Source organism: Nocardia sp. NBC_00508 (genome assembly GCF_036346875.1).
In the GTDB taxonomy this organism is placed as follows: domain Bacteria; phylum Actinomycetota; class Actinomycetes; order Mycobacteriales; family Mycobacteriaceae; genus Nocardia.
Genome location: NZ_CP107852.1, coordinates 3,949,628 through 4,007,298, shown reverse-complemented (window position 1 = coordinate 4,007,298; position 57,671 = coordinate 3,949,628). Strand labels below are relative to the sequence as shown.

General features: G+C 68.2%; 50 protein-coding genes and 1 tRNA gene (2 of these 51 running past the window's edge). 21 read left to right on the top strand and 30 right to left on the bottom strand.

Annotation, left to right across the window (positions count from 1 at the left end; genetic code table 11):
* The 4 genes from OHA40_RS17755 to OHA40_RS17740 form a co-directional block, all read right to left on the bottom strand.
* Positions 1 to 1,156 carry the 5' portion of a DNA polymerase III subunit delta' gene (locus OHA40_RS17755; RefSeq protein WP_330228053.1) on the bottom strand. Its footprint begins 50 nt before the window's first position, so only the first 1,156 of its 1,206 coding nucleotides appear in the window; the start codon lies at positions 1,154 to 1,156; its stop codon lies beyond the left edge, outside the window.
* Between the two features lie 53 nt (positions 1,157 to 1,209).
* On the bottom strand, positions 1,210 to 1,716 hold the full coding sequence (locus OHA40_RS17750; RefSeq protein ID WP_330228052.1) for a mycothiol transferase: 507 nt from the start codon (positions 1,714 to 1,716) through the stop codon (positions 1,210 to 1,212).
* 34 nt (positions 1,717 to 1,750) lie between these two features.
* On the bottom strand, positions 1,751 to 4,651 hold the full coding sequence (gene topA / locus OHA40_RS17745; protein ID WP_442943743.1) for a type I DNA topoisomerase: 2,901 nt from the start codon (positions 4,649 to 4,651) through the stop codon (positions 1,751 to 1,753).
* A 318-nt stretch (positions 4,652 to 4,969) separates the two neighbouring features.
* Positions 4,970 to 5,176 (bottom strand): cold-shock protein, encoded by a 207-nt coding sequence (locus tag OHA40_RS17740; protein ID WP_011206895.1) that lies wholly within the window; start codon positions 5,174 to 5,176, stop codon positions 4,970 to 4,972.
* A 544-nt stretch (positions 5,177 to 5,720) separates the two neighbouring features.
* On the opposite strand from OHA40_RS17740, the gene OHA40_RS17735 reads away from it, so the two are divergent.
* Positions 5,721 to 7,997, top strand: a complete 2,277-nt coding sequence (locus tag OHA40_RS17735) for a DEAD/DEAH box helicase (protein WP_330228051.1) — start codon at positions 5,721 to 5,723, stop codon at positions 7,995 to 7,997.
* A 288-nt stretch (positions 7,998 to 8,285) separates the two neighbouring features.
* Here OHA40_RS17735 and OHA40_RS17730 read toward each other — a convergent pair whose 3' ends face one another.
* From OHA40_RS17730 to ssd, 7 genes are all read right to left on the bottom strand, one after another.
* Entirely contained in the window at positions 8,286 to 8,768 is a 483-nt protein-coding gene (locus OHA40_RS17730) for an Rv3654c family TadE-like protein (protein ID WP_330228050.1), read from the bottom strand.
* A 200-nt stretch (positions 8,769 to 8,968) separates the two neighbouring features.
* The gene (locus OHA40_RS17725) at positions 8,969 to 9,283 is read right to left on the bottom strand and encodes a TadE family type IV pilus minor pilin (protein WP_330228049.1); all 315 of its coding nucleotides are present in this window, start codon (positions 9,281 to 9,283) and stop codon (positions 8,969 to 8,971) included.
* A 62-nt stretch (positions 9,284 to 9,345) separates the two neighbouring features.
* Positions 9,346 to 9,510 (bottom strand): DUF4244 domain-containing protein, encoded by a 165-nt coding sequence (locus OHA40_RS17720; RefSeq protein WP_330234237.1) that lies wholly within the window; start codon positions 9,508 to 9,510, stop codon positions 9,346 to 9,348.
* A gap of 240 nt (positions 9,511 to 9,750) precedes the next feature.
* On the bottom strand, positions 9,751 to 10,371 hold the full coding sequence (locus OHA40_RS17715; protein WP_330228048.1) for a type II secretion system F family protein: 621 nt from the start codon (positions 10,369 to 10,371) through the stop codon (positions 9,751 to 9,753).
* A 498-nt stretch (positions 10,372 to 10,869) separates the two neighbouring features.
* Entirely contained in the window at positions 10,870 to 11,664 is a 795-nt protein-coding gene (locus tag OHA40_RS17710; protein ID WP_330228047.1) for a type II secretion system F family protein, read from the bottom strand.
* Complete coding sequence (locus tag OHA40_RS17705; protein ID WP_330228046.1) at positions 11,661 to 12,845, bottom strand: TadA family conjugal transfer-associated ATPase; 1,185 nt, start codon at positions 12,843 to 12,845, stop codon at positions 11,661 to 11,663. Before OHA40_RS17705 ends, OHA40_RS17710 begins: the two co-directional genes overlap by 4 nt.
* A 10-nt stretch (positions 12,846 to 12,855) precedes the next feature.
* Positions 12,856 to 13,965 (bottom strand): septum site-determining protein Ssd, encoded by a 1,110-nt coding sequence (ssd, locus tag OHA40_RS17700; RefSeq protein WP_330228045.1) that lies wholly within the window; start codon positions 13,963 to 13,965, stop codon positions 12,856 to 12,858.
* 642 nt (positions 13,966 to 14,607) lie between these two features.
* On the opposite strand from ssd, the gene OHA40_RS17695 reads away from it, so the two are divergent.
* On the top strand, positions 14,608 to 15,417 hold the full coding sequence (locus OHA40_RS17695) for an HAD-IB family hydrolase (RefSeq protein ID WP_330228044.1): 810 nt from the start codon (positions 14,608 to 14,610) through the stop codon (positions 15,415 to 15,417).
* Between the two features lie 493 nt (positions 15,418 to 15,910).
* On the opposite strand, the gene OHA40_RS17690 is transcribed toward OHA40_RS17695, so the two are convergent.
* The 5 genes from OHA40_RS17690 to OHA40_RS17670 form a co-directional block, all read right to left on the bottom strand.
* Positions 15,911 to 16,657, bottom strand: coding sequence for an oxidoreductase (locus OHA40_RS17690; RefSeq protein WP_330228043.1), 747 nt, complete (start codon positions 16,655 to 16,657; stop codon positions 15,911 to 15,913).
* A 122-nt stretch (positions 16,658 to 16,779) separates the two neighbouring features.
* On the bottom strand, positions 16,780 to 18,459 hold the full coding sequence (locus OHA40_RS17685; RefSeq protein ID WP_330228042.1) for an ABC transporter ATP-binding protein: 1,680 nt from the start codon (positions 18,457 to 18,459) through the stop codon (positions 16,780 to 16,782).
* Positions 18,456 to 19,415, bottom strand: a complete 960-nt coding sequence (locus OHA40_RS17680) for an ABC transporter permease (protein ID WP_330228041.1) — start codon at positions 19,413 to 19,415, stop codon at positions 18,456 to 18,458. The genes OHA40_RS17685 and OHA40_RS17680 overlap by 4 nt, the downstream gene beginning before the upstream one ends.
* Positions 19,408 to 20,334: an ABC transporter permease gene (locus tag OHA40_RS17675; RefSeq protein WP_330228040.1), complete on the bottom strand. Its 927-nt coding sequence runs from the start codon at positions 20,332 to 20,334 to the stop codon at positions 19,408 to 19,410. Before OHA40_RS17675 ends, OHA40_RS17680 begins: the two co-directional genes overlap by 8 nt.
* Positions 20,335 to 20,392: 58 nt before the next feature.
* Positions 20,393 to 21,982 (bottom strand): peptide ABC transporter substrate-binding protein, encoded by a 1,590-nt coding sequence (locus OHA40_RS17670; protein WP_442943742.1) that lies wholly within the window; start codon positions 21,980 to 21,982, stop codon positions 20,393 to 20,395.
* Positions 21,983 to 22,395: 413 nt separating this feature from the next.
* Between OHA40_RS17670 and acs the strand changes: the two genes are divergently transcribed.
* The 4 genes from acs to OHA40_RS17650 all read left to right on the top strand — a co-directional run bounded on the left by acs (position 22,396) and on the right by OHA40_RS17650 (position 27,404).
* Positions 22,396 to 24,342, top strand: a complete 1,947-nt coding sequence (acs, locus tag OHA40_RS17665) for an acetate--CoA ligase (protein ID WP_330228038.1) — start codon at positions 22,396 to 22,398, stop codon at positions 24,340 to 24,342.
* Between the two features lie 169 nt (positions 24,343 to 24,511).
* Positions 24,512 to 25,729 (top strand): Na+/H+ antiporter NhaA, encoded by a 1,218-nt coding sequence (gene nhaA / locus OHA40_RS17660; protein ID WP_330234236.1) that lies wholly within the window; start codon positions 24,512 to 24,514, stop codon positions 25,727 to 25,729.
* Positions 25,730 to 25,924: 195 nt separating this feature from the next.
* Positions 25,925 to 26,425: a phage holin family protein gene (locus OHA40_RS17655; protein ID WP_330228037.1), complete on the top strand. Its 501-nt coding sequence runs from the start codon at positions 25,925 to 25,927 to the stop codon at positions 26,423 to 26,425.
* 43 nt (positions 26,426 to 26,468) lie between these two features.
* Positions 26,469 to 27,404: an alpha/beta fold hydrolase gene (locus OHA40_RS17650; RefSeq protein WP_330228036.1), complete on the top strand. Its 936-nt coding sequence runs from the start codon at positions 26,469 to 26,471 to the stop codon at positions 27,402 to 27,404.
* Between the two features lie 426 nt (positions 27,405 to 27,830).
* Here the strand turns inward: OHA40_RS17650 and OHA40_RS17645 are convergent, their stop codons facing one another.
* The 4 genes from OHA40_RS17645 to nth are packed head-to-tail and all read right to left on the bottom strand — an operon-like array spanning position 27,831 to position 31,128.
* Positions 27,831 to 29,024 (bottom strand): MarP family serine protease, encoded by a 1,194-nt coding sequence (locus OHA40_RS17645; RefSeq protein WP_330228035.1) that lies wholly within the window; start codon positions 29,022 to 29,024, stop codon positions 27,831 to 27,833.
* A complete protein-coding gene (locus OHA40_RS17640; protein WP_330228034.1) occupies positions 29,021 to 29,737 on the bottom strand; it encodes an NUDIX hydrolase in 717 nt (238 codons plus the stop codon). The genes OHA40_RS17645 and OHA40_RS17640 overlap by 4 nt, the downstream gene beginning before the upstream one ends.
* A 51-nt stretch (positions 29,738 to 29,788) precedes the next feature.
* Positions 29,789 to 30,430 carry a TlpA family protein disulfide reductase gene (locus OHA40_RS17635; RefSeq protein WP_330228033.1) on the bottom strand — a complete coding sequence of 214 codons (642 nt, stop codon included), beginning with the start codon at positions 30,428 to 30,430 and terminating at the stop codon, positions 29,789 to 29,791.
* Positions 30,427 to 31,128, bottom strand: coding sequence for an endonuclease III (gene nth, locus OHA40_RS17630; protein WP_330234235.1), 702 nt, complete (start codon positions 31,126 to 31,128; stop codon positions 30,427 to 30,429). Before nth ends, OHA40_RS17635 begins: the two co-directional genes overlap by 4 nt.
* 223 nt (positions 31,129 to 31,351) lie before the next feature.
* Between nth and OHA40_RS17625 the strand changes: the two genes are divergently transcribed.
* Entirely contained in the window at positions 31,352 to 31,594 is a 243-nt protein-coding gene (locus tag OHA40_RS17625) for a hypothetical protein (RefSeq protein WP_062980679.1), read from the top strand.
* A 201-nt stretch (positions 31,595 to 31,795) separates the two neighbouring features.
* Positions 31,796 to 32,470 carry a Crp/Fnr family transcriptional regulator gene (locus OHA40_RS17620; protein WP_019044571.1) on the top strand — a complete coding sequence of 225 codons (675 nt, stop codon included), beginning with the start codon at positions 31,796 to 31,798 and terminating at the stop codon, positions 32,468 to 32,470.
* A gap of 236 nt (positions 32,471 to 32,706) precedes the next feature.
* Here the strand turns inward: OHA40_RS17620 and OHA40_RS17615 are convergent, their stop codons facing one another.
* From OHA40_RS17615 to OHA40_RS17605, 3 genes are all read right to left on the bottom strand, one after another.
* Entirely contained in the window at positions 32,707 to 33,498 is a 792-nt protein-coding gene (locus OHA40_RS17615; RefSeq protein ID WP_330228032.1) for an MBL fold metallo-hydrolase, read from the bottom strand.
* A 92-nt stretch (positions 33,499 to 33,590) separates the two neighbouring features.
* Positions 33,591 to 34,049 (bottom strand): RidA family protein, encoded by a 459-nt coding sequence (locus tag OHA40_RS17610; RefSeq protein ID WP_330228031.1) that lies wholly within the window; start codon positions 34,047 to 34,049, stop codon positions 33,591 to 33,593.
* A 12-nt stretch (positions 34,050 to 34,061) separates the two neighbouring features.
* Positions 34,062 to 34,226 (bottom strand): DUF4177 domain-containing protein, encoded by a 165-nt coding sequence (locus OHA40_RS17605; protein ID WP_330228030.1) that lies wholly within the window; start codon positions 34,224 to 34,226, stop codon positions 34,062 to 34,064.
* Between the two features lie 424 nt (positions 34,227 to 34,650).
* On the opposite strand from OHA40_RS17605, the gene OHA40_RS17600 reads away from it, so the two are divergent.
* Together OHA40_RS17600 and OHA40_RS17595 are read left to right on the top strand one after the other, a co-directional pair.
* Positions 34,651 to 35,670: an ArsA-related P-loop ATPase gene (locus tag OHA40_RS17600; RefSeq protein WP_330234234.1), complete on the top strand. Its 1,020-nt coding sequence runs from the start codon at positions 34,651 to 34,653 to the stop codon at positions 35,668 to 35,670.
* On the top strand, positions 35,667 to 36,806 hold the full coding sequence (locus tag OHA40_RS17595) for an ArsA family ATPase (RefSeq protein WP_330228029.1): 1,140 nt from the start codon (positions 35,667 to 35,669) through the stop codon (positions 36,804 to 36,806). The genes OHA40_RS17600 and OHA40_RS17595 overlap by 4 nt, the downstream gene beginning before the upstream one ends.
* A 94-nt stretch (positions 36,807 to 36,900) precedes the next feature.
* On the opposite strand, the gene OHA40_RS17590 is transcribed toward OHA40_RS17595, so the two are convergent.
* Positions 36,901 to 37,224, bottom strand: a complete 324-nt coding sequence (locus OHA40_RS17590) for a WhiB family transcriptional regulator (RefSeq protein WP_014981178.1) — start codon at positions 37,222 to 37,224, stop codon at positions 36,901 to 36,903.
* Positions 37,225 to 37,591: 367 nt separating this feature from the next.
* Here OHA40_RS17590 and OHA40_RS17585 point away from each other — a divergent pair, with 367 nt between their 5' ends.
* Entirely contained in the window at positions 37,592 to 39,961 is a 2,370-nt protein-coding gene (locus OHA40_RS17585) for a penicillin-binding protein (RefSeq protein WP_330228028.1), read from the top strand.
* A gap of 55 nt (positions 39,962 to 40,016) precedes the next feature.
* Here the strand turns inward: OHA40_RS17585 and OHA40_RS17580 are convergent, their stop codons facing one another.
* Complete coding sequence (locus OHA40_RS17580) at positions 40,017 to 40,481, bottom strand: GatB/YqeY domain-containing protein (RefSeq protein ID WP_330228027.1); 465 nt, start codon at positions 40,479 to 40,481, stop codon at positions 40,017 to 40,019.
* 134 nt (positions 40,482 to 40,615) lie between these two features.
* On the opposite strand from OHA40_RS17580, the gene OHA40_RS17575 reads away from it, so the two are divergent.
* The 4 genes from OHA40_RS17575 to OHA40_RS17560 all read left to right on the top strand — a co-directional run bounded on the left by OHA40_RS17575 (position 40,616) and on the right by OHA40_RS17560 (position 44,486).
* Positions 40,616 to 41,578: a metallophosphoesterase gene (locus OHA40_RS17575; RefSeq protein WP_330228026.1), complete on the top strand. Its 963-nt coding sequence runs from the start codon at positions 40,616 to 40,618 to the stop codon at positions 41,576 to 41,578.
* Between the two features lie 37 nt (positions 41,579 to 41,615).
* Positions 41,616 to 43,292: a hypothetical protein gene (locus tag OHA40_RS17570; protein WP_330228025.1), complete on the top strand. Its 1,677-nt coding sequence runs from the start codon at positions 41,616 to 41,618 to the stop codon at positions 43,290 to 43,292.
* Positions 43,293 to 43,352: 60 nt separating this feature from the next.
* Positions 43,353 to 43,426 (top strand) — tRNA-Pro (locus tag OHA40_RS17565).
* A gap of 331 nt (positions 43,427 to 43,757) precedes the next feature.
* Positions 43,758 to 44,486 (top strand): SDR family NAD(P)-dependent oxidoreductase, encoded by a 729-nt coding sequence (locus OHA40_RS17560; RefSeq protein ID WP_330228024.1) that lies wholly within the window; start codon positions 43,758 to 43,760, stop codon positions 44,484 to 44,486.
* A gap of 8 nt (positions 44,487 to 44,494) precedes the next feature.
* Here the strand turns inward: OHA40_RS17560 and OHA40_RS17555 are convergent, their stop codons facing one another.
* Positions 44,495 to 44,953, bottom strand: coding sequence for a hypothetical protein (locus tag OHA40_RS17555; protein WP_330228023.1), 459 nt, complete (start codon positions 44,951 to 44,953; stop codon positions 44,495 to 44,497).
* Positions 44,954 to 45,137: 184 nt separating this feature from the next.
* On the opposite strand from OHA40_RS17555, the gene OHA40_RS17550 reads away from it, so the two are divergent.
* The 4 genes from OHA40_RS17550 to OHA40_RS17535 all read left to right on the top strand — a co-directional run bounded on the left by OHA40_RS17550 (position 45,138) and on the right by OHA40_RS17535 (position 52,606).
* Positions 45,138 to 45,845: a GntR family transcriptional regulator gene (locus OHA40_RS17550; RefSeq protein ID WP_330228022.1), complete on the top strand. Its 708-nt coding sequence runs from the start codon at positions 45,138 to 45,140 to the stop codon at positions 45,843 to 45,845.
* Between the two features lie 72 nt (positions 45,846 to 45,917).
* A complete protein-coding gene (gene uca / locus OHA40_RS17545) occupies positions 45,918 to 49,469 on the top strand; it encodes an urea carboxylase (protein WP_330234233.1) in 3,552 nt (1,183 codons plus the stop codon).
* Positions 49,470 to 51,197: an allophanate hydrolase gene (gene atzF, locus OHA40_RS17540; protein WP_330228021.1), complete on the top strand. Its 1,728-nt coding sequence runs from the start codon at positions 49,470 to 49,472 to the stop codon at positions 51,195 to 51,197.
* A gap of 173 nt (positions 51,198 to 51,370) precedes the next feature.
* Positions 51,371 to 52,606: an FAD-dependent monooxygenase gene (locus OHA40_RS17535; RefSeq protein WP_330228020.1), complete on the top strand. Its 1,236-nt coding sequence runs from the start codon at positions 51,371 to 51,373 to the stop codon at positions 52,604 to 52,606.
* A gap of 117 nt (positions 52,607 to 52,723) precedes the next feature.
* Here OHA40_RS17535 and OHA40_RS17530 read toward each other — a convergent pair whose 3' ends face one another.
* Complete coding sequence (locus tag OHA40_RS17530; protein WP_330228019.1) at positions 52,724 to 53,314, bottom strand: TetR/AcrR family transcriptional regulator; 591 nt, start codon at positions 53,312 to 53,314, stop codon at positions 52,724 to 52,726.
* The gene (locus OHA40_RS17525) at positions 53,311 to 54,537 is read right to left on the bottom strand and encodes a cytochrome P450 (protein WP_330228018.1); all 1,227 of its coding nucleotides are present in this window, start codon (positions 54,535 to 54,537) and stop codon (positions 53,311 to 53,313) included. The genes OHA40_RS17530 and OHA40_RS17525 overlap by 4 nt, the downstream gene beginning before the upstream one ends.
* Before the next feature lie 851 nt (positions 54,538 to 55,388).
* Here OHA40_RS17525 and OHA40_RS17520 point away from each other — a divergent pair.
* On the top strand, positions 55,389 to 55,784 hold the full coding sequence (locus tag OHA40_RS17520) for a VOC family protein (protein WP_330228017.1): 396 nt from the start codon (positions 55,389 to 55,391) through the stop codon (positions 55,782 to 55,784).
* A 284-nt stretch (positions 55,785 to 56,068) separates the two neighbouring features.
* Here the strand turns inward: OHA40_RS17520 and OHA40_RS17515 are convergent, their stop codons facing one another.
* Positions 56,069 to 56,647, bottom strand: a complete 579-nt coding sequence (locus OHA40_RS17515; protein ID WP_330228016.1) for a TetR/AcrR family transcriptional regulator — start codon at positions 56,645 to 56,647, stop codon at positions 56,069 to 56,071.
* 85 nt (positions 56,648 to 56,732) lie between these two features.
* Here OHA40_RS17515 and OHA40_RS17510 point away from each other — a divergent pair, with 85 nt between their 5' ends.
* Positions 56,733 to 57,158, top strand: coding sequence for a nitroreductase family deazaflavin-dependent oxidoreductase (locus OHA40_RS17510; protein ID WP_330228015.1), 426 nt, complete (start codon positions 56,733 to 56,735; stop codon positions 57,156 to 57,158).
* Positions 57,159 to 57,200: 42 nt separating this feature from the next.
* Here OHA40_RS17510 and OHA40_RS17505 read toward each other — a convergent pair whose 3' ends face one another.
* Positions 57,201 to 57,671: the 3' portion of a hypothetical protein gene (locus tag OHA40_RS17505; RefSeq protein WP_330228014.1), read on the bottom strand. 96 nt of this gene lie beyond the right edge of the window; only the last 471 of its 567 coding nucleotides appear in the window; the start codon falls outside the window, past its right edge; its stop codon occupies positions 57,201 to 57,203.

Here is a 57,671-nt window from a genome sequence, read left to right as displayed (position 1 = left end):
AGCGGGGCTTGACGTTGAGGTCGAGGGCTTCTCGGCAGGCGAGGACGGCCTCGATGGACCGGAGCAGGCCCTCGGGGCGCAGGCGCGCGGCGAGGTCGTGGATCTGGTCGGAAAGGTCTGGGTGGGTGAGCGCGACGCCGGAACCGCGGCGGGCGGCGCCGAAACGGACGGCCAGCGCGTCGCGGTAGACGCCGGCCACGTCGATCAGGGCGCGATCGAGGGCGTCGCGGCCGGTGCGGGTGGCGCGGGACTTCTGGCGTCGTTCCAGGTCCTTCAGCACACCGGCGGAACCACGGGTGGCGGTCGCCGCGCCCTTGCCGGTGCCGCCCGCGCCGAGGGCGGTGGCGAGTTCTTCTCGTTCGCGTTCGTCGCGGGCCGCGCTCATCTGTTTGGCCTCGTCGTCGGCCGCGCGTACCAGCTCGTCGGCGGCGGAGTAGGCCGCTCCGGACGTGCCGACCGCGGCGACCAAGGCCAGGGCACGCTGGCGGCGGGCGCGCGCCTCCTCGTCGGTGGCGAGCCTGCGGGCGCGCCCGACGTGCCCGCCACTGATGGCGGCGGCCCAGGTCGCGGTCTGCTCGTCGAGCTTGTCGCGTTCGGTGAGCACCCGGGCGATGGCGGGTATCGACGGCGTCACCAGGTGTACATGCCTGCACCGGGAACGCAGTGTGATCGAGATGTCCTCCGGATCCACCGAAGGCGCGCACAGCAGGAACACCGTCCGGTGCGGCGGTTCCTCGACCACCTTGAGCAGCACGTTTCCCGCCGCTTCGGTCAAGCGGTCGGCATCCTCGATCACCACCACCTGCCAGCGCCCCGTGCTCGGCCTACGCGAGGCGACCTGCACGATCTCGCGCATCTCTTTGGTGCTGATGCTCAGTCCCTCGGGCACCACCCGGCGCACGTCACCGTGTGTGCCCGCCATGGTTGTGGTGCAGGCGTGGCAGCTGCCGCACCCGGGAGCCTGCGGGTCGGTGCACTGCAATGCGGCCGCGAAGCACAGCGCCGCAACGGATCTGCCCGATCCAGGCGGGCCGGTGAACAACCACGAATGCGTCATCGCCCCCTCGACCACGCCCGCGCGCGCCGCGATGGCGGCAGCGGTCAACTCGGACTCGACCGCCTCCTGGCCGACCAACCGATCGAAGACACCCGCCACGCCGTACACCCTAGCCGCCGGCACCGACACCGTCGGTCAGGTACCAATCGACGCTATGAGGCGCGCTGCTGCGTGCTGCTCGCGCCGTCCAGCGCCTCGCGGATGATGTCCGCGTGCCCGGAATGGTGTGCGATCTCCCGCAGGATATGCAGCACGGTATAGCGCACCGACTGCCAGATCCGCTCCGGCGTCCACGGCGCCGTCGGCGTGGGAACCGAGGTGTCGAGGCTGTCGACCGAGCGGATCAGCTCGGCCGTTGCCGCGGCGACCTCGTCCCAGGTGGCCAGCAACCCGGACACGGTCTCGTCCGGCGCCATGACGTACTCACCATCGAACGTCGAGACGTCCAGTGCCGCGTTCTCGTCCCGCCGCACGATCACCGAGGTCCAGTGCCGTTCACAGTTGATCAGGTGGTGCAGCAAGCCACCGAGGGTCAGTTCGCTCACGGTGGTCGGCCGCCGCGCCTGCTCGTCATCGATCCCGCGCAGGGTGATACGGAAAAGCTCGCGCTGGTCGGCGAGCATCGCGATCAGATCCTCGCGTTCCTGTTCGGTACTCATGGCGCTCACGCTACGGCCGAGGCGGAGTGGGAACTCACGAATTCCCGACGCCGGTCTTCTTCGCCGCCGCCTTCTGCGCCGCAGTCTTCTTGGCGACCGTCTTGGTGGTCGTCGCCGCCTTGGCGGCGGTCTTCTTCGCCGCGGTCTTCTTGGCGGGCGCCTTCTTCGCCGCTGTCTTCTTGGCCGCCTTCTTCACCGGCCCGCGCGCCCGCCGATCGGCGAGCAGCTCCATGGCCCGCTCCGGGGTGATCGACTCGATCTCGTCGCCCTTGCGGAGCGTCGCGTTGGTCTCACCGTCGGTGACATACGGGCCGAAGCGGCCATCCTTGATCACCATCGGCTTGCCGCTGGCCGAGTCGGTGCCGAGCTCACGCAGCGGAGCCGCGTTCGAAGCCTGCCGCCCACGGCGTTTCGGCTCCGCGTAGATCTTCAGCGCCTCCTCCAGCGTCACCGTGAAGATCTGGTCCTCGGTATTCAGCGATCGCGAATCGGTGCCCTTCTTCAGATACGGCCCGTAACGTCCGTTCTGCGACGTGATCTCCTCGCCGGTCGCCGGGTCTGTACCGACCACACGCGGCAGCGACAGCAGCTTCAGCGCGTCGTCGAGCGTAATGGTGGCCAGGTCCATGGATTTGAAGAGCGAACCGGTGCGCGGCTTCGGTGCGGCGGCCTTCTTCGCGTTCTTCTTGGCGGGCTCCTGCCCCTCCTCGGCTTGCGGCTCGGGCAGGATCTCGGTGACGTACGGACCGAAACGCCCTTCCTTCGCGACGATCTCGTGTCCGGTCGCGGGATCGACGCCGAGCGCGCGCCCTTCCTGCGGCGTCGCGAACAGCTTCTCCGCGACGTCGGGGGTCAGCTCGTCCGGTGGAAGATCGTCCGGCAAGTTGGCCCGCTGCGAGACCGAATCGCCTTCCGGGTCATCGGGGTTCGTGATCATCCGCTCCAGGTACGGCCCGTACTTACCGACCCGGACCACGACGTCACGTCCGTCGGCATCACTGAACAGCTTGATGGAGTTGATCTCTCGGGCGTCGATGTCGTCCAGCCGGTCACCGACCATCCTCTTCAGCCCGCCCGATCGCGCGACCGAGCCCTCCACGCCGTGATCGCCGCCGAAGTAGAAGCTGGACAACCAGTTTCCGCGCTGCTCGCGCCCGCCCGCGATGGCGTCGAGGTCGTCCTCCATGGCGGCGGTGAAGTCGAAATCGACCAGTCGGCCGAAATGCTCTTCCAGTAGACCGATCACCGCGAAGGCCACCCAGGACGGCACCAGCGCGCTGCCGCGTTTGTACACGTACCCGCGGTCGAGAATCGTCTTGATGATCGACGCATACGTCGACGGACGACCGATGCCGAGTTCTTCGAGCGTCTTGATCAGCGACGCTTCGGTGTAGCGAGCGGGCGGATTCGTGCTGTGGCCGTCGGGATTCAGCTCGACCGCGGTGACCGCCTCGCCTTCCTCCAGCGCGGGCAGCCGGGATTCGGCGTCGTCGGACTGGCCACCGGCCTCCTCGTCCACGCTCTCCACATAGGCCTTCAGGAAGCCGGGGAAGGTGATGGTGCGACCGGAAGCGGAGAAAACGCACTCCTCGCCGGTGGCCGCGACGCCGGTGATGCGCAGGGTCAGCGTGGTGCCCTTGGCGTCGGCCATCTGCGAGGCGACGGTGCGCTGCCAGATGAGTTCGTAGAGGCGGAACTCGTCGTTGTCCAACCGCGAGTGCAGCTGGCCGGGCGTGGCGAACGTATCGCCCGCCGGGCGAATCGCCTCGTGCGCCTCTTGCGCGTTCTTCACCTTGCGGTTGTATTGCCGCGCGGTCGGGTGCACGTACTCGGCGCCGTAGAGCTGGGTCGCCTGCGCACGAGCCGCGGCGATGGCCGACTCCGACAGCGTCGTCGAGTCGGTTCGCATGTATGTGATGTAGCCGTTCTCGTACAGCCGCTGCGCGACCCGCATGGTCCGCTCGGAGCTGAAGCGCAGCTTGCGCCCCGCCTCCTGCTGCAGCGTCGAGGTCATGAACGGCGGATACGGCTTGCGGCTGTAGGGCTTGGCCTCCGCCGAGGAAACCACCAGGTCGGCACCGTCCAGCGCCTCGGCGAGCCGCCGCGCATAGCCTTCGTCCAGCACTATGACGCCGTTGGTGGCTTTGAGCCGGCCGTCCGAACCGAAATCCCGCCCGGTAGCGACCCTGGCGCCGGCGACCGCGACCAACCGCGCCCCGAAGGTCCTGGGGTTGGTGGCGTTGACTTCCTCGCCGGTCCCCGCGTCCAGCTTGGCGGCGATATCCCAGTACTCGGCGGAACGGAACGACATCCGCTCGCGCTCGCGCCGCACGATCACCCGGGTGGCCACCGACTGCACTCGGCCGGCCGACAGCCGCGGCATGACCTTCTTCCACAGCACCGGGCTGACCTCGTAGCCGTACAGCCGGTCCAGGATGCGCCGGGTCTCCTGCGCGTCGACCAAGTCGCTGTCGAGCTCGCGGGTGTCCGCGGCGGCGGCCTGAATGGCGGGTTCGGTGATCTCGTGGAACACCATCCGCCGGACCGGCACCTTGGGCTTGAGCGTCTCCAGCAGGTGCCAGGCGATCGCCTCGCCCTCACGGTCGGGGTCGGTGGCCAGGTAGAGCTCGTCGGCATCCTTCAACAGGCTCTTGAGCTCGGTGACCTTGGCCTTCTTGTCCGGGCTCACGACGTAGATGGGCTCGAAATCGTTGTCCACATCCACGCCGAGACGCGCCCAGGCCTGGCCTTTGTACTTGGCCGGGACATCCGCCGCGCCCCGCGGCAGATCCCGGATATGGCCGACCGACGCCTCGACCGTGAAGTTACGACCGAGGTACGGCGCGATCTTGCGGGCCTTGGTCGGGGACTCGACGATCACGAGACGACGCAGGGGACGGCCCTGGTCGGCTGCACCGCGGTCTCGTGTTGCCACCGGCGAATACACCTTTCCTGATCGACCCGCGCTGCGTTGTTCCCGCTGGCGCGGCTGGGGTAAGCGGCTGCGACGGCTGAACGTCGCCACCAGACACGTTTATACCGTGACGCCGCGTGTAGTCGAGTGCTTGCGACTCGAACCACTGAGCGTACGCGCGTCAGTTCGAATCAGTATGCCCTGTCTTTTCGCGGCACCGGCGCCGCGGCATGCTCGACGAGCGTTCCGGCTGTTCGCGCGGGCCGTGCCTACCCCAGATATAGCTCGTCCCCCACCCCGTTTCCGGCGGTGAGGGACGAGCGGTGGATGTCGCGCCGCTCAGCTGAGCGCACGCACTCCGGTGGCCTGCGGGCCCTTGGTGCCCTGGCCGACCTCGAATTCGACCTTCTGGTTCTCCTCGAGGGTGCGGAAGCCCGAACCCTGGATCTCGGAGTAGTGGACGAAGACGTCAGCGGAGCCGTCCTCGGGCGCGATGAAGCCGAACCCCTTCTCCGCGTTGAACCACTTCACAGTTCCCTGTGCCATTCTGTTCCTTCTCTTTTCTTACCGGAACGGCGGACAACTGGGTTCGTCCACCGGGTCCGTTCCGACCGCTGTACTGTTGGTTCCCCCTGCAGGAAAGCACCAAGCACACCGTTCGCAACATCGATCCTGCTGACGGTTTGGACTTTGGATCCGTCCCTCGAACACAGAAGCTTGCGACCAGGAACCAGTGAACCATGTCTTCGGGCAATTCAACAGTCGAGTTACCGACAATTTGCAAAAAAGTTGATCTTGCGAATGCGCAGGTGAGGGACACAATGGCGGAATCCAGACTCATGGTTCGTTTGCCTTCTGATAACCGAGTCGACGTTCGGCAATCCAGCTGTGACCCAGGTCGCTATTTGGTATCGAAATGGCAGGTGGCGCTTACCGGACGCACACGTTTCACACTTTCCGAGCGTGTTGCGGGGCTTCTGTCGTGAATCCGGCGGACTCTGCGGCCCCAGCGCACGCCCGAACCGAGCTCAGCTACGGCGCATCGTTGCTGAATCGTGTCCTAGTCGGGGCCCCAGATGACGACCCCAGGATGACTCATGTCGTCGAGTTGCCCCCGCGCACGGCCGCTCATACCGCGTGGCCCGCATGGGCATCGCCGGAAGTGGTTGCCGCCTTACAGGAGACCGGCGTCGCCGCGCCCTGGAGCCATCAGGCCGAGACGGCGGGTCTGGCTTTCGAGGGCGAGCACGTGGTCGTGAGCACGGGGACCGCGTCGGGCAAGTCGCTCGGGTATCAGCTTCCGGTACTCACCACGCTGCAAGCGGATCCGAAGGCCACCGCGCTGTACCTGGCGCCGACGAAAGCGCTCGGCGCCGATCAGCTGCGTGCAGTCGGGGAACTGACCCGCGAAGGTCCGCTGCGGGATATCCATCCGGCTACCTACGACGGCGACACACCGGCCGAGATCCGGCAGTGGGTGCGCGCCAACGCGCGATGGATTTTCACCAACCCCGACATGCTCCACCTGGGCATACTGCGGTCGCACCAGCGCTGGGCGCGCGTGCTGCGCAGGTTGCGATATGTGGTCGTCGACGAATGCCATGCCTATCGCGGGATTTTCGGCTCGCACGTCGCGCTGGTACTGCGCAGGCTGCGCCGGATCGCCGCGCGGTACGGCGCGGATCCGGTGTTCGTGCTGTGCTCGGCGACCACGGCCGAACCCGCGGCGGCCGCGTCCCGGCTGATCGGCGCGCCTTGCGCTGCGGTCACCCAGGACGGCTCGCCGCAGGGGCCGCGTACGGTCGCGCTCTGGGAACCCCCGCTGCTCACCGCGGTGACCGGCGAGAACGGCGCCCCGGTACGCAGGGCGGCCACCGCGGAGGCGGCGCGGATCATGGCGGATCTGGTGGCGGAAGGTGCGCGGACCTTGACGTTCGTGCGCTCGCGCCGGGCCGCCGAGCAGACCGCCATGGATGCCAGAAGGTTGTTGACCGAAGTCGATCCGGACCTCGCCGGGCGGGTGGCATCCTATCGAGCCGGCTACCTCGCGGAGGACCGGCGCGATCTGGAAGCGGCGTTGTCGGACGGGTCGCTGCTGGGCGCGGCGACGACCAACGCCCTGGAACTCGGCGTCGACATCGCTGGGCTGGATGCCGTGGTCATCTCGGGTTTTCCCGGCACGGTCGCATCGTTCTGGCAGCAGGCCGGGCGGGCGGGACGTCGCACTCAGGGATCGCTGGTCCTGCTCGTCGCGCGGGACGATCCGCTCGACACCTACCTGGTTCACCACCCGGACGCGCTGCTGGACAAGCCGGTCGAGGCCACCATCACCGACCCGCGCAATCCCTACGTGCTCGGTCCGCAACTGCTGTGCGCCGCACTGGAACTGCCGCTCACCGACATCGAGGTGGACGAACTCGGCGCGCATGAGGTACTCCAGGATCTGACCGCGAAAGGGCTGATCAGACGGCGTGGGACGCAGGATCGCGCGCGTTGGTATGTCACCGCGGAGACGCAGCCGCACGATGCGGTGGACGTCCGAGGTGGAATCGGCACGCCGGTAGTCATCGTGGATGGTGAGACCGGCAGGCTACTCGGCACCGCCGATGCGGGGCGGGCGCAGGCAACGCTGCACCAAGGCGCCGTCCACCTGCATCAGGGTGAGACCTACGTGGTCGACGAGCTGGATCTCGAGGACGGCGTGGCGTTCGTGCACGCGGCCGAGCCGGGGTGGACCACCAGCGCGCGGCAGACGACCTCGATCACCATCGACGCGATGACCGAGCATCACCGCTACGGTCACGTGACGACTGCGCTGGCTCAGGTTCGGGTCACCAGTCAGGTGATCGGTTATCTGCGCACGCTGGCCACCGGTGCAGTGCTCGATCTCGTGGAACTCGATCTGCCACCGCGGACGCTGCCCACCAGGGCCGTGATGTACACGGCGACGCCGGAGTTGTTGGCGCTGGCCGGAATCGAGCCCCAGGACGTCGCGGGAGCGCTGCACGCGGCCGAGCACGCGGCGATCGGGCTGTTGCCGCTGGTAGCGACCTGTGATCGGTGGGACATCGGTGGCGTCTCCACAGCTGAGCATCCGGACACCGGGCTGCCCACCGTCTTCGTCTACGACGGCCAGGCCGGCGGCGCTGGTTTCGCCGAGCGCGGGTTCGCCCAACTGCGGCGGTGGCTTTCGGCGACCCTGGCGGCCATCGAGTCGTGCGGATGCGCGGCAGGCTGTCCCTCCTGCGTCCAATCGCCCAAGTGCGGCAACGGCAACCATCCCCTGGACAAGATGGGCGCGGCACGCCTGCTCACCGCCGTGCTGGCCGAACTGTCCGCAGGTGACGCCGTCTCGCTCGATTCGTGACGACGCGGAGCCCGGCACGTGATCACTTGTCCAGGTTGCCAGCACCCTCGCCGGCAACGCTGGGACACCTCCTAGTAGATCGCCCCGGCTTCACCCCGGAGAATAAAAAGGATTGAATTCATGTTAACTAGACTATTGCCACACCATCCGTTGCGTACATGCGCATTCATTCGCTTTTGATATCCACAACTCCGACGAGAATTGCGCGAGCCGAGTTTTAACCCGTCAGTAGAATTGCCGTTTTCCGCCATCCAAAGCGACGCCCGGGCCGTTGTGTATCGAACTCTCTCACTCTTCAACCGGTCCGGCTCTAGCGATCGCTCGGACACTTCGATCGCCATACAGACCTATTGGTACATCCGTTTCGACAGTGACGGTCACGTCCCACTCCGCGGCCGCACAGAACCGGATCCGCGTCCCCATTCGCCATGCCACCTCGTCCGCCTCGGCGCACGCCGCATCCGCTCCCTGCATCAATGCGCTCGCCGCGGCCAGCGCCGCCATATCCGCTGCCGTCTGCGCCCGATGCCGCGCCACTACTACGGCGCCCACATGCGAGATCAACAACGTCGCACCGATCAGCGCCACCAACCCCGAGCAGGCGAAGACGGTGGCCACCCCCTCCTCGCCCGCCACCCGACGAACTGCCGCCGCGAACCTGCGCCGCCCCCAGCGCCCCGTCCCGTGCGCGGCTTCGCCACGCCGCATGCCAACGCTTCGGGCCGTGACACCGAGACCGATGATCGGCATCACGTAGGTGCTCCCGTTCACAGTGGCTGCTTCCGCCCCCTGACACCGCCTCCACGGGCCAGCACTGCTCTGACTGCTCACGGCGGCCACACCTGCTCGAGCGCGCAAGTGGCCGGCTGCTTCCGCTCGTGAACCATTCGACCCGGTCCGAGCAACCGGTGTGGCAGATGCACTGCTGGCTCGAAGGGGTGCGGGCCGCGAGCGGACGCCGGAAGGCCGAATCACGGTGCAGTCCCCGGCTCGAGGGTGGCGACGGCTTCCGCACGGAGCGTTAGCAGCGGCAGAAGCGGAGTTCGGGCGGAGACGACGGCGAGAACCCGGGTGCCTTCGCTGCGGAGGGCGATATCGGCCGACGGAGGAGCGATCTGCCGCGCTGTGGGTACGGCGTGCGCATGATCGCCCCGTGCGGCCAGACGCGCCGCCTCGCGGGCGGCGTCGACACAGCGGACCTGCGTCGACGCCGCCAGCAAGGCGCCGAGGCACAGCACGACAGTGGCGAGGACCGCGGTCAGGGCGAGCGCGGCCTCCACTGTCACCGCCCCTCGGTCGCCCCTCGGCCTCCGCCGATCGCGGCGCTCTCGGCCACCGGTGACGGCGTCTACACCGAAGTGTTGAGCGCCCGATCGATGATCTTCGTCAGCGCATTCACGATGCTGTCGCCCGTCACCACGCCGTAGAGCACCGCACCGAACGCCGCCGCCGCGATCGTGCCGATCGCATACTCCGCCGTGCTCATGCCGTCCTCCGCGACGACCGCCTGCATCACTCGCCCGCGCAGGCGCAGATATATAGCCTTCAGCCTCTGGCCGACAGATCTCCGCTCGATACGCACTCGATTCCCCTCTCACTCCGGCCCGTGCGGCCCCTCCGCACAAGCACGCTTCCCTCGACGGCCTCCGCAGCCCCGCGATCCCACGCCACCGCCACGAATCCAGCCCGACGACCCGAATCCGAGCGGCCGCGCCCCACGAACACGGTGCCTTCGAGATGGCGCTCGGTGGGATCACAGCAGACCCCCACCGAGCACCCGGCTCGCCAAGCCGATTACCACGGGCACGATGCCGAGACAGACGAAGGCGGGAAGAAAGCACAAGCCGAGCGGTCCGCCGATCAGCACGCCTGCGCGCTCCGCCTTCGCGGCGGCCGCGTCTTCGATCGTGGCCCGGCGCTGTTCGGCCAGCTCTGCGACCGCGACCGCCAGTGACGCACCGGACCGAGCCGAGCGGCGCGCCATCCGAGCCAGTGACTCGATCGCGTCGGTTCCCGGCCGCCCGGCTCCATCCTGGGCGACTTGTTCCCACGCGGTGGCCGCCTCCGCGCCCAGTGCCAGCAGATCCGCCGCTCGCCGCAGTGCTTCGCCGAGCGGTTCCGGCGCCTCGGGCGCCACAGCGCGTGCCGCACCCGCCATCGGAAGGCCGGCCCGCAGGCACGCGGCCAGCAGGTCGAGGACCGAGGCGGTGGCCAAAGGATCTGCCTTCCGGTTCGCTCCACGCGACGCCTCGACCTGCCCGATGAGCGGTTGACGGAGGGCACGCAACCGCTGGCTCACCGCCACCCGCCCCGGCAGCAGTGCCAGCGCCACGGCCAGCAACAACAACGGCGCGGCCGCCACGGTCAATGTCATCCCCACCTTCCATCACCGGAGCAGATGCGTGAAACCCCCTAGGACAACGCGTGCCCGGCCACCGGCCCGCGTACGGTGACATCGCCACCGACGATCCTGACGGTGACAGGACACCGAACCGGGCTACGCGCAATCCCCCCTTCGACAACGCCGACGCGAACCGCCCCGGCTTCGAAACCGACCCTCGGCCGTGCGTTCCGGCGATCGGACGACAACGCGACGACGACGCCATGAGCCGCGAGGCGCCCCGGCGACGATGCCAGACCTCGAATACGCGGGCCATGAACCTCTTCCAGCAAAAACCTGCAGACCGAACCGCACCCAGCGCGACCGCCCGGCCTGACGCCGCCGCCGGCCCCGCACCGAGCATCCAGCAGTCGAGTCCCTCGACACCGACGCCCAAGCAGGAGTGCGATGCAGCATGACTACAGTCGGCGTCTGGTCGATGCCGATCGATGGGCACCGACACTCGGTCGGGACCTATCCATGAAAGCGGAGTCATACCAGCACCTTTCGCGTGATCACATCGGTCCACAACAAGCCCACGCAGACCAGCCCGGTGCCGAGAGGTAGCAGCACCTGCCCTGCGGATGAGGCGAAGAGGACATGCAGAGGAGAAGCGCCCATCATCTGGCCGAGGGCGATACCGAGACAGGGCAGGCAAGCCAGAACTGCCGCGGTGGCGCGGGCACCGGCCAGCGCCGCGGTGGTACGACCGTGAAACCGTATGCGCCCGGCAAGATCCGTGCGGGCTGCCGACAGCAACTCGGCGAGTGCCAGCCCGCGCTGCTCGGCGACCTCCCATGCGCCTGCGATCCGGGAAAGTTCCACTGCGACAAGGGACTCCGGTTGCCGCAGACCCTCTGCCGCGGAGCCGCCGAGCCGACTTCGTGCGGCGCCGACTGCGAAGACGCGTGCCGAATCGCCGCGCACCTCGCGCGCCGCGACCTCGGCGGCGGCACTCGGATGGGCGCCCACCCGCAACTCGCCGATAACGGCTTCCAGTGCTTCGAGCAGGTAGCCGCACTCGACGTTCCTGCGCCGGTCCCGCGCCGACCGGCGTACCCGCAGCCCTACCGTCCCGGCGATCATGCTCGCGGCGAGGAAAGGACCTGGCCCGAGAAGCAGGAGCACGGCTACGACGCCTGCGATGACACCGGCTCGAGACAAGGTGCCCCACAAAGACCTTCGATACTCGCCCGGTGTGGTGAACATCCGGGCGAACCGACGCCGTGGCCCTGGCGCGGGCAGTGCGACCAGGGCCAGTGCCAGGCACACCATCGCCACACTCATCGGTCGAGTCGTTCGGCGAGCAAGCGGGACAGGTCGGCGGCAGCGGGAGCCGCTCCCGTGGTGTGCCAAGCGGGTGTGATCCGCACCCGGCCACCGTCGGTGCGGTGCACCAGGCCGATCTCACGCAGCCCACGCGAGCCATCGGATCGGCGGTGCACATGGAGGACGACCTGGACCGCGGCAGCGAGTTGGCTGTGCAAGGCCGCGTTGTCCATCCCGCCGAGCGCGGCGAGGGCCTCCAAGCGCGCGGGGACCTCCCGCGGCGAGTTGGCGTGCACAGTTCCCGCGCCGCCGTCGTGACCGGTGTTCAAGGCGGTCAACAGGTCGACCACCTCGGCGCCCCTGACCTCGCCGACCACGATTCGGTCCGGTCGCATGCGCAGGGCCTGACGGACCAGGTCGCGCACGGTGACCGCACCGACGCCCTCGACGTTCGCGGTTCTGGCGACCAAGCGCACCACATGGGGATGTGGCGGCGCGAGCTCGGCGGCGTCTTCGACGCAGATGATCCGCTCGGCCGGATCCACTGTGGCCAGTAGACCGGACAGGAGTGTCGTCTTGCCGGCCCCGGTGCCGCCGACCACCAGGAACGCCAAGCGTGCCCGAACAATGCGCTCCAGCAAGAGTTTTGCCTCCGCCGGGATCGCACCGGCCAGGGCCAGCGCGTCCAACCCCTGGGTAGCCGGGCGAAGTATGCGCAGCGAAAGACAGGTGCCGCCGTGGGCGACCGGCGAGAGTACGGCATGCAAGCGGACACCGAACGAATCCCCCAGCGCCGCACCCGTTCCGGACAGTCGACCGTCCACCCAAGGTTGCGCGTCGTCGAGTCGCCGACCCGCCGACAGGGCCAGGCGCTGCGCGAGCCGCCGGACGGCGGCCTCGTCGGGGAACGTGATGGAGGTCTTTTCCAGTCCGCGCCCGCGATCGATCCACACCGCGTCCGGCCCGGTCACCAGCACATCCGCGACGTGCGGATCGTTCAGCAACGGTTCGAGCACGCCCGCACCGGTCATCTCGGTCTGCAACAACCGCAGCGCCCGCAGCAGGTCCGTGTCGCCGAGCACCCCGCCTGCCTCGGCTCGGATCGCAGCGGCGAGCTGCGCCGGATCCGGATCGCCTGTCTCCGCGGCCAGTCGCTCACGCACTCGATCCAGCAGCTCACTTGTGAGTATCGCACTCATAGCGGCCCCCTCACCTCCGCTGCCCTGCCGGTGCACTGAGCACTCCGAGCACCGCATCGGCGGCATCGCGCAGTGGTCCCCGGCGGCCCACCGAGACCCCACCACGCTCCAGGCGGTGCGCCAGTCCGGTTTGGGCGCGTACGGCGGCGAGCAGGGGGATGTCGAGCACCTCGGCGACCTCGGCGCCGCGTAACCCACCGGGCGCTGGTCCACGAACGATCAAGCCCTGGTTCGGGTTTCGCCGAGCAATGTGGGCGGACACCGCTTCGGCGGCGGCGCACGCGCGCAGCCGGGCCGGAACGACCAGTACGACCAGATCCGCCGAATCGAGCATCTGGTCGGCATGCGGCCCTCGCTCACCCGAAATGTCGCAAACTACGAAATCGCCTGCGGCACGGCCTGCTTCGAGCACCGCCCGGACACCGGCCGCGCCGAGTTCGCGCGGCAACCGCCCCGCACCACATCGAGCGCAGGACAGCACGGCAAGGCCCGGCGCGGCGGCAGGCAGCGCGCCGTGGAGAGCGGCCGCGGACACCCGCCCGTCCTCGACGACCAGATCGGGCCAGCGCAGTCCCGCTGTCTTCTCGATGCCGAGGAGCAGGTCGAGCCCTCCTCCGAAGGGTGCGCCGTCGACCAGCAAGGTCTCTCGCCGGAACCCCTCGGCGGCAGCTCGCAGCGCGACCGCGACGGCCAGGGTGGACGCCCCTGCCCCGCCGCCTGCCCCGGCAACGGCGACGACCACTCCGTCGCCCGAACGCTGCTCGCCGTACTCAGCAAACATCTCGATGAGCCCCACCGCGGAGCCCGGCAGAGCGATAACCCGCTCAGCGCCGACCGATGCCGCAGCCTGCCAATCGAGCAAACCTGGCTCACCGTCGGTTACCAGCGCAACCCCGGTCCGGCGCAGATACCCGACCCCGGCCGCGTCCCGCGCCGCTGCTGTGTCGATGATCACCAACGCCGCGCCGGACCAGGCATGCCTGCCGATGGGTCGCGGCGGCTCGTCGAGGCAACGTTCGGCGGCGGCCGCGATGCGCCGGACTTCGTCACGCAGACGGTCGTCGTGGATGAGCACAAGGGCGGGCGGGACGCCACCTGGCGCAGAGCGGTCGAGATTCATGCAGGTCAGCGTGGTCGAATCCGGCCGACGAAAGAAGGGGTGCCGTGCCGAATGTGGACAACTCACGGGCTGTGGACAACTCTTCGAGCCACGCGGCCAACGGGATCGTCCCGGAGATAGAGGACGGCCCCAGCCGGGGGGGGAGGAGGCTGGGGCCGTCGGGTTCAGCCCCGGGGGGTCGGGCTGAACGCGCCTGGACTATGTCCAGGTGCCAGCAATACTACACCCAATCCCTGGCCACAACGCAAGTCCGGCATCGGACAACTTTGTGGCCCCCGGACCCCCGGCGTCTGCGGGGCAAACCTTTCCGCGCGGCCGCCCACCTCGGCCCGCCCGCCGATGGGACGTCGCATCCCTAATGGGCTCCGCGGAATGCAGTCCGCCCTCAGACCGCGCCGGGCCGAGCGCAGGCCGAGCCAGCCGCATCACAGACACAGCCGGACGCAGTCCGCCCTCAGACCGCGCCGGGCCGAGCGCAGGCGAGGCAGCCGCATAACGGGCACCGCCGGACGCAGTCCGCCCTCAGACCGCGCCGGGCCGAGCGCAGGCCGAGGCAGCCGCATCACAGACACAGCCGGACGCAGTCCGCCCTCAGACCGCGCCGGGCCGAGCGCAGGCGAGGCAGCCGCCTATCCTGGTCGGGTGGACAACCCAGCCACCGCAGGCGGTCGCGTCGCCGCCTTCTTCGACCTCGACAAGACCGTGATCGCGAAATCGAGCACGTTCGTGTTCAGCAAGCCCTTCTACGCGCAGGGGCTTCTGAACCGCCGCGCCGTCCTGGAGAGCAGCTACGCCCACTTCCTGTTCTTGCTGTCCGGAGCCGACCACGACCAGATGGAGCGGATGCGCGCCCACCTGACCAGCATGTGCGCGGGCTGGGACGTCGAACAGGTGAAATCCATTGTGGGCGAGACATTGCACGATCTGGTCGATCCCCTGATCTACGCGGAGGCGGCCGATCTGATCGCCGACCACAAGATCCGCGGGCACGACGTGGTGATCGTGTCGGCCTCCGGCGAGGAGATCGTCGCCCCGATCGCCGAAGCGCTCGGCGCCTCGCACACCGCCGCCACCCGGATGGTGGTGGCGGATGGCAAGTACACCGGAGACGTCGAGTTCTACTGCTACGGCGATGGCAAGGTCGCCGCGATCGAAAAGCTTGCCGCCAGCGAGGGTTACGACCTGTCCCGCTGCTACGCCTACTCCGACTCGATCACCGATCTACCGCTGCTCGCCGCGGTAGGGCACCCGACCGCGGTCAATCCGGACCGCAACCTGCGTCGCGAGGCTTCCGCGCGGGGCTGGCCGATTCTGACCTTCTCCAACCCCGTCTCGCTGTGGGCGCGCTTCCAGGCGCCGTCGTCCACCACGCTCGCGGCGACGGCCGCGGTCGGTGTGAGTGCGCTACTGGCCGGCGCGATCAGCTACCGGATCCTGCGCCGTCGCCGCTGAGGTCCGGACGTCCGGGGTGTCGGCCAGGGCGGGGTCGCCGGGTGCTTGCCGGTGGGTTTGCCGCCTCGGCGCAAGGGGCGAAGGACCAGGCATTTTAACCATGAAACGCCGGGAAACACGCCGATTATCCAATGCCACCCGCACTCTTGATGTGAATGCAGTCACAGTGTAGAAAGGTAACTACGGAGGGACGGAAGGCCAAGGCAGGACCGGAAGAGAAGGAACTGTCTCCCAACCATCTTTCCCAGCACGGACACCAGGCACCCACGCGGAGCACGCCGCTACAAGGGCAGAAGCGTTGTGGGCCTGCGAAATCCGGGTATTCGACGGCGAGGGCCTCGCACAGGTTGCGGGGATGAACCGGCGATGTCCGGATGGTCGCCGAGGCCGCAGAACACAACCCAACCAGCACGCTTGGTAACCCGGTAGTCCGTGCTAGCGGGCGGTGAGGTCGACAGACAACGCCGCCCGCTTCGACGTGTAGGGGGCGCTGTTATCCCGCCGCCGAATCGGCGATAGATGTAGCCTCGCGCGCCCCGTCCTCGAAGGCCCCGCAGCAGAGAATCACCCAGCCGCCGACGGCCTCCGGATCTCCGGTCCCGAACCCGGCAGCCGCGTCCAGGTATGCCTGGCGCCTGCGCAACCAGAACACCTCCGGTACGCCGAGACTGTGCGGGTCCAGCCCACTGGACACGGCGACCAGGCGGGAGGCCGCCCGCGCGACCACGCCGTCGGCCGTCCCGAACGGTCGCAGCGCCAGTAGCTCACCGTGTACTACGGCCGCGATCACCGGTGCGGGCGCCCGGGAGCCGAGCACGATCTGCGCCAGCAGATCCAACCGCTGCGCCACCCCGTCCTCGCCGCGTGGCCTACCGAGCGACTCCTCCGCCGAGACCAGATCCGCGGCGGCGAGCAGATGCAGCCGCGCCAGCGCCTGCAGCGGCGCCCGCTGCCAGGTGGTTACCAGGTTCCGCAGCGCGTCACCGTCCAGCGCCTGCCCCACCCGCAGGGAACCGGCCAAGATCGGATCCGCCACGCGACCGTCGGCGGGGAGTTCCGTGCTGCCGCCGTCGATGGCGGCCGAAGATCGGGCCGCGCGCACCGCGGCCTCGGCCGCCGTGGTCGGCCATCCACGGCGGTTGGCCTTGTGCCGATGCACCTCGGCGAGCGCGTCGCGGGCGCGGTCGGCCGCGTCCCGGACACCCGGCAGATCGGCGAGGGGCTGTAGCGGATCGGTCACGGCATACGAGGCTACTGGCGTACGCCGGGACCGATCCGGCCGCCCGGCCTGCGCTAGTGGGCGCAGTCGGACGTAGTCCGTCCACAGCCCGCGCACGGCCCGAGCGAAGGCGGAGGTATCGCCTACCCGGCCAGCAGGGCGCGGCCGGGGATCGCGTCGAGCAGCTTGCGTGTGTATTCCTGGCGCGGGTTGTCGAACACCTCGTCGGTGGACGCCGCCTCGACCACCTTCCCGCGCTGCATGACCAGCACGTCGTCGGCGATCTGCCGGACCACGGCCAGATCGTGGGTGATGAACAGATACGTCAGCCCCAACTCGGCCTGCAGCTCATTGAGCAGCCGCAGTATCTGCGCCTGTACCAGCACGTCGAGTGCGGATACCGCCTCGTCGCACACCACCACTTCGGGCCGGAGCGCCAGCGCACGAGCGACGGCCACGCGCTGGCGCTGCCCGCCGGACAGCTCGTTCGGGTAGCGCCGCATCACGCTGGTGGGCAGCGCGACTTTGTCGAGCAGTTCCCGGACGGTTGCCTCCCGCTCCTCGGGAGTGCCGATCCGGTGGACGCGCAGCGGCTCTTCGATGGTGCGGTAGATCGTGTACATCGGGTCGAGCGAGCCGTACGGGTCCTGGAAAACCGGCTGCACCCGGCGCCGGAAAGCGAAGGCGCCCTTGCGCTTCAGTGTGGCGACCTCGTTGCCGTCGAAGGTGACCGATCCGGATGTCGGTGCGAGCAGACCGAGAACCATCTGCGCCACCGTCGTCTTGCCCGACCCGGATTCGCCGACGATCGCCGTGGTCGAACCGCGCCGTAGCCGGAACGACACGTCGTCGACCGCGACGAACTCGGTCGACTTCCACGGCGCGCGATCGCGAATACGAAACGTCTTGGTCAGGTGCTCGGCTATGACCACCTCGTCCGGAACCGCCGCGAGCTCTGCGGCCGCCGCCGCCTGCCCGGCCTGCGCGCGGATCTCGGCCCGCTGCCGCACCGACGACTGCCGCTGCGCGGCCAGCGAGGGCGCCGAGCTCACCAGCCGCTTGGTGTACAGGTGCTGGGGATCGCGCAGGATCCGCAAGGCGGGGCCGGATTCCACCACCCGACCGCGATACATCACCACCAAGTGTTCGGCGCGCTCCGCTGCCAGCCCGAGATCGTGCGTGATCAGCAGAACCGCCGTGCCGAGTTCGGTGGTGAGCCGATCGAGATGGTCGAGGATCTGCCGCTGTACGGTCACGTCCAGCGCCGAGGTCGGCTCGTCGGCGATGAGTAGTTTGGGGCGGCAGGCCAGACCGATCGCGATCAGCGCGCGCTGGCGCATGCCGCCGGAGAACTCGTGCGGATACTGGTTCACCCGGCGTTCCGCATCGGGCATACCCGCTTCCTCGAGCAGTTCCACCGCCCGCTTGCTCGCCGCCTTGTCCTTCGCAATGCCGTTGGCCTCCAGGGTCTCCCGGATCTGGAACCCGATCTTCCACACCGGATTCAGATTCGACATCGGATCCTGCGGCACAAGACCGATACCGCTGCCGCGGACGGCGACGATGTCACGCTTCGAGGCGCCGGTGAGGTCCTTGCCATCGAACATGATCGCGCCGGAGGTGATCCGCCCCGTTCCCGGCAGCAGATCGATGATGGCGTGCGCCGTGGTCGACTTGCCCGAGCCCGATTCGCCGACGATGGCCACGGTCTGGCCCGGATACACCGACAGGCTCACGTCCCGGACCGCGGGCACCTGCTTGCCCTCGGTGCTGAAACTCACGTTGAGACCGGTGATGTCGAGCAGCGGCTTCCCCTGGCTCATCGCTTCCTCGCCTTCGGATCGAGGGCGTCACGCACGGCGTCGCCCAGCATGATGAAGCTCAGCACGGTCAGTGCCAGGGCCGTCGCGGGATAGAACAGGATCGGCGAGGTGCGGATCTCCTTCTGTCCGGTGGCGATGTCCGCGCCCCAGGACACCACGGTGCGTGGCAATCCGACGCCGAGGTAGGACAGTGTCGCCTCGGTGACGATGAAAACCCCCAGCCACAACGTGGTGACCACGATCAGCGGTCCCGCCGCGTTCGGCAGCACGTGGCGTAGCAATGTCTGTAGCCGGGAAACGCCCAATGCCTGTGCCGCCGTGACGTAATCGCTGTTCTTCGCCTGGATCACCGCGCTGCGGGCGATCCGCGCCGCCTGCGGCCAGGTGAACGAGGCGAGGATGACGATCACGGTCCAGATCGTGCGGGCATCCAGCAGCTGCATGATCACGATGGCGGCCAGCATCAGGGGAATCGCGTAGAAGATCTCGGCGACCCGGGAGACGAACGAGTCCAGCGGACCCCCGTAGAAACCCGACAGCGCCCCGAGTGTGCCGCCGATCAGCACGAAGAGCAGGGTCGCGCCGATCCCGGCCAACACGGAAGCCCGTGCGCCGTAGATGGTTCGGGCGTAGATATCGCACCCCTGCTTGTCGAAGCCGAAAGGGTGTCCCGCGCTGCGCGGGTCCATGCTGAAGTCGCCGTTGCAGTAGCGGGGGTCCTGGCCGGTGAACCAACCCGGCCAGATCACCACGATCAGCACGAACACGATCAGCACCGCCGCGGCGATGAAGATCGGGTTGCGGCGCAGCTGCCGCCACGCGTCGCGCCAGATGCTGGTCGGCGCACCGGAATCCAGCACGACGTCGGTGGCGAGCACCTCCACCTCGTCGGGCGGCGCGACGAAATGCTCCTGGCCGCGGCGCACCCGGCCGCCGCCCTTGGTCAGGTCAGGCATAGCGAATCCTCGGGTCGAGTGCGGCGTAGAGCAGGTCGACGACCAGGTTGGTGATCAGGAAGATGACGATCAGCACCGTGACGAAGGAGACCACCGTGGGCGGCTCGCCCCGGGTGATCGCCTGGTAGAGCGTGCCGCCGACGCCGGGAATGTTGAATATCCCCTCGGTGACGATCGCGCCGCCCATCAGGGCGCCCAGGTCGGCGCCGAGGAAGGTGATCACCGGGATCATCGAGTTGCGCAGGATGTGCACGGTCACTACGCGCCGCCGCCCGAGCCCTTTGGCCGTCGCGGTGCGGACGTAGTCGGCGGACATGTTCTCCGCCACCGAGTTTCGCGTCAACCGCAAGACATAGGCGAAGGAGAGCGATCCGAGCACGAACGCCGGGACCAGCAGTTCACCGAGCGTCGCCTGCCCGGAGACGGTCACCGGCGCGATTCCCCATTTCACCCCGAGCAGGAACTGCGCGAGGAAGCCGACCACGAAGACCGGAACGGCGATGGCGATCAGGCTGACCACCAGCATCGTCGAATCGAACAGCCTGCCCTTGCGCAGCCCCGCGATCAGCCCGAATGCGATGCCGAAGACCGACTCGACGAGCACGGCCAGCAACGCCAGTTTGATCGTGATCGGGAACGCGCGCGCGAGTTCGTCCCGTACCGGCCTGCCGGAGAAGGCCGTTCCGAAGTCCAACGTGACGATGCCCTTCAGAAACAGCAGATACTGCACGAGGAACGGCTCGTCGAGGTGGTAGCGCGCCCGCAGCTGCGCCTCCACCGCGGGCGTCATCGGCTTGTCGCCGGCCAGCGCGTGGATCGGGTCGCCGGGAACGAGGAACACCAAGGCATAGATGAGCAGCGTCGCCCCGAGGAAGACGGGGATCATTTGAAGCAGACGCCGCAGGACATACCAGGCCATTTCGCCTCCTGGGTCGGCGCTGCCCCGCGCCGGAGCCGACGCGGGGCGGCAGGAGCGGCTACTTCTCGATGTTCTCGAAGGCGAACAGGCCGTTCCAGGCGAGTTCGGCCTTCCGCACCCGGTCCGAGCGACCCGCGGCGGCGACGTAGTCGAGCACCGGGATGTCGGCCATGTCCTTGATCAGCAGGGCCTGGGCCTGCGCGATGATCTTGTAGGACTCGTCCTGGGTCGGCGCGGCCTGCGCGGCGTCGAGCAGGCGGTCGAATTCGGGGTTGTTGTAGTCGACATTGTTGGTCTCGGAGTAGCTGTAGTACTGCGAGGTGAGGAACTGCAGCATGGTCGGGTAGTCGCCCTGCCAGCCGTAGCGGAACGCCTTGTCGATCGTGTGCCCGGTGATCTCGTCGCGGACGTTCTTGAACGTCGGGTACGGCGTGCCGACCGCGTCGATGCCGAGGGTGTTCTTCACGCTGTTCGCTACAGCCTCGATCCAGGCCTGGTGGCCGCCGTCGGAGTTGTAGGCGATCTGGTAGCGCCCCGACCACGGCGCGATCGCGTCGGCCTGCGCCCACAGTTTCTTGGCCTCGTCGGGGTTGTACTTCAGCACCTCCGAGCCGGGCAGGTTCGGGTCGAACCCGGGCAGCGTGCTCGCGGTGAAGTCGCGCGCCGGAATCCGGGTGCCCTGGAAGATGTTCTGGGATATCTGTTCTCGGTTGATCGCCATCGAAATCGCTCTGCGCCGCAGCAGCCCTTCCTGGCCCGAGAAGTGCGGCACGTTGGACTGGATGCCGATGTGCTGGTTCTGCGCGACCGGCTTGGAGATCGCGCGGTCGCCGAGTTCCTGGTGGTAGGAGGTGAGCGCGCTGTCGGGCACGGTGTCGAGCGCGTCGAGGTTGCCCGCTTGCAGGTCGGCGTACGCGGTGTCGTAGGACTGGTACATCACGAACCGCAGACCCTTGTTCTTGGCCGGGCGGCCACCGGGGTAGTCCGGATTGGGCACCAGATCGATCTTGACGTTGTGCTCCCAAGCCCCGGTGCGGGCGAACTTGTAGGGGCCGTTGCCGATCGGGTTCTCCCCGTACGCCTTCATGTCCTTGAATGCGGCCTCCGGCAGCGGGTAGAACGGCGCGTATCCGAGCCCGGTCTCGAAGTCGATCGAGGGCGCCTTCAGCTCGATGGTGAAGGTGCGGTCATCGACCACCTTCAGGCCCGACATCGTCTGTGCCGCCGGCTTTTCCGCGGACACCTCGTCGAAACCGAGGATCGGGCTGAACACATAGCTCTGCAGCTGGCCATTGCTGCCGAGCGCGCCGTAGTTCCACGCGTCGACGAACGACTTGGCCGTCACCGGGGTGCCGTCGCTGAACTTCCAGTTCGGTTCGAGGGTGACCCGGTAGTTCTTGCGATCCGTGGTCTGGATCGACTCCGCCATTTCGTCGTGCGCCTTGCCGTTGGCGTCGTAGTACTTCAGGCCCGCGAACAAGCGGTCGACCACGCGCCCGCCCATGTTCTCGTTGGTATTGGTGGGTACCAACGGATTCTGCGGCTCGCCACCGTTGACGGTGACGATGTCGGCATCGGCGCCGCCGCCGGAGGAACAGGCGGCCAGTCCGAGGCTCGTGGCCAGTAATACCGCCGCTGTCATCGCCATTGCTCTGTGGAATTTCAACGCGTTCTCCCGATGCGAGAAGGGGGGAGCCGGACGACACCCGCGTGAGGTCCACCAGCGCATGCCGACACGATCCGCCTGTGTGGTTGGCAGAGTAACCAGCGGCGCGGGCACTGTCACCGGATTGATCCGAGTTCGTTGCACTTGTTACCGATCCGGCAACATTGCCGAAACACCCGAAGTTTGGTGCGCAAATGCCCGGTTGGCCGGAACATTGCCGCCGTCGCGGTCAGCCGAGGTCGCCGCATCGGGGGCGGCCGTCCGGCGGACGCGCGACGGCATGACGGCGGCGAAACCCGATCGGCACACCGCACGCGGCGTAAGTCACCGTTGATTACTGTCGAACTCGGCTGCGTCGAATCGTGCACTCAGGCTACGTGGAAAGAAGAGACGAAATGACTGAAACCACCGCCGACCACAGGGACTCGTACCCGCCGACCCAGGAGTTCGCCGCCGCCGCGAACGCCGACGCCACGCTGTACGAGCGGGCCGCGGCCGATCGCGATGCATTCTGGGCGGAGCAGGCCGGCAGGCTGCATTGGCATCGACCGTTCGAGCAGGTGCTGGACTGGAGTGACGCTCCGGTGGCCAAGTGGTTCGTCGGCGGCAAGCTCAACGTCGCCTACAACTGCGTGGACCGCCACGTGCTGGCCGGACACGGCGACCAGGTCGCCATCCACTGGGAGGGCGAACCCGGCGACACCCGCGCCATCACCTACGGTGAACTGCTCGACGAGGTGTGCCGGGCGGCGAACTACCTGACCGAACTCGGACTCGCCGCCGGTGACCGGGTGGCGATCTACATGCCGATGATCCCCGAGGCGATCGTGGCCATGCTCGCCTGCGCTCGCCTCGGCCTGACTCACTCGGTCGTGTTCGCCGGATTCTCCCCCACCGCGCTTCGCCAACGCGTCGACGACGCGAACGCCCGGCTGATCATCACTACCGACGGGCAATGGCGCCGCGGAACCGCCGCCCCACTCAAAGCCGCCGTCGACAATGCGCTGGGCGACACCCCCTCCAGCGTCGAGCACGTCCTGGTGGTCCGCCGCACCGGTATCGAAGTCCCCTGGACCGAAGGCCGCGACCTGTGGTGGCACGACACGGTCACCACCGCCGCCCCCACCCACGAACCCGAATCCTTCGACGCCGAACACCCCCTGTTCATCCTCTACACCTCCGGAACCACCGGAAAACCCAAAGGCATCCTGCACACCACCGGCGGCTACCTCACCCAAACCGCCTACACCCACCACTACGTCTTCGACCACAAACCCGGCCAGGACGTCTACTGGTGCACCGCCGACATCGGCTGGGTCACCGGCCACAGCTACATCGTCTACGGCCCCCTGGCCAACCGGGCCACACAGGTGCTCTACGAGGGCACCCCAAACTTCCCGGACGAGCACCGGCACTGGCAGATCATCGAAAAATACGGCGTCACCATCTACTACACCGCCCCCACCCTGGTGCGCACCTTCATGAAATGGGGCCGCGATATCCCCGACGCGCACGACCTGTCCAGTCTGCGGCTGCTGGGCTCGGTCGGCGAACCGATCAACCCCGAAGCCTGGCGCTGGTACCGCGAGGTCATCGGCGCGAAGAAGACACCGATCGTGGACACCTGGTGGCAGACCGAGACCGGCGCCATCATGATCTCCCCCCTGCCCGGCGTCACCGCCACCAAACCCGGCGCCGCCATGATCCCGCTGCCCGGCATCTCGGCGACGGTTGTGGACGAGGAAGGCAACCCGGTGCGGCTCGGCGAGACCGAAGCCAACGGCTACCTGGTGCTCGACCAACCCTGGCCATCGATGCTGCGCGGCATCTGGGGCGATATGGAACGCTACAAGTCCACCTACTGGGAACGCTTCGCCGAGCAGGGCTTCTACTTCGCCGGCGACGGCGCCAAACTCGACACCGACGGCGACCTGTGGGTGCTCGGCCGCGTCGATGACGTCATGAACGTCTCCGGCCACCGCATCTCCACCGCCGAAGTCGAATCCGCCCTCGTCGGACACGCCGGCATCGCGGAGGCCGCGGTCGTCGGCGCCACCGACGCCACCACCGGCCAAGGCATCGTCGCCTTCGTCATCCTCACCGCCGGCGCCGAGGACACCGGGCAGGACCTGGTGGACGAACTGAAGGCCGAGGTGTCACGCGAGATCAGCCCGATCGCCCGGCCGCGGGAGATCCACGTGGTGCCCGAACTGCCCAAAACCCGCAGCGGCAAAATCATGCGCCGCCTGCTGCGCGACGTCGCCGAAGGACGCGAACTCGGCGACACCTCCACCCTCCTCGACCCGGGCGTCTTCGAGGCGATCCGGGCGGGCAAGGACTGACCCGGACAGCGTGCGTGCGGCCGGTGGCGGACTTCGCCACCGGCCGCACCCGTTAGAATTGCGTAAGGAGTGCCGGGAAGTCTGGTCGGCAAGCGGACGCGCATCGAACGCCGACGTCGGTGGTCACCGCGTCCACTCGGCCCGACCACTGCCCGAAAGGTTTCCCGTGATCACGCAGGTGCGCTCGGAACTATCCCGTTATCTCCGCACCGAAACCGTCGGTGGCGCATTGCTTCTGATCGCAGCGGCGACCGCGTTGCTGTGGGTGAACTCGCCGTGGGGTGCGAGCTACTGGACGATGACCGAGACAGTCGTCGCGATCCCGCCGCTGCATCTGGAACTGACTCTCGCCGACTGGACCAAAGACGGCCTGCTCGCGGTGTTCTTCTTCGTCGCCGGGCTGGAGCTCAAACGTGAACTGATGGTCGGCGAACTCGCCGACCGCAAGCGCGCCACGTTACCGGTGATCGCGGCGATCGGCGGTGTGCTGGCCCCCGCGCTGATCGCAGCGGCGGTCGGGTTCGGCGTCCCCGGCATGGACCGGGGCTGGGCCATTCCGGTCGCCACCGATATCGCGTTCGCACTGGCGGTGCTCGCGTTGACCGGCTCGCGCATCCCGGCGGGCGCACGCGTTTTCCTGCTCAGCCTCGCGGTGGTCGACGACGTGATAGCGATCATCCTGATCGCGGTGCTGTTCACCACGACAGTGGCGCTGCTGTGGCTGCTGGCCGCGGCCGGATGCTTCGCCGTCTGGGTGCTGGCACAGCGCAAACGGATCAGCACGCCGTTGTGCTATCTCCCGCTGGCGCTGATGTCCTGGTACGCACTGCACGAGGCGGGCATCCACCCCACCATCGCTGGTGTCGTGCTCGGCCTGCTCACCAGGGTGCGTCTCGATCCCGGCGAGCGGGAGGCGCCCTCCACGCGACTGGAGCACTTGTTCCAGCCGGTCTCCGCCGGCGTGTGCGTTCCGTTGTTCGCGCTCTTCGCCTCCGGAGTCACGTTGAACACCAACGTTTTCGGTGAGCTGGTCAGCGACAGGCTCGCCCTCGCCGTGGTTCTCGGCCTGCTGGTGGGCAAACCGCTCGGAATCTTCGGGATGAGCTGGGTGGCAATCCGGCTCGGCATCGCGACGCGCCCGCGCGAACTCGGCTGGCGGGATATGTTCGCCCTGTCGGTGCTCGGCGGAATCGGCTTCACCGTTAGCCTTCTCGTGGCGGAACTCGCGCTCTCCGATGTCGCGGACGGGTCATCTGTCGAATTGGCGAAAACCGCTGTGTTGGTGACATCAATGACGGCGTCGCTCGCCGGTTCGGCGCTACTGTTGCGGCGCGGGCGTGTCCACCAGGCGCGGCGGGACGCCCGTGCGCTACAACGTGAAGAGTAAGGCGGCGCGAGCGACGTGCCCGGAGGCGGCAGCCTGCGTGGCCACGAAGGGCACCGGGAGCGCCGTAGATGGAACACAGCGGCGCGAGCAACGTGCCCGGAGGCGGGTAGCCTGCGTGACCAGTGGAGGGCACCGGAGGCGCCGCGGATCGAACGGGGCGCAAGCAGTGCCCGGACAGGGAGAAGGGTCGACCAAGTGAGTTTCAACCACGGCGGTAACGGGAACGACGCGCAGCGCGGTCGTACGGTGACCTCCATCCCCCTCACAGACGCCGATCCACTCGGCTCCGCCAGCTTCGGAACTTTGGTTCGCGACGCCGCCGAGCAGATGTCGACCCTGGTCCGCGCCGAGGTGGCACTGGCCAAGGCCGAGGTCACCGGTGAGATCAAGAAGGGCCTGCAGGGCAGCGTCTACTTCATCCTCGCGCTGACCGTGCTGCTGTTCAGCACGTTCTTCTTTTTCTTCTTCCTCGGCGAGCTGCTCGACGTGTGGCTGGCGCGCTGGGCGGCCTTCCTGATCGTCTTCGGACTCATGATCGTGGCGACCGCGGTGCTCGCGTTCCTCGGCTATCGGCGGATGAAGAAGCTGCGCGCGCCGGAGAAGACGATCGACTCGCTGAAGCAGGCGCGCACGGTGCTGCCGCATGCGCTGGGCGGGCAGGAGGACCACCTCGCGCTGGAGAAGCGGACTTCCTAGGCGCGTTCGCGAGCCGGTGGGTCGGCTACTAGGCTCGATCGGCGTGTCGGCGAACTTGCTTCCGGATCCGTCCAGCGTCCGTTACGACGGACCGTGGACACATCGGGACGTTCATGCCAACGGCATTCGATTCCACGTCGTCGATGCGGCGCCCGAGCGGTCCGATGCCCCGCTGGTCGTGCTGCTGCACGGGTTCGCGGACTTCTGGTGGTCCTGGCGGCATCAATTGACCGGCCTGGCCGAGTTCGGCTATCGCGCCGTGGCCGTCGATCTACGCGGCTACGGCGACAGCGACAAGCCGCCGCGCGGCTACGACGGCTGGACACTGGCCGGTGACATCGCCGGGCTCATCCGCGCCCTCGGCTACACCGAGGCCATGCTGGTCGGGCACGCCGACGGCGGACTGGTCTGCTGGACCACCGCGGTGCTGCACCCGCGGCTGGTTCGTTCGATCGCGCTGGTCGGCTCACCGCATCCGGCGGCGCTGAAGAGCGCCGTGCTGCGCAACCGCCGCCAGCGCGCGACCTGGCTACCCAACTTCCTGCGCTACCAGCTGCCCCGCTACGGCGAGCATCTGCTGACCACCGCCGATGGCTTCGAGGTGGAACGGCTGCTGCGGCAACGGGTGAGCCCAGGATGGGCGGGCACCGCCGAATTCGTCGACACCGCGCGGCGGATGCGCTCGGCTATTCAGATCCCCGGCGCCGCCCACTGCGCGTTGGAATACCAGCGCTGGGCCTTCCGCAGCCAGTGGCGTCCGGACGGTCGCCGGTTCATGGCGACCATGCGCGAACCGATCCACATGCCGGTACTCACCCTGCGCGGCGACCTCGACCCCTACGTGCTGCCGGGAACCTTCCGTCGCGGCCAGCACCTCTCGCCGAAACGGCGTCTGGTCGGCATCCCCGCGGCCGGGCACTTCGCCCATCAGGAGAACCCGGATGTCGTCACGACGGAGCTGGCCAAGCTCCTCGCCTGAGCACCTCACAAACGCCTACCCGGGTGCAGCAAGACGAAGTCTCCGTCCGCACCCGCGTCGGTGCGGAGCAAGGCCGGGCAGCCCGCAGGACGAGCGCTGCCGCGCGACGTCCGCCCGCACCAGCGGCCCGCAAGCAAATCGCACAAACGCTGTCCGGCGAAGTTCGCCTTACCCCGCGCGAGGCTCCAGCAAGACGAGGTAGGGCATGACACCTCCGGATGAAGCTCCCGCCCACAGACGCGCCCGGCCGAGCCGCAGCATGAGCGCCGCCAGACGAAGTCCGTCCGCGCGCCCGCACCGGGCAAAGGCCGAGGCGGCGGCCCCATAGGCGCCGCCAGACGAAGTCCGTCCGCAGCGTCGGGCCAGGCCGGGGATGACGAGGCAGTCGCCTACCCGGCCACGCACCCTGCGTGGCCGGGACCCGACTCAACTGAGAACGCAGGCTCCGGTGTCGACCGCGATGTCGGCTCCGGCGGCCGCCGCGAGCTGAGCGCGGACCTCCGCGAGCGTGAGCACGTAGCCGGTGTCGTCGTCGGTGACGGCGGCGCCGAACACCACGCCGAGCACCTGTCCTTCCGTGTCCACCAGCGGCCCACCGGAATTGCCCGCCCTGACCTGCCCGCGGACGGTGTAGACCTCACGTTCGACGGTGCCGTTGCGGTAGATCGTCGGGCCGGTCAGGTCCAGCGTCTCCCGGACCCGAGCCGCGCTGGCGGTGTACGGGCCGCCGCCCGGGTAGCCGAGCACGATGGCGCTGTCGCCCGAGCGGGCGGGCGCGGGCGCGCGCGGAACCACCGGAGCTGTCAGCCCGGGCACCGCGAGTACCGCGATGTCCTTGGACGGGTCGAACAGCACCACGTTCGCGTCCAACGGACCGCGCGGGGTGTCCACCGAGACGCTCCTGGTGCCCGCGACGACGTGGGCGTTGGTCATCACGCGCTCCGGCGCGATCACGAAGCCCGAGCCCTCCAGCGCCCGCTGGCAGCTCGGCGCCACGCCACGAATGCGCAGCACACTCTGCTGCAGCGAGGCGGCGACCGGGCTGGCGAGCACGCTCGGATCGGGCGGCTCGACCGCCGCGATCGGCGCCCGCCCGAACGGACCGATCACATCCGGCAGGCCCGAGGTGTTGAGCAGCTTGGAGAACTCGTTGGGCAGCCTGCGCAGCCAGTTCGGCGCCACGTCATTGACGTCGGCGAGCACCCGCGAGCCGTTGATCGCGGTCGCAATGGCCGGCTGCGACGAGGTGGCCAGCGGCAGCGCGAGCAGCCACGCCGTGACCAGCACGGCGACCGCCTGCAACACCGCGCCGACCACGCTGTCCACGCTGCGGGTGAACGGATGGCGCATCCCGCTGCGCGCGGCGCGCCCGAGCACCATGCCCGCGACCTCGCCGACGATCACCAGAACCACGATCAGCAGCACGCCGGTGAGCACTCTGGTCCGGCCCTCGTCGACGTGCATCAGGATGTGCGGCGCGATCAAGATGCCCGCGACGGCGCCGAGCACCACGCCGAGAAAGGCCAGCGCGGAGGCCACCGCGCCCTGTCGCCACCCGGAGGACGCGGCGAGCAACGCGAGCAGCACGACGGCGATGTCGAGCCAGGCCGACGAACTCATAAGGTCATCCCCACGGCGGCGAGTGCGGTCTCCAGATCACGAACGTCCTCGTGGTTCCACTCGCGATCCCAGCCGGAGGCTTTGCTGATCCCGGCGAGGATGCCGCCGGTCAAGCCCCAGACCAGCATGCCGTCCACCTGGAACGCCGGGCTCTGGTAGCCGAGGCTGCTGCGGACCACGAAGCGGTTCGCCGGATCGAGCAGCTGGGCGAGTGGAACGCGCACGACCCGCTCGGTCTCGCTCTCGTTCACCACACGGACCTCGCCCGGCGTGCGCCAATACGCGATGACCGGCGTGACGTCGAACCGGGACGGCGGCACGAAGAGTGTCGGCAGCATGGCGAACGGTTCCACGCCCGAGCGTTCGAGACCGGTTTCCTCGCACGCCTCCCGCAGTGCCGTGTCGACCGGCCCGGAATCACCGGGGTCCACCTCGCCGCCTGGAAACGCGACCTGACCGCGGTGCTGCCGCATGGTGGAGGCGCGCTGGGTGAGCAGCACTTCCGCGTCGGCGGGCAGCCCGCCGGGCGCGTCCGGGTCCGCCTCCGGGGAGCCGCCGAACAGGACGAGCACCGCGGCCTGGCGTGGCGTCGAGGTCAACGTCAAGGCCCGACGCAGGGCGCGCGCCTTCGTCAACGTGTCGGCGGTGTCGGCCACCGGTTCGGCCGATCTGGTCAGCCATTTCGGAATGTCTTGCGATACCTCGAAGGTCATCTCACCCCTCCCCGCACCCGCCGAACCGACCGAAGCGATCGCCAGGCCTCGTCATGCGGCCACCCCGAGCTCGGCCGCGACGGTGTCGGCGATGTCATCGACCCCCGCGAAGGCCCGCACGACCACGTCGGCGACCGAGCCGTCGGCCCGCACCAGCACCGAGACCGGTAACACCGCCGGGGCGCCGACGGCCGCGCGCACCCGCGCGTCCGCGTCGAGCACGCCGGGCAACTTCACGTTCAGTCCGGTCAGCCTGGCCAGTGCCTTGGCTTCATCAGGGTCGCTGTGCACGGTCAGCACGGTAATCGCGTTCCCAGCTCGTTGTGCGTATTGCTGCAAATACGGCAACTCCTGGGCGCATGGTGCGCACCAGTAGGCCCACAGGTTCAGCAGGGCGGGCTTGCCCGCCAGCGCGGCGGTCAAGTCGACCTGCCTGCCGTCTGCCAGGCAGGTCAACGCTATCCCGGCCAGCGGACCGTTCCCCGTGGTGGCGGTAGCCGGGCAGTCGGCCGGACCGGCCGCGGCGCGCAGTTCGCTGGAGACACCGGAAGTAACCGGCGGTGGCGTGGGCGTCTCGGCATGGTCACCGCGCGGCCACACTGCGACGGCCAGCGCTACCACCGCGATCAGACCGGCAAGTGCCCAACGCCACGCATGCCCCGCAACTTCTCCGCCCGAGGGCTCTGAACTCACCGGCCCACCAGCTCGAGCAGATGCTCCCGCTCGGGCCCCTTCACCAGCTTGGCCGCGGCCTCCGGATCGGCCGGCCCGGCCCCGAAGGATGGACAGTCTTTGGCCAGGATGCACGCCCCGCACGCCGGCTTGCGGGCATGGCAGACGCGGCGGCCGTGGAAGATCACCCGGTGCGAGAGCATCGTCCATTCCTTGCGCTCGATCAGCGCGCCGACGATGTGTTCGACCTTCACCGGATCTTCCTCGTCGGTCCATGCCCAGCGGCGGACCAGACGGCCGAAGTGGGTGTCGACGGTGATGCCGGGGACGCCGAACGCGTTACCGAGGATCACGTTGGCGGTCTTGCGCCCGATGCCGGGCAACCGGACGAGCTCGGTCAGCGTGTGAGGCAATTCACCGTCGTAATGCTCCAGCAACGCCTGCCCGAGGCCGATCAGCGCGGCGGCCTTGTTCCGGAAGAACCCGGTCGGCCGGAGGTATTCCTCCAGCTCCGCGCGGTTCGCCTCGGCATAAGCGCGGGCATCCGGGTAGCGAGCGAACACAGCGGGCGTGGTGAGATTCACGCGCTCGTCGGTGCACTGTGCCGAAAGTATTGTCGCGACCGCCAATTCGAGCGGCGTGGTGAAATCGAGCTCGCAGTGCGCATCGGGGAACGCGACGGCCAGTTCCCGGTTCATCCGGCGCGCCCTTCGGACCAGCCCGAGCCGGGTTTCCGCCTGTCGCGCCCTGGTTTTCCGTTTCGGAGCCGCGGCGGCGGCCGACTGCGTTTCGGAGGGCTCGGAGGCGGGCGAAAGCCCGTCCCCGGCGGCGGTGGAGGGGGAGACGCGCACGCGTCCACCATACGGAACCGCCGACCAACGTTGCCCTTCCAGTTCAGTTGCCGTGTTCCATCTGAGACCTGGACGGTGTTTACTGCTCGTCATGCAAGGACTCGCTGTGGTGCTCTTCCCAGTGGTGTTGATGCTGTTCGCACTGGGTATGGAGCGGGTCGAGAATCGGCTCCGCAAGCTTCTCGAACCCGACGAAGAGGTTCAGCAGTACCTGGACAAAGCAAGCAACGCCGAAGTGAAGGAGCTGACGAAGCTCGGTCTCCCGGCCGCCGTGGCCCGGATGCGCAAGCGCCGCTCCCGCGGCGAGGAGCTGGACGTGGCCCGCGCAAGTTGACGCCGGAGGCGGTCGATATCCGGGTAGCCACGAAGGGGGCCGCGGGCGTCGCTGATCACACTGGTACGGTTCTCCGCTGCACCACGCAATCCACTCGTTACGTGGTGTCCGTCACTACGCTGCCACCACGCCGCGTAGACTGCGCTGTTGGCCGAGTCGCTTCGGTCCGGTACAGAGCCATTTCCCATAAGGAGCACATTCGTGGACGAGGCCCTCGCCAGAGCAGGCATCTTCCAGGGCGTCGAGCCCACTGCGGTGGCCGCCCTCGCCAAGCAACTTCAGCCGGTGGATTTTCCGCGCGGCCACGTCATCTTCAACGAGGGTGAGCCGGGCGACCGGCTGTACATCATCACATCCGGCAAGGTGAAGATCGGCCGTCGTTCGCCCGATGGCCGCGAGAACTTGCTGACCATCATGGGCCCGTCCGACATGTTCGGCGAGCTGTCGATCTTCGACCCGGGCCCGCGTACCTCCACCGCCACCACGGTGACCGAGGTGCGCGCGGTGACGATGGACCGTGACGCCCTCAAGGCCTGGATCGACCAGCGGCCCGAGATCGCCGAGCAGTTACTTCGCGTTCTGGCCCGCCGCCTGCGCCGGACCAACAACAACCTGGCCGACCTGATCTTCACCGACGTTCCCGGCCGGGTGGCCAAGGCCCTGTTGCAGCTCGCGCAGCGGTTCGGCACCCAGGAGGCGGGCGCTCTGCGGGTCACCCACGACCTGACCCAGGAGGAGATCGCCCAGCTGGTCGGCGCCTCCCGCGAGACGGTCAACAAGGCGCTCGCCGACTTCGCGCATCGCGGCTGGCTGCGGCTGGAGGGCAAGAGCGTGCTCATCTCCGACTCCGAGCGGCTCGCCCGCCGCGCACGGTAACGCACGAACCTCTTACCGCGCGCCGGGTTCAGCGCTCCACTGAACCCGGCGCTTCCGCGGAAAAAGCACAGCCGGACGGAATCCGTCATCCCACGCCGGGCTGAGCAAAGACTCGAGGCCACCGCTCATGCGCCGGGCCGAGCGACGGCTCGAGGCAGCCGCTTATGCGCCGGGCCGAGCGACGGCTCGAGGCAGCCGTTTATGCGCCGGGCCGAGCGACGGCTCGAGGCAGCCGCCTAGCCCTGCACCCGCAGATAGTCCAGCTGCGCCTGCACCGAGCTGCGCGCGGCAAGCCACAACCGCTCGTCCACGTCGGTGTACACCCGCCGCACCACCGCCATGGCGTCCGCGTCCTGACCGAGTTCCCGCACCGCCTCGCGCACCTGCTCGAGGCGCTCGTGCCGATGCGCGATGTAGTAGCGCGCCACCGGCTCCAGGTCCCGGTGATCCGGGCCGTGCGCGGGCAGCAACGCCTTACCCCTGCCCGCCTCTACCAGCCGGTCCAGCGACGACAGGTAGTCGGCCAGCGTGCCATCGCTGGAATCCAGCACGGTGGTGCCCGCGCCGAGAATGGTGTCCCCGGTCAGCACCGCGTCGTCGAGGACGAAACTCACCGAGTCCGCGGTGTGTCCCGGCGTGTCCAGCACGGTGAGCCGCAGACCGGCGACCTCGATCACCTCGCCGTCGGCCAGCGGCGCGGCCGAGCCGCGCAGAAAGCTGGAATCCTTGGCTCGCACGGGCGTTCCGGTCAGTTCGGTCAGCCGATCGATGCCGCCCGTGTGGTCGCGATGGCGGTGCGTGATCAGGGTGAGAGCGATCTCACCCCCGGTGGCCTCGGCGATCGCGGCGCTGTGCGTCTCGTCCTCTGGCCCCGGGTCGACCACCACACAGTCCGACCGTCCCGGCACCCGCAGAATCCAGGTGTTGGTTCCCTCCAGGGTCATCTGCCCCGGATTGTCGGCGAGCAGCACCGCCGCCGTCTCGGTGACCTGCCGGAGCTGCCCGTAGGCGGGGTGTGTCAACGTCATCGCAAACCTCGGTTGGAACGGCGCCGGAAAGCGCGGCTCAATGGACGCTGTCGGGCGCAGCCCGTCTTCGGCCTGCGCAGGCGGAGGTGCGGCTAACGCACCTCGGCGATCAGTTCGACCTCGACCGGGGTGTTCTTGGGTAGCTCGCTGACGCCGACCGCGGAGCGCGCGTGCTTGCCCGCGTCACCGAAAACCTGACCGAGAAACTCCGACGCGCCGTTGATCACCACCGGCTGGTCGCCGAATCCGGGTGCGGAGGCGACGAATCCGACGACCTTCACGATGCGCACCACCGCATCCAGCCCGACCAGATCGTGCACCGCTGCCAGCGCGTTCAGCGCGCACAGCCGGGCGGCGTCCTTGGCCTCCTCGACCGAAACCTCGGCACCGACCTTGCCGACCGCGGACAAGCGACCGTCCACGAAAGGCAACTGGCCGGAGGTGTAGACCAGCGACCCGGTGCGGATCGCGGGAATGTAGGCCGCGACCGGGGGCACGACCGGAGGCAGGGTGAATCCGAGCTCGGCGAGGTTCTTCTCCCATTGGGTCACTGCGTCAGCCCCTTACTGCTTCGGCCGCTTGAGGTAGGCGACGTGCTGTTCACCGGTCGGGCCGGGCAGCACGTTGACCAACTCCCAGCCGTCGGCTCCCCACTGATCGAGGATCTGCTTCGTCGCGTGCGTCAGCAATGGCACGGTCGCGTACTCCCACAGGGTCAAATCACTCATGTGCGAAGCCTAGCTCTGTCCAATTTGCAGCGCCTGCGGCGCTGCGTGTTCGCGGCTCGGCTCGCATCCGACCGGCCACGACTCGCGACTTCGTCGCATGCGCTGCGGCCGGTCGGATGCGAGCCGAGCCGCGAACGGAGAATGCTCGCTCTCGCTTCGCTCGAAAGACGAGGTGAGCCCAGTGGGCACTTCCGCGGATATCCACCGACACGGTGCACACAATCCACTCGACGTAGTTCTGCCGACGCAACGACTGATTTCGTACGTACATCGGTACCTCGCCGGGTACGCCCAGCACTCGAGCGGCACCCAACGCAGGACCTGAGCGCAGGTTGCGTGGCCACTGACTGGTACGGCCTGAAGACCCGGAGAGGCGGGGGAGCGGATTAGCTATAGGCTCGCGATCGTGGGAGTACCAACAGCAGTGCCGCTTTCGGCGGAGACGGGGCTGGACACGCGGTGGCCGAAGCGCGCTGAGCAGGCCCGCTTGCACTACGTCTCCGGCAAGGGAGGCACGGGCAAGTCGACGGTCGCCGCGGCGCTGGCGCTGGCGCTCGCCGCCGGCGGGCGCCGCGTGCTGTTGGTAGAGGTGGAGAGCAGGCAGTCGATCGCGCAGCTGTTCGATCTGCCGCCGCTACCACCGACCGAGACACGGATCGCCACCGCCGACGGTGGCGGCGAAGTGGTCGCGTTGGCCCTCGACATCGAGCACGCCTTCCTCGAATACCTCGATATGTTCTACAACCTGGGCTTCGCAGGGCGGGCGATGCGCAGAATGGGCGCCATCGAGTTCGTCACCACGATCGCACCGGGCCTGCGCGACGTCATCCTGACCGGCAAGATCAAGGAATGCGCGGTCCGGGTGGACAAGTCCGGCCGCCGGGCCTACGACGAGATCGTGGTCGACGCCCCGCCCACCGGTCGCATCGCAAGCTTCCTCGACGTCACCAATGCCATGCTGCAGGTGGCCAAAGGCGGGCCGATCGCCTCGCAGGCCGAGGGCGTTTCGCGGCTGCTGCACTCCGACGAGACCATGATTCACCTGGTCACCCTGCTCGAAGCACTGCCGGTGCAGGAAACCGCCGACGCCGTCGCCGAACTCGGCGCCGCCGACCTGCGTATCGGCACCGTGATCGTGAACCGCGCGACCGAAGGCCAGCTGCCGCATGAGCTGCGCGCCCGGGCCGCCCAAGGCGATCTCGACGCCGACGCCATTCGCGCGGGGCTGATCGCCGCGGGGATCACCTTGTCCGACAGCGACTTCCAAGGCCTGCTCACCGAAACCGCCGAGCATTCCGCCACTCTGCAGGCACAGGACGACAGCGCCGAGGAGCTGGCCAAAGTCGATATCTCCCGGCTCTATCTGCCTTCCCTCCCGGACGGGATGGACCTGGGCGGACTGTACGAACTAGCCGAACATCTCAGCGCGCAGGGAGTCCGATGAGTACGCCGACGCATCCCGTGGCTACCCCCCTGGATATCTCGCGGATCATCGCCGATCCCTCCGCCCGCGTCGTGGTCTGCTGCGGCTCCGGCGGCGTCGGCAAGACGACCACCGCCGCCGCCATCGCGCTGCGCGCCGCCGAGCAGGGACGCAAGGTCGTCGTGCTCACCATCGACCCCGCGCGCAGGCTGGCCCAGTCACTCGGTGTCGCCGACCTCGACAACACCCCGCAGCGGGTGGCGCTCGGCCCCGAGGCAAAGGGCGAGCTGCACGCGATGATGCTCAACATGCGTCGCACGTTCGACGACATGGTGCTCGAACACACCAGCCCGGATAAAGCGGAGCAGATCTTCGCCAACCCCTTCTATCAGACCGTCGCCTCCTCGTTCGGCGGCACGCAGGAATACATGGCGATGGAAAAGCTGGGCCAGCTGGCTCACCAGGGTGAGTGGGACCTGATCGTGGTCGACACCCCGCCCTCGCGAAACGCTCTCGACTTCCTGGACGCGCCCAAGCGGCTGGGCAATTTCCTCAACGGCCGCATGATCCGGGTGATCATGGCGCCGGGTCGCGGCGTCACCCGGTTGGTGACCGGCGCGATGAGCCTGGCGGTACGCGGCGTGTCCACCATCGTCGGCGGGCAGATGCTCAAGGACGCGTCGAACTTCCTGCAGTCCCTGGAGTCGTTGTTCGGTGGCTTCCAGGAGCGGGCCGACCGCACCTACGCGATGTTGTCCAAGCCCGGCACGCACTTTCTCGTGGTGGCGGCGCCGGAGCCGGACGCGCTGCGGGAGGCCTCGTTCTTCGTCGATCGGCTCTCCACCGAGCGCATGCCGCTGGCGGGGCTGGTGCTGAACCGCACGCATCCGGTGCTCAGCTCGCTGTCGGCCGATCACGCGCTCACCGCCGCCGACCAGCTCGAGCAGGAAGATCCGCTCACCGCGGCGGTGTTGCGCGTGCACGCCCGCCGCGTTGCCACCGACAAGCGGGAACAGCATCTGCTCTATCGCTTCACCGGCGCGCATCCGCGCGTATCGATTGTCTCGGTCACGGCGCTGCCGTTCGAAGTGTCCGATCTCGACGCGTTGCGCGCTGTGGGCAACCAACTCGCCCGAACAGCGCAGGCGATCGCGTGATACTTAGGCGTATCCGCTATATCTCGAATGGAAATATCGGGCCGAAAACGAACTGAGCCCGCTTGCGCGGGCTCCGTTTCGTGGTTCGCTGGGACTACATCGCCACCTGATGCTGGCGCTGGGCCTGGAAGAAGTCGGCCCATGAGGTCACTTCCGGGTGTTGCTTCAAGAGGGCGCGGCGCTGGCGTTCCGTCATGCCGCCCCACACACCGAACTCGACGCGGTTGTCGAGAGCATCGGCACCACACTGCATGAGCACGGGACAGTGCCGGCAGATCGTCGCGGCTTTGCGCTGCGCCGCGCCGCGGACGAACAACTGATCGGGATCCACTTCCTTGCATCGGGCCTGGGCTACCCAGGCGATCCTTGCTTCGGCCTGCTCCACGTCCAATCGAGCGATGGGGGTTGTCATGTGCATTTGGTGTGCCCCTTTGCAGTCCGAACACCGGGTCAGCGGCGCTCCAGAATCGCGTTGTCACCACGCAGCACCCAAACCCCGCTGCGAAGTGCACCACATTCCACTTTGAGTGTTAGCTCTATCACACTGGGTTCTCAATCTAGGTAAAGGTATGGCGCTTGCGCAAGACCGTCCCGAGATTTTTTGGTACGTCCGTCCCTGCAAAGTCGGGCGCAGACGGGACGGGCAGGCAGATTGCGCGCGCGCCGTCACCCGACACGCCGAACGCAATCGGGCGACACGCCCATTCCGGTTCGGGAACAACCAGATCCAGGCGTCGGACAAATGCCGCAAGGACCGCTCGAATCCCACCCCGTAATCTTGTTTCGTGCCGATCACACATACGCTCGCGCGGCTGGCCGGCAGTTGCGTGCTGGCCGCCGTGCTCGTCGCCGGGTTGTTGTTCCCGCTCGCCGGCGGCTTCGGGTTCGTTTCCAATCGCGCCGCCGACGCCGTCGACAACGTCTCCGCGGAGCTGGTCGAGGGGACGGTGCCCGCGGTCTCGACCATGGTCGACGCGGCGGGCAATCCGATCGCCTGGCTGTACGAGCAACGCCGCTTCGAGGTACCCAGCGACCGGATCTCCAACGACATGAAGCTGGCGATCGTGTCCATCGAGGACCGTCGCTTCGCCGAGCACGAGGGTGTCGACTGGCAGGGCACGCTGCGCGCGTTCCTGACCAACACCACCAGCGGCGAGGTGCAGCAGGGCGCGTCGACGCTGGATCAGCAGTATGTGAAGAACTTCCAACTGCTGGTGGTCGCCAAGACCGACGCCGAGCGGCGCGCCGCCATCGAGACCACCCCCGCGCGCAAGATCCGGGAGATCCGGATGGCGCTCACCCTGGACCGCGAGCTGACCAAGGACGAGATCCTCACCCGATATCTGAACCTCGTCCCGTTCGGTAACTCCTCCTACGGCGTGCAGGACGCCGCGAAGACCTACTTCGGCGTCGACGCGGCCGAACTGAACGTGTCGCAGGCCGCGATGCTGGCGGGCATGGTGCAGAGCTCGTCGAAACTGAACCCGTACACCAACCCCGACCTCGTGCTGGCCCGGCGCAACACGGTGCTGGACACCATGATCCAGAACATCCCCAGCCGCGCCGACGAGTTCCGCGAGGCCAAGACCAAACCGCTGGGCGTGCTGCCGGAACCCAAGGGTCTGCCGCGCGGCTGCATCGCGGCCAACGATCGCGGCTTCTTCTGTGACTACGCGCTGCAGTACCTGGCCAACGCGGGCATCAGCCGCGAGCAGATCGACAAGGGCGGCTACCTGATCAGGACCACCCTCGATCCGGCCGTGCAGGACTCGGTCAAGCGGGCGGTCACGGACGCGGCCAACCCGAACCTCGACAACATCGCCGAGGTCATGTCGGTAGTCGCGCCGGGACAGGACTCGCATCCGGTGGTCGCGATGGCGAGCAGCCGCACCTACGGGCTGAACCGGGACGGGAACGAGACTGTGCAGCCGCAGCCGTACTCGATGGTCGGCGACGGCGCCGGCTCGATCTTCAAGATCTTCACGACCGCCGCGGCCATGGAGAAGGGCCTCGGCATCAGCGCCGAGCTCGACGTGCCGGGCCGTTTCGAGGCCAGGGGCATGGGTAACGGCGGTGCGCGCGGCTGCCCGCCCGCCACCTACTGCGTCGAGAACGCGGGCAGGTACAAGTCGCCGATGTCGGTGACCGAAGCGCTGGCCACGTCGCCGAACACCGCGTTCGTCAAGCTGATCCAGGCCGTCGGCGTCACCCCGACGGTCGACATGGCGATCCGGCTCGGCATGCGCTCGTTCACCGAATCGGGCTCCTCCGGTCACGGCAACCAGAGCTTGGCCGACATGATCAAGGGCCAGAACCTGGGCTCGTTCACCCTGGGCCCGGTCGCGCTCAACCCGCTCGAGCTGTCCAACGTGGCCGCGACGCTGGGTTCCGGCGGCCGGTGGTGCCCGCCGAACCCGATCAAGGAGGTCATCGACCGCCAGGGCAAGCAGGTGCCGCTGACCCAGCAGGCATGCGAGCAGGTCGTCGAGCCGGGCTTGGCGAATACCCTCGCAAACGCGATGAGCAAGGACGACACGGCGGGCACCGCGACGGCCGCGGCCCAGTCGGTGCAATGGAACCACCCGATGTCCGGCAAGACCGGCACCACCGAGAGCCATCGCTCCTCGGCGTTCCTCGGCTTCACCAACTCGCTGGCCGCCGCGGCCTACGTCTACGGCGACAGCCCGACACCGGGCGAGATCTGCTCGTTCCCGCTGCGCAACTGCGGCGACGGCAACCTGTTCGGCGGTAACGAACCGGCGCGCACCTGGTTCAACGCGATCAAACCGGTGATCCCGCTGTTCCCGCCGCCCGCGCTGCCACCGCTGGACGACAAGTACGTGCGCGGCGCCAACAACGCCCAGGTGCCCGACGTCGTCGGCAAGACGCAGGCCGAGGCCACCGCCGCGCTGGTCGCCGCGGGCTTCCAGGTGTCGCCGGTGACCGGCGCCGGTGACCGGCCCAAGGGCACCGTGATGGGAACCGCGCCGAACGGCTCGGCCATTCCCGGCTCGGTGATCACGCTCTACATCAGTGACGGCACCGTACGGGCCGCGCCACCTCCGGGTCCGCCGCCACCGCCGCCGGGAGCGCCGGGGCTGCCGCCACTGCCGCGCCTGCCACCGATCCCGATCCCCATCCCGATCCCGCGCTGAGCAAACGAAAGGGGCCGCGAACCATCCCGGTTCGCGGCCCCTTTCGCCTTCGGAGCTACAGCCGCGCCTTCACCGCGGCCGAGATGCGCGAGCCGTCGGCCTTGCCCGCCGCGAGCCCGGTGGCGATCTTCATGACCTGTCCCATCTGGCGCATGCCGGGCCGCTCGCCGATGTCCTCGGCGACCTGCGCGATGGCGGTGTCGGCGAGGTCGGCGACCTCGGCATCGGTCAACTGGGTCGGCAGATACTCGTCGATGATGCGTGCCTCGGCGTGCTCGTTCGCGGCCAGCTCGCCGCGCCCGGCCTGCGTGTAGACCTCGGCCGATTCGTTGCGCTTCTTCGACTCCTTCTGCAGCACGGCGATGACCTCGGCGTCGGTGAGCTCACGCGCCTCGGTGCCGGCGACCTCGGCGGTCTGGATCGCCGACAGCAGCATCCGCACCGTGGAAAGGCGCAGCGTGTCCTTGGCTTTCATCGCGGCGGTCAGGTCCGCGCGCAGCTGCGATTTGAGTTCCGACATGCCGCTCACGGTAGCTGCTCCGGCGCGGCGGTCCCACTACATTTGCCGCGGCGTCCGATTTCCCGTGGCATGAACTGGGCGCTTGTGCCGAAACACACTCGGCGCTCCCGAGCGAGGTCACCTATGCTGGGCAAATGCCCGTGATCTCGACCTCTGCTGTACGCACGACCGCTCTGGGAGCCGCCGGGGCCGCGGTTGCCGGAATCGGCTACGCCTCGCTGGTGGAACGCAATGCCTTCGTGCTACGCGAGGCCACCATGCCAGTGCTGGCGCCTGGGTCGTCGTCGCTGCGGGTACTTCACCTCAGTGATCTGCACATGATGCCGGGTCAGAAGCTCAAGCAGCAGTGGTTGCGGGAGCTGGACCGGCTGGAGCCCGATCTGGTGATCAACACCGGCGACAACCTCTCGCACCAGAAGTCGGTGCCCGCGGTGGTACAGGCCCTCGGCGGATTGCTCTCCCGCCCGGGCCTTTTCGTTTTCGGCAGCAACGACTACTTCGCGCCGGTGGCGAAGAATCCGCTGAAGTACTTCAAGAAGAACCATCGCCGCACCTTCGGCGCGCCGCTGCCCTGGAAGGATCTGCGCGCGGCCTTCACCGAGCGTGGCTGGCTCGACCTGACGCACGTGCGCCGCGACCTCGAGGTGGCGGGTATCCGGATCGCCACCGCCGGTGTGGACGACCCGCATCTGCAGCGCGACCGCTACGACACCATCGCCGGCGCTCCCAACCCGCTGGCCGACCTGCGGATCGGTCTCACCCACTCGCCCGAGCCGCGGGTGCTGGACCGCTTCGCCGAGGACGGATACGACCTGGTGCTGGCCGGACACACCCACGGCGGCCAGCTGTGCCTGCCCGGCTACGGCGCGCTGGTCACCAACTGCGGTATCGACCGGTCCCGGGTGAAGGGTCCGTCGAAGTGGGGCGAGCACACCCAACTGCACGTCTCCGCGGGCGTCGGCACCTCGCCGTGGGCGCCGTACCGATTCTGCTGCCGCCCCGAAGCAACCCTGCTGACGCTGGTCGTCGCGCCGCCGAAACGGCCGGGGGCGGACGCGGGACAGGATGTGTCGACGTCGGAGGCCGTCGCCCGCTAAGGTCCCCTGCCAAGATGTGTGTCAGGTAGGGACAACCGTGAGCGAGCCACAGACTCCTCGGCAACAGCCGTTCGGAGCACCGCATTTCGACCCCGACCGGGAGCGTGGCGATGCCGCTGCCGCGTGGCGTCCGGACTCCGGAGCCCATCCGGTCGTCCCGTGGCAGCCGACAACGACCGAGCCACCCGCGCTGAACGAACCGCCGCGTCCCGCCACGCCCTGGCAGCGCAGCTCGAATGAGCAGGCGGCCGACCCTGATTCGGAGCAATGGCGGCCGAGCACGGGCGGATACCAGCAAGCGGAGTATCCCTCGATGCCGCAGGGATACGGTTTGCTCGCGACAGGTGATGGAGCCGCACAGTCCTATCCCTGGCAATCGGGCGGTTATTCCGGAGCCGCAGGAGATGCGGGACAGTCGCCGGGCGCAGAGCAACTCGGTCACCCGAATCAACCAGGGCCCGCGTCGACGGCGCAGCCCGAACCCACCATGCAGTGGCAGCCAGGCACCTCGCAGAACACGGCCGATCCCGCCAGGATCGCCCAGTCCCTGGGCGGGGAATACCCGCATCCCGGGCAGGACGCGGCCGACCGCAACGATCCGACGATGCCGGCCCAATCCCTCGGTCACACATCGTCCGGGCAATGGCCACAGCACCCCGAGGCGAATTCCGGAACCACCGGGCAGGCGGATCCGACCATGCTCGCGCGCCCGCTGGGTGCGCTCGACCAACCCGCGCCCTCCGGCGGCCCGCACCCGAGCCACGAGCCACGAGCGGGTGACATCGCGCCCGTGCTCCGGCACCCGACCGCTGATCGGCTCGGGCAACCAGCGCAGGTCTACCAGTGGCAACCAGTGGGCGGGCCGGGACAATACGACGGCGGTTCACCACCACCCGACCGGTATCAGCCCGGCTACGGTTCGCGCGGTGGGTCCGGCGGACCGCCGCCGCATTACCGTCCGAACGGAAGCGGCCCTGGAAAGGCCGTGCTGCTAGTCGGGTTGGCAGTGCTGCTGGTAGCCGGTGTCGCGGTGGGTGTCGTGGCGCTGACCAGGAGTGGATCTAACGATTCTGCTCAGGGCAGCTCGCCATCGATGGTGAGCGCACTCACCTCGACGGGCTCGCCGGCACCGACCACCAAGACCGCGCCGACGACCGCGGGCCGGGCGAGCGCCGAAACCCCACTCATCCCCGGCTACCAGGCGGTCCTGGCACCCGGCAACGGCGCCGCCTACGACGTGCCCGCCGACTGGACCATCGCTCCACAGGACACCATCGGCGGCTTCGGCAACCCACCCGACACCGTTGCGGGCAAAGGCTATGCCAGCGAAGGCAAGGGCTACTGCCCCGGCTCGACTCGGACGGTCGCCTTCCTGACCGGCTCGGACACCGCCGACCCGGCCGGAGCGGCGACCGAACTCGGCGCCAAGACCGCCGCACTCGCCTACCAGGGCACCCCGGGCGGCACACCCGGCGCCCCCGTACCGCTGGCGTCGCTGGACGGATCCCAGCACGGCGTATTCGTGGAGACCACGGGCACCGTCACCGAGGCCAAGCCGGGCTGCGCGACGGCTTACTCCATCTACACCGCCGCCTTCCCCGCCGACAGCGGAACCTTCGTCATGGTGATCGCCGCCGACACCGGCGTTCCCCGCGCCCTCGACGCCGAGACCGCCAAGCGGATCTGCACCAGCATTCGAGCCATCGAAGGCTGAGTGACCTGCCGGTTTAACGTCTCACCCCCCGCTGTTGTAAGCTACTCCCGGTTCGCTTCACGGGGTGTGGCGCAGCTTGGTAGCGCGCTTCGTTCGGGACGAAGAGGTCGCAGGTTCAAATCCTGTCACCCCGACTCGTGTGGTTGAGACACGACACGGCTCCCAGCCTCCACCGGCTGGGAGCCGTTCTGTTTCGGGGGACCTGTTCGGCACATCCGAGGGCCGCCGTGCCATGCGATGACAACGACTATCCCGTTGAAGGACGGATCACCGTGTCGAAACTGTTCGACTGGTTGCGGGCATTCACACGCCGCGCTCCCTGCTCCCCGGCCATTGCGTGCGCCGGGTGCCGCCGACGAATCCGACACGATGATGATCGATAGTCCTTCGTAAGGCGTCGTCAGCTGGTGTGCGGGAATTACCATCGCTGAATCAGTACTCCAGCGATGGACGAAAGGTCGGCAAATGAGCGATCCCGTCGATAGTGTGCCCGCAGACAAACCGCTAGCTGGGAAGACCGCGCTGGTCACGGAGGCCCACACCGGAATTGGCAAGAAGATCGCGAAAATGCTTGCCGCGCAAGGGGCGCAGGTTGTGGTCCACAATCCGCATATACCGGAGTGGGCTGCGGACGTGGTCAAGGAGATCACCGCCGCCGGTGGTGCGGCGCTCGCACTAGCGGCGGATGTCGCGGACCGCGCCGAGTACCAGGAGTTGGTGGAGGTAGTGCTCGCGGACTGCGGCAAGTGGGACCTGCTGGTCCACACCGCGGCCGTCCCGGAGGCCGTGCCGTTCGCGGAGATCAGCGCTGACGCATTCGACGTCGGCTTCGCCGCGACGGTGCGGGGCGTGTTCAACGGAATCCAACTGGCCGCCCAGCACCTCACCGAGGGGGGCCGGATCATCACCGTCTGTGACTCCGCCACCCCGGGCGGCGCTGTCTACGACGCGACCCGAGGCGCGGTCGAGCAACTCGGCCAGGCCGTCGCGCCGGACTTCATGCCGCGGCGGATCACCGTCAACACGATCAGCCACGGCGTCGGCGCCACCGACAATGCGGAACTCGAGACCGCCATCGCCGCGATGAATCCGGCCGAGCCCGCCGCGGTTGTAGCTTATCTGGCCGGAGAAGCGGCGAGTACGGTGACAGCGCAGGCCATCCGGCTGGGCGGGGCCGACCGGGCACCCCGGTAGAGCGCCGATTACGCGACGACGTTCCCACCGAAGGAACTGAATCCACGCCCCTTCGCCTGGCAGGTGAAGCTCCCGTGGAATCCCACCGCACACGACGCGCCCGCGTGCTCGATGATCGGTCCCCACTGCCCCGAGCCGGTCTTCACGTCGTCGATGCTGGGATTGCCGCCCGGCAGCGTGTACGGCGTGCCGGGGTCGAACGTGGGGTGCGCGGGCAGCCAGGGCTGGTCGATCACCATCTCGCTGACTTTCACGGGCACCGGAATGTAGGAGTTGCCCACGCGATAGCTCAGGAACAGCGGGGAGCCGAAATCGCATCCAACGGACCCATCCCCGAAGATCGCGCAGTTCGTGCTGCCCGCCGAAAAGTAGACCGTACCTGCGTCGGCCTGGGCGTTCCCGACCGCGATGAGCGGCGCCACGGCCGCGGCGGCGAGTGCTCCGGCGAACTTCATGCTGCGCTTCATGCCTTCTCTCCTATGTGAATTCGCTGACCGACCGATAACTCTGTCGGCCCGGCGCCGGATTCCGTTTCGCGCCACCGGACACCCGCCCCGGCACAGCGCCCCGACAGGCGCGGTGAGGAGACGCTAACGCAGCGATAACCTACGGACACGCCACAGACATCCGAGGTCAATAGCGTATACAGCCATGTCGACACGGATAGCCACTTTGGCGGACGCGGCGGGCAAACCGCTGCGTGACGTGGTGTACGCGGCCCTGCGCAGCGAGCTCATGAACGGGGACATCAAGTTCGGCGAACGGCTGACCGAGCCGAAACTCTCGGCGCGCTTCGGCATCTCGCGCACACCGATTCGCGAAGCCCTGACCGTCTTGTGTTCGGACGGCTTGCTGCAACGGGAAGAATACGGCTTCAGCCCGGTGCGGCCGAGCATCCCGCTGATCCGTGACCTGTACGAGCTGCGAATCACTCTGGAGCTGGGTGGTTTACAGCGCGCAATGACCAATCCCGCCGTCAGCCACGACCGGGAACTGCTGGAGGCCGAACGCGCCGCGTGGCTGGAACTGCGCGCCGACCCTCCCGAGCAGGAACCGGGTTTCGTCGTGCGCGACGAGGAATTCCACGTCACTCTGCTCACCGCCGCGGGCAACACCGAGATGGTGCGCGCGCTGAAGGCGGTGAACTCGCGCATCCGCCACGTGCGGATGTACGACTTCATGGTCAACAACCGGATCGAGACCACCATCGCCGAGCATCTCGGCATTCTGGAGGCGGTTCTGGCGGACGAACTCTCGCTCGCCTACCGGCTGCTGCACACGCACATCGGCGAGTCGCTGGACGTGGTACTCGAACGCGTCACCCGCGCGATCGCGGCTATGTCGCTGGCCACGGACTAGCGGGAGGCCGCAGTGAGCCTGCAATTCGATACCGTGCTCGTCGCCAATCGCGGCGAGATCGCCTGCCGCATCATGCGAACCGCCGCGGCACTCGGCTTGAAGACGGTCGCTGTGTACTCCGACGCTGACGTCGGGGCCACGCACGTCGAAATGGCCGATGTCGCTGTGCGCCTCGGGCCGAGCCCGGCGGCCGAGTCCTATCTGCGCGCCGACTCGGTGATCGAGGCCGCGCTGTCGACCGGTGCGAAAGCCATCCATCCCGGCTACGGATTTCTCTCCGAGAACGCGGATTTCGCCACCGCGGTGGACGCGGCGGGAATCGCGTTCGTCGGACCTACCCCAGCGCAGCTGCGCGTCTTCGGTGAGAAACACACCGCGCGGGCGACGGCGCGTGCGGTGGGCGTGCCGCTCATTCCGGGCAGCGATCTGCTCGATTCGGCCGATCACGCGGTGACGGAGGCGGAGCGGATCGGCTTCCCCGTCATGCTGAAGGCGGTCGGCGGCGGTGGCGGCATCGGCATGCAGGCCTGTTTCGGCCCGGATGACCTGCGCGCCGCCTACCAGCGCGTGCAGCGCATCGCGGCGGCGAACTTCAGCTCGACCGGCGTCTTCCTGGAACGTTTCGTGGCGCGGGCGCGGCATGTCGAGGTGCAGCTGTTCGGCGACGGCAACGGGCGGGTGGTCAGCCTCGGTACCCGGGACTGCTCACTGCAACGCCGCAACCAGAAGGTGATCGAGGAGGCGCCCGCGCCGGGACTCACCACGGAGCTGTCGGAGCGCTTGCTCGCCGCTTCCCGGGAACTTGCTCGATCGGTCGCCTACCGCTCGGCGGGGACGGTCGAGTTCGTCTACGACGCCGACAATGACACCGCCTCGTTCCTGGAGATGAATACGCGCCTCCAGGTCGAGCATCCGGTCACCGAGGCGGTCACCGGGATCGACCTGGTCGAATGGATGCTCCGGTTGGCGGGCGGCGATACCTCGATGGTGGACGAACAGCCCGAGAGCGGGCCGCCGATCACCGGTCATGCCGTGGAGGCTCGCGTCTACGCGGAGGACCCCGGCCACGATTACCGCCCCAGCGCGGGGCTGGTGACATCGGCACAGTTCCCCAGCAATGCCAGGGTCGACACGTGGGTCGATACCGGCTCGGAGGTCAGCCCGTACTACGACCCGCTGCTGGCCAAGGTGATCAGCTCCGGCGCGAGCCGCGCCGACGCCTTCGCCGCGTTGCGCGCCGCGCTCGCCACGACGCGGATCTATGGCGTGCAGACGAATCTGTCGCAACTGCATCAGGCGGCCGACGACGCCCGGGTGCTGCGCACCGAGCACACCACGACCACGCTGGCCGAGATCCGCCCGGTCGGCCACCGCATCGACGTGCTGCGCGGCGGGACGATGACAACGGTGCAGGACTATCCGGGCCGAATCGGCTTGTGGGAGGTCGGCATTCCACCGTCCGGCCCGATGGACGACCTCTCGTTCACCCTCGCCAACACCGCGGTCGGCAATCCGATCGGCGTGCCCGCGCTCGAATGCACCCTGCAAGGCCCGCAGTTACGCTTCACCGACACCACCATCGTGTGCGTGACCGGTGCGCCGACGCCCGTGACGGTGGACGGCCGCCCGGTGGACATGTGGGAACCCATCACCGTGCCCGCCGGTGCCGTGCTCGATATCGGCGCGCCCACCGACACCGGTCTGCGCACCTACCTGGCGGTACAGTGCGGCATCGACGCTCCGCTGTATCACGGCAGCGCCGCCACCTTCACCCTCGGCGGATTCGGCGGTGTCACCGGAAAGGCGCTGGCCACAGGCGACGTACTCGGCATCGCCCGTATCACAGGCGACGTGCTCGGCTCGCCCGCCGCGGTGCCACTGGGCGAGCGGCCGGAATTCACCCACGACTGGCAGCTCGCCGTCGGGGTGGGTCCGCAAACCGCGCCCGCGTACTTCACCGACGCCGACATGGTCCAGTTCTGCACGCACCCGTGGCGAGTCGGCAGTCACGCCAACCGCACCGGCATCCGCCTGGAGGGCCCGAAACCGACCTGGTCGCGCACCGACGGCGGCGAGGCTGGGCTGCACCCGTCCAACCTGCACGACAATCCCTACAGCGTCGGCGCGCTGAACGTCTCCGGTGACACGCCCATCCTGCTCGGTCCCGACGGCCCGAGTCTCGGCGGCTTCGCCTGCCCGCTGACGGTGGTGTCCGCGCATCGCTGGCGACTCGGCCAGCTCCGTCCCGGTGACACGGTGCGGTTCGTGCCGGTCGACGACGACAAAGCGGCCGCATTGCGCTCCTCCAATAGCAGCCGCGTGCCCGACCTCGTCCCCGATTCCCTAGCAGCCCTTGCCGACCGCGGCATCCTTGGCGGCGTCGAGGCATCCTCGGACCGTCCGCAGGTGCGCTACCTGCGCGGCGGGGACGACAACGTCTTGGTGGAATACGGCGAGATGGTGCTCGATCTCGGGTTGCGCATGCGAGTGCACGCGCTGACCGAAGCGCTCGCGGCCGCCGGGCTTCCCGGCATTCTCGACGTGACCCCCGGTGTCCGGTCCCTGCACATCCACTTCGATCCCGTGGTGCTGCCACAGTATCGGCTGCTCGGCACGCTGGCCGACCTCGAACTCGAGCTGCCCGCCACCACCGACCTCGTGGTGCGGAGCCGCACCATTCGGCTACCACTGTCCTTCGACGACCCGTCCATCGCCGAGGCGATCGACCGCTATCGCAGCGGTGTGCGCGACACCGCGCCCTGGCTGCCGTCGAACGTCGAGTTCATTCGTCGCATCAACGGGCTCGACAGCGTCGAGGACGTGCGCACCACGGTGTTCGACGCCGAATACCTGGTTCTCGGGCTGGGGGACGTGTATCTCGGTGCGCCGCTGGCGGTTCCGCTCGATCCCCGCCACCGCCTGGTCACCACCAAATACAACCCGGCCCGCACGTGGACGCCGTCCGACGCCGTCGGCATCGGCGGCAAGTACCTCTGCGTCTACGGGATGGCCTCGCCGGGCGGCTACCAGTTGATCGGCCGCACTGTGCCGATCTGGTCGAGCTACCGGCAGTCTGCGCCGTTCGAACCGGGCACGCCTTGGCTGTTCCGATTCTTCGATCGCATCGTCTGGGAACCGGTGAGCCCGGAGCAATTGCTCGAGTACCGGGCGGCGGCCGAGGCGGGCCGGTTCGACGCGCAGGTGAGCGAAGGCAGCTTCGCCCTCGCCGACCATGTGCGTCTGCTGCGCGCCGAGGCCGACTCCATCGCCGAGTTCGAAGCAAGGCAGACCGCCGCGTTCGAGGAGGAGAAGGCGGCGTGGCGCGCGGCGGGCGAATTCGAACGCACCACCGTCGCGCCCGTCGCCGCACCGGTCGACGATCCATTGGCCGGCCTGCCCGCGGACGCGATCGTGGTGACCGCGCCGATGATCGGCAATGTCTGGCGGGTGGAAGTCGAAGCGGGACAACGGCTCACGGCCAGCGCACCGGTCGCCGTGCTGGAGGCGATGAAACTCGAATTACCCGTGCACAGCCCCGGCGCCGGCACCGTGCTGAAGGTATTGACCGCACCCGGCGCCAAGGTGGAACCGGGCACACCCCTAGTAGTGATCGGAGTCGACTGAATGTCCCCAGGCGTCCTAGGCAGCACGGCGGCCGACCCCGTCGAACGAGTCGCGGCCGCCTATCGGCGGATAGCCGAGGTGGATCGTCCGGAGGTATGGATCACGCTGCGGCCGGAACGCGAGGTCTCCGCCGAAGCGGCCGTGGTCGCCGAGCGGCTCGCCGCCGGTGCGATCTTGCCGCTGGCCGGGGCACTGGTGGCGGTGAAGGACAACATCGATGTGGCCGGTCTGCCGACGACCGCGGCCTGTCCCGAGTTCGCCTACACCCCGGAGGTGACCGCGGCGGCGATCGAGCGACTGATCGCGGCGGGCGCGCTCGTGCTGGGCAAGACGAACCTGGACCAATTCGCCACCGGGCTGGTCGGCACGCGCAGCCCGTACGGCCCGGTGCGCAATGCTCTCGACCCGGAGCTGGTGTCCGGCGGGTCGAGCTCGGGGTCCGCGGCGGCGGTGGCGCTCGCCGTCGCGGACCTCGGTATCGGCACGGACACGGCGGGTTCCGGACGGGTGCCCGCCGCGCTGCACGGGATCGTCGGCATCAAGGCGACGTTGGGCGTCATCCCGGCGCATGGAACCGTGCCCGCCTGTGCGGACTACGACGCCATCACGGTGTTCGCCGCCGACCTGGATCTGGCCGTGACCGCCGCCGCGGTGATGGCCGGGCCGGAGCCGCGGGACCCGCGCAGCCGGACCTGGCCCGCCGACGTCCGGCTGTCCGCGCCGCTCGCGCCGCGCATCGCCGTGCCGCGCGCCGAGGACTTGGCCGCGCTCAGCGAGCCGTATCGGGAGGCATTCGCCCGCACCGTCGCCGGGGTCGCCGACACGGGCGCGAAAACCGAAGAGATCGACATCTCGGTCCTGCTCGACGCCGCGCTGCTGCTCTATGACGGCGCGATCGTCGCGGAACGCTACGCGGCGGTGGGCGCGTTCCTGGACACCGCACCGGCAGGCGCCGACCCCACGGTCGCCGCCATTATCGGCGCGGCGCGCGAGAAGACCGGCTCCGCGTTCGCGGCCGACCTGGACACACTCGCCCACACCAAAGCGGCAGCCGCCGAACTGCTGCACGGCTTCGACGCCTTGTTGCTGCCCACCACCACCGAACACCCCAGTATCGCTGCCGTGCAAGCGGATCCGATCGGGATCAACCGGCGGATGGGCACCTACACCAACTTCTGCAATCTGCTGGATATGGCCGCTGTCGCCATCCCGGGCGCAGCGACCGCCGAGGGTGCGCCGTTCGGCGTCATGCTGGTCACTCCGGCCTTCGCCGACCAAGTGGCCGTAGATCTGGCCGCTCGCCTGCTCGGCGGCGAGAGCGCGCCGCTGCTGGTCGATCGTGGCGTCGACCTCGCCGTCTTCGGCGCACACCTGCGCGGGCAACCGCTGCACTGGCAGCTCGAGCAACTCGGCGCCCGCTTCCTGGGCGAGATCAGGACCACCGACGCCTACCGCCTGACCGCGCTGGACACCACCCCGCCCAAGCCGGGACTGGTGCGGCACGGGCCCGGCCTCGGCGCACCGATAGCGGGGGAACTCTTCCGCGTCTCCGAGGCCGGGCTCGGCCGCTTCCTCGCCGAACTCCCCGCCCCCATGGCGCTGACCAGCATCGACCTTGCCGACGGCCGCAATGTCATCGGCTTCACCTGCACCCACGATGCCGCGCGTACCGCCCTCGACATCACCCACCACACCAACTGGCGAACCTACCTTCAACACCGCCCATAACACCTCTCCACGAGTGGTACCTGGTTGCGGGGTCCGCTCGGACTTCTCCGCAACCATGTGCCACTCGACTTTTATGCCCATGGATTTAGACGTTTGTCCTAGACGAATGTGCTAGATATGTGTTAGACATATGTCTGAGACGTTTGGGCAATGTAGTGGGAGTCGAGGAAGTCATGAGTGCCAAGTCCGGAATCAGCCAGGTCCGTGTGCTCGTCGCCGGTGGCGGCATCGGCGGCAATGCCGTTGCGCTGCAACTGCTTCGGTCGGGTATCCGGGCCACCGTCGTGGAGCGGGCCGCGGCGCCGCGGCCCGGCGGGCAGGCCGTCGACCTGCGCGGGCCGAGCCGCGAGGTAGCCGAGCGGATGGGAATGATGCCCGGCATCCGCGATTACCAGCTCGACGAGCGCGGCATGAAGTACGTCGACGGCAAAGGCCGCGAGATCCTGCGCATGCCCGCGGAACTCTTCGACGGCAAGGGCGGGGTCGCCGAAATCGAGATCACCCGGGGGGATCTCAATCAGGTTCTGCTGGATATGCTCGCCGCCGAGGGCGGCGTCGACTACCGCTACGGGGAGTGGATCACCGCGATCGAGCAAGACGACGCGGGCGTCGACGTGACCTTCGCCTCCGGCGCCACCGAGCGGTTCGACATCGTGATCGGCGCGGACGGATTGCACTCCGCGACCCGCCGCATGGCGTTCGGCCCGGAGGAGCAGTTCGCCACCTACCTCGGCGGATACATGTCCTTCTTCACCCTGCCACGGCCGGAAAGCCTGGAGCCGCATTGGTTTTCGATGCACTCGCTGGTCGGCGCCACCGGGCTGGGCATGCGTCCCGATGCCGACCCGAGCACATGCAAAGCGCTCGTCGTGATGCGGGCCGAGGCGAATCCCGCACTGCGCCGCGACGTCGAAGCGCAGCAGCAGTTCATTCGCGAGCGACTGGCAGGAGGCGGCTGGGAGTCGGATCGCATCGCCTCGGCGATGGCCGACGCACCGGACTTCTACTTCGACGAGCTGGCGCGCATCGACATGCCGAGCTGGGTCCGGGGCCGGGTGGCGCTGCTCGGCGATGCGGGCTACTGCGGCTCGCCGCTGACCGGGCAGGGGACCGCCATGGCGCTGGTCGGCGCGTACGTCCTCGCCGGAGAGATCGCCGCGCACGCCGCCGATCCGGAGCGTGGCTTGGCCCGCTACGACGAGGTGCTGCGCCCCTTCGTGAAAATCGCGCAGCAGTTGCAGCCGGGCGGGCTGCCCGCCATGACGCCCAAGACCCGCTTCGGCATTCGCGCAGGACATCTGGTCAGCAAGCTGATGATGTCGAAGGCGATGCGGCCGCTCATGATGCGGATGCTCAGCAAGACCGAGTCCTACGACCTGCCCGACTACTCGGGGGTGACTGTCGGCTAGCCCCGACGAAGCTCTCTGGCGCGTCCAGCAGTTTATGAGCACGGGCACTTGCGCTCGAACGAATCGAGCGCGAATGTCCTGCACGAGAGCGACTTCGCGGGCTACATCGCCGCCCCGTCAGTCGATCACCGTCCGACCGTCGAGCAAGAAAGGCAGCACGAAGGTAAGCAGCATGGCGCGTTCCTCGTCTTCGCCCGCGCCGGGCAAGGTCAGCAGCGATACCATCGCGCGTACCACCCACCGGCCCACACGCTCGGCCGCCTGTGCGGATAGTTCGGGACGGAATCCGGCGACGAAGTCCGTGGCGAGCGCGTCAACCACACCCGGTGAATTCGCCAGCTGGGCAACGATTCCCGCGTTGGCCGGTTCGAACCAGACCGCCAGATGCGGCGTTTTGCGCACCTCGGCGAGCAGCGCGGTCAACGTATCGAGCAGCTGCTCCTCCGGCGTCACGTTTGCCGAGACCGCCCGTTCCAGCCATACCCGCTGGACCAGTTGACGCGCCTCGCGCCCCGCGAAGGCGACGTAGAGCGCCTGTCGATTCTCGAAGTAGCGGTACAGCGTCGCCCTGGAACAGCCCGCGGCCTCCGCGACTTCGGCCATTCCCACTCCGCTGACCCCGTTGTCTATGAACAGCGCGCGGACCGCGTCGAGTATGCGCTCACCGGCCAACTCGGCGCGTCCGTCGGCCAGCCAGTCACCGCTCATGCCGCGCACCGGAACGGCACGGTGGTCGGCCTGCGGACGTAGGGACCGTTCGCGTACTCGACCGCGTCGATGTCGACCACGTACTCGGGGAACCGGTCGAGCAGTTCCTCGAGCGCGACGCGGGCCTGCATCCGGGCGGCGGCCGCGCCGAGGCAATGGTGCGGCCCATGCCCGAACGTAAGAATGCGCTGCGGATTCCGGTCGATGTCGAGGGCGGCGGCGTCCGGGCCGAACGCCCGCTCGTCCCGGTTGGCGGACCCGAACACCAGCAGGACCTTGCGTCCGGCCGGCACCGTCTTTCCGGCCAGCTCCACATCGCGCGTTGTGGTCCGCGCCAGCGCCTGCACCGGCGAGGTCAGCCGGGCGAATTCCTCCACCGCGACACGAATCCGGTCCGGGTCGGCGGCGAGGGCGGCGCGCTGGTCCGGATGCTGTTGCAGCAGTTGCACCGCGCCGCCGAGCAGGCCCGTCGTGGTGTCGTTCCCGCCTGCGACCATGGTCCAGGTGTAGGCCAGGACTTGGACCAGTCCGCGCATGTCCGTATCGTCGGCGGCCATTCCCGCTTGGACGAGTAGCGACACGGTGTCGTCACCGGGATCGGTGCGACGGCGCTTGATCAGCTCGGCGAAGTACCCCATCATCTCCGCCGACGCCGCACGAGCTCGGGTGTTCGCACGGTCGATGCTGCCCGCGACGACGGCGTCGGTCCACCCGTCGAACCTCGCCCGGTCCTGCACGGGCACGCCGAGATAGTGCGCCACGACCATGCTGGGCAGCGGCTTGAACAGCTGCTCGACGATGTCGCCACCGCCGTGGCCCGCTATGTCGTCCAGCCGATCGCGCACGAATCGGCGGACCACCGGTTCGACCTCCTCCACCTGGCGCGGTGTGAACCCGCGAGCGACCAGTTTGCGAAAGTCGGTGTGCTGCGGCGGGTCCTGCATCACCAGCGGCGGATTGTCGGTCAGACCGAGTTCGTCGAGCTCGCCGTATTCCACAGTGAGTCCGTCGCGCGAAGAGTAGGTCTCGCTGTCGCGCGCCGCCGCGTAGACGTGCTCGTGCCGAGTGAGCACCCAGTAGTCGTTCTCCGGTCGCGCGGCCGGTACGACGTGATGCACCGGGTCCTGTTCGCGCAGCGCGGCGTACGTCCCCCACGGCGACACCCAGGTGGGGCCGGACCGAAGTTCGAGAACGGGAACCGCCCGATACGCAACGTTCACCATGTATCGACAGTAAGACAAAATACTGAAACTGTCTAGAACAGGTTCCAGATCGGTCGGCCGGACCGATCACGCTCAGCATCAGCCCGGCCGCCCCTTCCCCGCGTCGGGTCCGGTGCCGCACACCCGTGGGTTACCTTCGGCAGCCGCAACGACGGTCTGGTTGCCGGTCAGCTCCAGGAAGAGCCAGCGCGAGCGACCGCTCCGCACCTCATGCCCACCGGGCCGGCCACCCCTCGTAGACCGGCCCGGCGGACACCACCCCCGAGGCCGACCTGTCACCCCTCGAGACAGGTCGCTCCCCGGTTTCCCAACCCCCCGGTGGGGGCTATCTCCCCGCGAGACCAAGAATGCAAGCGCGGGCTTGGCGCACCCTTAAGAACACCTTGCAAGATCAAATCCGCAGGTAGCGGAGCGTTACCAAGTGGTGACGCGGCAAGCCCCTACCGCACCGCCGCGATCGCGGGATGATGGAGACAAGTGCGCCAAGGAGATTGGGAGCGACGATGGAAACCGTGGTGGTCTGGATTCTGGCCAGCCTGCTCTACTGGTGGGGCCTGCTGTAAATGAACGAACCTGGCCGCCCGCTCGGCCAGGTCTACGACAACCGTCGCCCAGCTTCCCGCTCGAAGACTTCGCCGACAGGTGTCGCCCTGATCGGGTGCTCTCGGGCCTGCCCGCGCAGTGACGCGGCAACCACGATCCGTTCGGCGCCCCTGCGATCGCCACCATGACGGAATCCGTCGTATCGAGCGCGTTATGTGTCGGATCCCGGCTCATGCCCTGCGGAAAAGGGTCGCGACGTGCGGCGTCTATCCATACTCGGTCGCATCCGTTCCAAGAAGGAGTGAGAAATGCTGACTGTCCTGCCCATCAGGTACGTCTCGGATGTGGAAGCGTGCCGTAAGTTCTACGCCGGTCTCGGGCTCGTGTTCGATTCGAACGCGAGTCTCGATATCTGGGCGCAACTTTCGGCCGATGCCGGGGCGGTCGGATTGCACGACTTCACGGTGTCGAAGGGACGCCCGGCCGGATCGGTCGAACTCGGGTTCGCGACCGACGAGAAGCTGGAAGTGGTCGGCAGCCGATTGCGCGAGCAGGGTTACGACTACGAGATCTTCGACGAGGACTTCGGTCGCAGCCTGCGGGTCGTCGATCCGGACGGCGTGACGCTCCAGATCCAGGAGATCGACATGGCCGTGGCGAGGGCGTCCGAATCGGCCCTGTCAACGCACGCGCGAAACGAGTAGGGCTCGGCGCAGTGGCCGGCATCACAAATTCGCGGCGGAATAGGTTCCGGCGACGGGTGGTTGAAGCTCCCTGTCGACGTCCGGACAGCCCCGGGCCGCACCCTTCGTCGCTTCGAGCGACCACTCGCCGAGAGGCGCTTGTGGGACGTCGACTCGAGTCGTGACGTTGGCGTGGCGTCCGACAAGCTGAGCGCCGTCAGGTCTTGCGACCTGGCGGTGTTTTGTCTGCTCCGGTCGCCGTCGCCGGAACGCTGTCTTGTGCGGTGACCTGGGAGTCCGGCGGACTAACCGGTCAGATGCGCCGTGACCACCGGCGCGACCCGGGCAATCAGCTCGCCGAGCGATTCCGAGGCGATCGGCTCGACCTTCAGGACATGGCGGAGGTAGGCGATGCCGAGCAGTTGGGCCATCGCCAAATCGATCCTGAGTTCGGCGTCAGGACCGGGCAGGGCGGAGGCGAGCTGCGCGTACAGCTGGCCCTGGATGAATTGCCGGACCAGGCCGGCGGACTCCTCATGGGTCGCCGCGCCCCGCAGGATAGCCAGCAGCGGGCCGCGCGATTCCGGCTGTTCCCATGCCTCGAAGAACACCCGCGTCAGCCGGTCACCGATCCCGCCGCTCGCACCGTCGATGATCCGCGCGGCGAGGTCTGCGGGCTCGAACGGCCATCCCATAGTGGCGCGGAAAAGTTCGGCCTTGTTGCCGAAATAGTGCCGGATCAGCGCCGGGTCGACTCCGGCGGCCGCCGCGATGTCCCGCACGGTCGTCTTGTCGTAACCGGATTCGGCGAACTTGCGGCGTGCGGTCTCTACGAGCACATCGCGGGTGTCGGTCTTGCCGGGGCGTCGTCCGATCGGAGGCATAGTGCCCGAAATTCTACAGGCGTTGACTTTCTGGCTTCACTCGACTTAGGCTCGACAGAGAAACTCAACAAGTGAGGAGTTTTTGATGCCAGCTCCACGATGGATCGCCCGAGCCAACAAGATCGGGCTCAATCGGGTCACCAAGTTCATCGCCCCGTGGGCGCCGGGATGGGCGGTGGTGATCCACCGCGGGCGCAAGTCGGGCCGGGTCTTCCGGACACCGCTGTGGGCCTTCCGCCGCGGAGACGGCTACGTGATCGCGCTGACGTACGGATCGAACGCGGACTGGGTGCGCAATGTCCTCGCCGCGGACGGCTGCGAACTCCAATCCAGGCGAAGGCACTATGCGGTCGGCACTCCCCGCGTCTACCGGGACGAGAACGCCACCGACATGCCGCCGTTCATCCGCTTCATGCTTCGCAAGGTGATCAAAGCTCCTGAATTCCTCAGCGTCGAGGTCGTACGCGAACTGGAGGCACCGGCACGATCAGCCCCACCCGTCGCCCGCTGAACCCGGATTTCTCGCGGCGCTTGCCGAACGATGCTTGTTCGGTCAGGGCACGATTATCTCGATCGTTGACGGGATGTTCGGATGATCGGTCCGCAGGGTGAGCCGGACACGCCCTGGGCCAGTGCCCATGTGAATGGTCGGTCCGGCGTGCTGGTAGCAACCCGGCGTGAACTTCTGGCAGGCAAAAGGATCCACGTACTGGCTGACCGAGCCGGTGCCGCCAGTGTCGAGGTTGTGCCAGTCGACGATGGCAGTGACTGCACAGCCGAGCACCGGCCCCGCCGACAAAGGCTCCAGACCGATCCCGGTACTGAGGCGAAGCTCTATGGAGTGTGTGGCCCCAGCGTTAGCGGAGTATTGGTAGAGGGGGCCGTCGGTTGCTTGCCCGTGTGCCGACAGCAGACCGGCGCAGACACCGTTCCCGAGCGTCCATGCCGGAGCGAAATCGACCGGTGTCAGAACACACGAACGCGGCGGCTGGTTCGACCGACCTGGCTGGCATGGTTCACCTGC

Bases quoted from the DNA above. Each gene is read 5' to 3' on its own strand.
- ssd (WP_330228045.1), bottom strand. From the start codon at position 13,965: ATGAATCTCGACCGCTCTGCGCCAGGTGGCGTCCCGCCCGCCCTTGTG.
- OHA40_RS17675 (WP_330228040.1), bottom strand. From the start codon at position 20,334: ATGGCCTGGTATGTCCTGCGGCGTCTGCTTCAAATGATCCCCGTCTTC.
- OHA40_RS17735 (WP_330228051.1), top strand. From the start codon at position 5,721: ATGACTCATGTCGTCGAGTTGCCCCCGCGCACGGCCGCTCATACCGCG.
- OHA40_RS17720 (WP_330234237.1), bottom strand. From the start codon at position 9,510: ATGCAGGCGGTCGTCGCGGAGGACGGCATGAGCACGGCGGAGTATGCG.
- OHA40_RS17615 (WP_330228032.1), bottom strand. From the start codon at position 33,498: ATGACGTTGACACACCCCGCCTACGGGCAGCTCCGGCAGGTCACCGAG.
- OHA40_RS17645 (WP_330228035.1), bottom strand. From the start codon at position 29,024: ATGAGTTCGTCGGCCTGGCTCGACATCGCCGTCGTGCTGCTCGCGTTG.
- OHA40_RS17520 (WP_330228017.1), top strand. From the start codon at position 55,389: ATGCTGACTGTCCTGCCCATCAGGTACGTCTCGGATGTGGAAGCGTGC.
- OHA40_RS17560 (WP_330228024.1), top strand. From the start codon at position 43,758: ATGAGCGATCCCGTCGATAGTGTGCCCGCAGACAAACCGCTAGCTGGG.
- OHA40_RS17740 (WP_011206895.1), bottom strand. From the start codon at position 5,176: ATGGCACAGGGAACTGTGAAGTGGTTCAACGCGGAGAAGGGGTTCGGC.
- OHA40_RS17670 (WP_442943742.1), bottom strand. From the start codon at position 21,982: ATGGCGATGACAGCGGCGGTATTACTGGCCACGAGCCTCGGACTGGCC.
- OHA40_RS17705 (WP_330228046.1), bottom strand. From the start codon at position 12,845: ATGAGTGCGATACTCACAAGTGAGCTGCTGGATCGAGTGCGTGAGCGA.
- OHA40_RS17575 (WP_330228026.1), top strand. From the start codon at position 40,616: ATGCCCGTGATCTCGACCTCTGCTGTACGCACGACCGCTCTGGGAGCC.
- uca (WP_330234233.1), top strand. From the start codon at position 45,918: ATGCGAACCGCCGCGGCACTCGGCTTGAAGACGGTCGCTGTGTACTCC.
- OHA40_RS17710 (WP_330228047.1), bottom strand. From the start codon at position 11,664: ATGAGTGTGGCGATGGTGTGCCTGGCACTGGCCCTGGTCGCACTGCCC.
- OHA40_RS17580 (WP_330228027.1), bottom strand. From the start codon at position 40,481: ATGTCGGAACTCAAATCGCAGCTGCGCGCGGACCTGACCGCCGCGATG.
- OHA40_RS17595 (WP_330228029.1), top strand. From the start codon at position 35,667: ATGAGTACGCCGACGCATCCCGTGGCTACCCCCCTGGATATCTCGCGG.
- acs (WP_330228038.1), top strand. From the start codon at position 22,396: ATGACTGAAACCACCGCCGACCACAGGGACTCGTACCCGCCGACCCAG.
- OHA40_RS17515 (WP_330228016.1), bottom strand. From the start codon at position 56,647: ATGCCTCCGATCGGACGACGCCCCGGCAAGACCGACACCCGCGATGTG.
- OHA40_RS17535 (WP_330228020.1), top strand. From the start codon at position 51,371: ATGAGTGCCAAGTCCGGAATCAGCCAGGTCCGTGTGCTCGTCGCCGGT.
- OHA40_RS17510 (WP_330228015.1), top strand. From the start codon at position 56,733: ATGCCAGCTCCACGATGGATCGCCCGAGCCAACAAGATCGGGCTCAAT.
- OHA40_RS17640 (WP_330228034.1), bottom strand. From the start codon at position 29,737: ATGACCTTCGAGGTATCGCAAGACATTCCGAAATGGCTGACCAGATCG.
- atzF (WP_330228021.1), top strand. From the start codon at position 49,470: ATGTCCCCAGGCGTCCTAGGCAGCACGGCGGCCGACCCCGTCGAACGA.
- OHA40_RS17680 (WP_330228041.1), bottom strand. From the start codon at position 19,415: ATGCCTGACCTGACCAAGGGCGGCGGCCGGGTGCGCCGCGGCCAGGAG.
- OHA40_RS17750 (WP_330228052.1), bottom strand. From the start codon at position 1,716: ATGAGTACCGAACAGGAACGCGAGGATCTGATCGCGATGCTCGCCGAC.
- OHA40_RS17715 (WP_330228048.1), bottom strand. From the start codon at position 10,371: ATGACATTGACCGTGGCGGCCGCGCCGTTGTTGTTGCTGGCCGTGGCG.
- OHA40_RS17685 (WP_330228042.1), bottom strand. From the start codon at position 18,459: ATGAGCCAGGGGAAGCCGCTGCTCGACATCACCGGTCTCAACGTGAGT.
- OHA40_RS17555 (WP_330228023.1), bottom strand. From the start codon at position 44,953: ATGAAGCGCAGCATGAAGTTCGCCGGAGCACTCGCCGCCGCGGCCGTG.
- OHA40_RS17605 (WP_330228030.1), bottom strand. From the start codon at position 34,226: ATGAGTGATTTGACCCTGTGGGAGTACGCGACCGTGCCATTGCTGACG.
- OHA40_RS17530 (WP_330228019.1), bottom strand. From the start codon at position 53,314: ATGAGCGGTGACTGGCTGGCCGACGGACGCGCCGAGTTGGCCGGTGAG.
- OHA40_RS17625 (WP_062980679.1), top strand. From the start codon at position 31,352: ATGCAAGGACTCGCTGTGGTGCTCTTCCCAGTGGTGTTGATGCTGTTC.
- OHA40_RS17525 (WP_330228018.1), bottom strand. From the start codon at position 54,537: ATGGTGAACGTTGCGTATCGGGCGGTTCCCGTTCTCGAACTTCGGTCC.
- OHA40_RS17590 (WP_014981178.1), bottom strand. From the start codon at position 37,224: ATGCACATGACAACCCCCATCGCTCGATTGGACGTGGAGCAGGCCGAA.
- OHA40_RS17550 (WP_330228022.1), top strand. From the start codon at position 45,138: ATGTCGACACGGATAGCCACTTTGGCGGACGCGGCGGGCAAACCGCTG.